Origin of the sequence: Bacillus sp. FJAT-27445, from assembly GCF_001510665.1 — a bacterium.
Taxonomy (GTDB): domain Bacteria; phylum Bacillota; class Bacilli; order Bacillales; family Cytobacillaceae; genus Bacillus_D.
The window spans coordinates 285,695-343,365 of sequence record NZ_LMTI01000001.1; the positions used below are offsets into that span (position 1 = coordinate 285,695).

Sequence of the window (57,671 nt, forward strand, 5' to 3'; positions counted from 1 at the left end):
TAAGGACGGAACAGGCAGCCGTCACACCCATTGGGTCTTAAAAGAGATGCAGATTGCCACCTGCTAAATATCTGTCACGGCTCTAAAGGTCACTATATTAAGTTGTAGTGGCCTTTTTTATATTTCAAATTCCCTAATTTGTTATGAAACATAAATTGCAAATTACAATGCTTACCCATTTAAGTCAGGTTTATTACAATCTTTTTCTAATATAGTACTAAAAATGTTGGGTTGAAACCTTAAAAAGATTGACTGGTTCCCAGTATAAATAATGTGCTGCGAGCGGTGTACATGTTATAGGTATTTAGTGATGTTTTTTAAGAAAGGAACTCATCCTCTTTTTTTGCATAAAGGGCTTGGGTTCCTCTTTTATTTTTTTCCTTTAGCTCACAAAGTCTGAGAACTCAGGGTTCATAATTTCCAATCTTCCTTATTTTTTAAAAATTTGATAAAATAGTAATTCCGAGGATTGGGTAAAATGGGTATGGTTACCTTAATCCATGCTTGGTTCGGAAAAAAAGAGAGAAAGAGTGGGGGGAAAGATGAGAATATTTGCTGAGCTTAAGTGGTTTTTTTGGCAAGAACGAAAGGCATACATAACCGGAATTATTTTGCTTTTATTTGTAGCATTCCTTCAATTGATACCGCCAAAGGTCATCGGGATTGTCGCCGACCAAATCCAGGCAGGTTCCATGACGTCCGCTACGTTGATCAAATGGGCGCTCGTGCTGTTGGGTTCGGGGCTTGCGATGTATATTCTCCGTTATTTCTGGAGGATAATGATTTTCGGATCGGCGGTCAAGCTGACAAGGAATTTAAGGAACAATCTTTACGAGCACTTCACCAACATGTCACCTTCTTTTTATCAGAACAGGAGGGTTGGCGACTTGATGGCGCATGCGACAAATGACCTTTCCGCCATCCAGCAGACGGCCGGCGCTGGAGTATTGACGTTAGTCGATTCACTTGCGACAGGTGGATTCGTCATCATGGCGATGGCATTTACAATCAGCTGGAAATTGACATTGATTGCGCTCATCCCGATGCCGTTCATGGCGATGCTGACGAGCTGGTTTGGGAAGATGCTCCACCGTTCCTTCCATAAGGCGCAGGAAGCCTTTTCGTCCTTGAACGACAAAACCCAGGAAAGCATTACGGGTATTAAAGTAATCAAAACATTCGGCCAGGAAGACGAGGATATCGAGGATTTCAGGAATCAGTCCGAGGATGTCGTCCAGAAAAACATGGTGGTTGCAAAGATTGACTCCCTTTATGATCCTACCATTTCAATCATTGCCGGCATTTCCTTTTTCCTATCAATTGGTTTTGGTGCGAGGGAAGTCCTTAATGATAACCTGACGATTGGCCAGCTGATTTCTTTCACAACTTATTTGGGCCTCCTGATTTGGCCGATGCTTGCCTTTGGCTGGCTGTTCAATATTGTTGAGCGCGGACGGGCTTCTTATGACCGTGTTTCTCTCCTTTTGCGCCAGCAAGTTGATATTCAGGAAAAAGAAAATGCCATCGACGAGGTGCCAGTTGGCAGCATTGATTATGCGATCGACAAATTTACTTTTCCAAATGAAAATTCGTCATTGCTAAAGAACATCAATTTTACAATCAGGAAAGGCGAAACGCTCGGTATCGTCGGGAAAACAGGTGCTGGGAAAACAACCCTGCTTAAGCTTCTTATCAGGGAGTATGATGTTGAAAACGGAGAAATCCAGTTTGGCGGCCACAATATTGCCGACTACAAGCTTGAAAAACTAAGGCAGGCAATCGGCTATGTACCGCAGGACCATTTCCTGTTCTCGGCAACCGTTGGTGAAAATATCGCGTTTGCCAAGGCAGATGCGACTGAGAATGAAATTATCGGGGCTGCCAAGCTTGCGAATATTCATTCCGATATACTTGGATTCACGGATGGCTATGAGACAGTCGTCGGCGAGCGCGGCGTTTCACTCTCAGGCGGGCAAAAGCAGCGGATTTCGATTGCTAGGGCGCTGCTTATGAATCCGGAGGTCCTCATTCTAGACGATTCCCTTTCAGCGGTTGATGCGAAAACGGAAGAGGCGATTCTCTCCGCCCTAAAGCAGGAACGGGAAGGGAAGACTACCATTATCACTTCGCATAGGCTAAGCGCCATCCAGCACGCGAGTCTCATCCTTGTCATCGAGGAAGGCAGGATTTCGGAGCGGGGCACGCACGAAGAACTGATGGACCGAGGCGGTTGGTACAGAGAAATGTACTTGCGCCAGCAGCTTGAAGAGCTTGTTGAGCATGGGGGGCATTAAGGTGGAAACAAATCTGACAGAGAAGGAGCAACGGAAAGTTCTGTTCCGGCTCCTGGCCTATACAAAACCGCATAAAAAGTTGATCATCGTGGCCTTCACTCTCCTCCTGCTGACAACGCTTGGGGACATCGCGGGCCCGTATCTAGTAAAAATATTCATCGATGACTACCTGACTCCAGGAAATATCCAATTCAAGCCGATGATTGTCCTAGGATCAATTTATATGGGCATCCAGGTGGTTAAAGTGTTCCTGCTTTTCTTCCAGCTAGTGAAGTTCCAGGAAATCGCCTTAAAAATCATTCAGCAGCTTAGGATTGAAGTGTTTTCAAAGGTCCAGTCCCTCGGGATGAGGTACTTCGACAAAACGCCTGCAGGAAGCATTGTTTCCAGGGTGACAAATGATACCGAAGCGATTAAGGATATGTTTGTAACAGTCCTGGCAACGTTTATTCAGAGTGGAGTTTTCCTTTTCGGGATATACGTGGCAATGTTCTTCCTGAATGTGAAGCTCGCATTGTTTTGTACAGTCCTGCTGCCAGTCATCCTGGCTGTAATGAGCATGTACCGGAAATTCAGCGCCCGCTTTTATATGGATATGCGCGAGCGGCTGAGCCAGTTGAACGCTAAACTCGCCGAATCGCTCGGGGGTATGCAAATCATCCAGGTGTTCAGGCAGGAAAAAAGGCTTCGTAAGGAATTTGGCGATATTAACGATAAGCATTTTCAGGCCGGAATGAAGAATATCAAGCTTGACGGACTTCTTTTAAGGCCTGCCATCGATCTGATTTACATCATGGCTCTAATCCTTGTGTTGAGCTATTTCGGCATCGCTTCAATGGAGGTGTCGGTCGAAATCGGAGTTCTGTATGCGTTCATCAGCTACCTTGACCGCTTTTTCGAACCCGTCAACCAAATGATGATGAGGCTTTCCCTTTACCAGCAGGCGATAGTGGCTGGTTCGAGGGTATTTAAGCTCCTTGATGAAAGCGAGCATGCGCCTGCCCAGGAAAGCACTCCAGGGCTCGAGATACAGGATGGGAAAATTGAAATCCGCAACCTGAGCTTCTCCTATGACGGGAAAACGGATGTCCTTAAAAACATTTCTTTCACGGCTAACCCAGGGGAAACGGTTGCACTCGTCGGCCATACAGGCAGCGGCAAAAGTTCAATCATCAATCTTCTTATGCGTTTTTATGAGTATGAGAGGGGAGATATCCTAATCGACGGGAAGTCTACCCGCGATTATTCAAAGGATGAATTGCGCAGGAAAATGGGACTCGTCCTCCAGGATCCATTCCTGTTTTACGGGACCGTAAAAGACAACATACGGCTCCACAACCAAGAAATGCCGGAAGAGAAGATCATCCAGGCGGCGAGGTTCGTCCAGGCGAATACGTTCATCGAAAAGCTTGATGATAAATATGATCACAAGGTTGTCGAACGCGGGTCGGCTTTCTCAAGCGGCCAGCGGCAATTGATCGCTTTTGCAAGGACGATTGCAACCGATCCGAAAATACTCGTTCTTGACGAAGCAACCGCCAATATCGATACGGAAACGGAAGAAGCAATCCAAACCGCACTCGAAAAGATGAGGGAAGGGCGGACAACGATTGCCATTGCGCACAGGCTTTCCACCATCCAGGATGCCGACCTCATCCTCGTCTTGCACCAGGGTGAAATCGTTGAACGCGGCACCCACCAGGAATTGCTTGCACAGAAGGGCTTGTACCACAAAATGTACCTTCTGCAGAATGGATTGGTTGAGCGGATGGAGGATGCGGTCAGGCAAGGTTAATAGAAGTAATAATATTATTGTGATAAAATGAAACAGCCTGGCTTTTTAGCCAGGCTGTCCTTATGAGTGTGCATGAACTTTCTTGATGTAGGTTTTGTTGTATTGGTTTAAAAGATGGTCCAATTCCTGGCTGTGCCGGATCGCAATCGAGGAAGTCAAGCCGTTGTTAGTAGCGACTTGAATTAATTCCGCCCTCTTTTTCTCGATCAGGGAGAGCAAGTCCTGTTTCAACACGGCTGTAATTCCTTTCTGGAGTTTCTCCATTTATGTAGTCTATGACAGACAAAATCTAACAATTTATGATTCTCGACTAGTATACCTCATTATGGTAATTAATTCAAAAGATTTTTGTAAAAAAATATCCAATACGTTTCTACTATGCAAACAATTACAAACTTGGCTGGCTGACACAAAACGTTCAATCCAAAACATATCCTTTTAGTTGGGGAGTTTGTTAGAATAAAAGAAGAACACACAAGAGTAGGAGTTGGATCCATGGCTACTGATGTTAACGTATTCCTCGCGCTCGGAGCTGGCTTTATGAGCTTTATTTCGCCGTGCTGCCTGCCTTTATATCCCGCATTCCTATCCTATATTACAGGGATGTCCGTAAGCGAGCTTAAAGGCGAAAACGGGATGATGCAAAGGCGCAGTATTATTCATACAATCTTCTTCTTGATCGGTTTTTCGTCCATCTTTATCATGATGGGATTCGCAACGTCCTTTATCGGAGAATTTTTGTTCCAAAACCAGGAACTTATCCGCAGGATCGGCGCTATTTTCATGATTCTTTTCGGATTGATGATTGTCGGCGTTTTCCAGCCGAAATTTTTAATGAAAGACAGAAAGTTCGAATTTAAAAACAGGCCTTCAGGCTATGCGGGAACAATCCTGATTGGGATGGCTTTCGCCGCAGGCTGGACGCCATGTACCGGGCCTATCCTTGGCGCTGTCCTTAGTATGGCCGCAACAAATCCCGACTCAAGCATGGTACTCATGATTGCCTATGTCCTTGGGTTTGCGATTCCGTTCTTCATACTATCCTTCTTCGTTGGCCGCATGTCCTGGATCAAGCGCAATTCTATCAAAATCATGAAAATTGGCGGTTACGTCATGATCGTAATGGGAATTATGCTGTTCTTTGACTGGTTGACACAAATCATTATCGTGCTTACTAATATGTTTGGCGGATTTACAGGGTTCTAAGGGATTTTTAATAGAGGAAAGTCCTTTATTAACGGCATTAGCCTAAGTCAGTGCACATGAAATCCCTTGATTTTTGTAGTATAATTACAATGTTAATCTTACTAGAATGGGATGAGACAGATGAATCTAGTTCTCGCTTCTTCAATCGGCGCGGTTGGCATGGCAATGCTTGCGATGTTCGTCCGGATGAAGGCTGCCAAAAAGCCCGCTTCCATCAAGAAAATTATCCTGCCCCCGGTATTCATGAGCAGCGGGGCGCTAATGTATATCGTACCGCAATTCCGGGTGACTCCATTGGAAATCACCGAAGCGGTCATCATTGGAATGCTGTTTTCGATACTTTTGATCAAAACCTCTGCGTTTGAAATCAAAGGGAACGAAATCTATTTAAAGCGTTCCAAAGCGTTTTTCTTTATCCTCATTGGCCTTTTTGTTGTTAGGATTGTTATGAAGGCCGTTCTAAGCACGACAATCGATTTCGGGGAAGTGTCAGGCATGTTCTTCCTACTGGCATTCTCAATGATTGTCCCGTGGCGGATTGCCATGTACAGGGACTTTAAGAAGCTGCAAACAAAACTGATGAATAGCAAACAGCCGGCTTAAGGTGAGCCGGCTGTTTTTTTATTTTGGGGGATTAGAAAAAGCCGCCAATGGCTGGCGGCTTTCTAAAAATAATGCTCAAACGGCGTCATATCAATCTGCTTTTCCTTGAGATGCTTTCGTAGGAACTTATGGTCACGCTTCGGCGTTGCCAGGATATAGCCCCTAATCACCAGGTCCTGGTCAATCCGTTTCACCTTTTCGTTCAGCGCCAACTCACCAATCTTGCCAGCAATTTTGTGTCTGGCAACATCGCGGAACAGCTCCGGAACAGGCGAAACCAAATCCTCAAGAAAATGCTTTTGCTCCTCGGGCCATAAATGGCGCGACTCGTTCACATAGTATTCTTCCCAATCCATGATGGACTTGCCATCTTCCTTGGGCAACTTTTTCAAAAACTTACGGAACATAAAATACCCGCCAATCGCAAACAACCCGATCAACGTAAATCCCCAGAAAAATATAAACCACTGGGCCCAAATGTTTTGCATACCCCTCACCTACAGAACGTATTTGTCTCCCTCTATTATAGGGTCAATCAGCAAAATATGACAAGACTTAGACATTTGTAGCAAAACTATAGCGGCAATAGGGAATACTTGATATAATGAGTACTGTCTTCAATACGGGGCTGAATGGGGTACTGGTGTCCTCCACGGTCTTCAAAACCGCTTGTGACCTGCGTGCCAGGTCAGGTGGGTTCGATTCCCACACAGTCCCGCCATAGTATCCTATACAATAAAAATTAAGCCTCAAACCCTGTCATATCAAGTGGTTGAGGCTTTTTCTTATTTTTCAGAATCCTAAACAATCCGATTGTTTTTTTAAAAGTTCTATAGGAAATTGTTTTCGACGACCGGCCAAAGGCTGACACATCATTCTTGATTAAATACTACGAACAAGGGACAGGCAAGCCCGTTGACGAGCCACTTGATACCAATACCGCAAGGCCAGATTTGGACTTGTAACCATCAAGGGAGTGGATTATCAGAAAACCGACATTCTACTTAGGATGCTGGAGCCACATGAATTATTCGCTGCACAGGGATTTCCGGCCAATTACATTATCAATCGGGACTATACAGGTAAGGTTTATCCGAAAACCCAGCAAGTCGCCAGGTGCGGTAACGCGGTTCCTCCACCATTTGCAAAATCCTTGGTCCGGGAGAATTTGCCCTAGTATTGTGTTATGCATAACCGTTATAAAACGGCCTTCGGGGATTAGGAGGGAAGAACATTCTAAAGTACACGGAATTAAATGATGAAGCACAGCGTGACGAAAGGGAAAACTTAATTGAAGATTCCGAGGTTTTCCAGTTTGAAAACAGCATGAACAGCCACAGGAAAGCACATAGGGACTTGTTTTCCCACAACGAGGAGAACCTGTTTGATGAAGCCGGTATCCTCGTCTCTCAGGGCGGCTGTTATGAGGGATGACGACTTAATAAGTAAAACATATTCTTCAACCTTAAACCAACAGTATTTGTCGGTTTAAGGTTTATCGCTCAAGTTTTGAGACATACTTTTAATCTTTTGAATAATATTTTTTATATCTCCTGATTTTCTAAATTTAATTGCAAAGAATGCAGATTTTAATAACCAAATAAAACAATAAAAGCTACCGATGATGAATAAAGCACTCCAAATTTCAGGTTTTACCCCAATAAAGTTTTTAAAATCTGCAGTTAAAAGACTTGTTATTAAGCTTAATAAGAGACTTCCTGGAGTAACCCAATCATTCTTATCTTTAAGAATTTTTTCATGATCCCTTAAGCAGATTTCCAACTTATCTTCCGTTGTAATTAGTATTTCCTGTCCTAAAGCGGCATGGATATTTGAACTGTCTATTAGCGTCTGATTTAAATTTATTCCGGATCCTCTTTGATTAGGAGGCGATATCGTCATAACTTTAACTCCTCTTGGCTAAGATAAATGGAATAATGAAGTGTTTTATCACCTTCATTAAAGGTGGAAACCCGAAAATTTAAATATATGAAACTATTATTTATACTCCCGATATTTAGGGGAGATTTACTTCCTTGCCCTAAAGGATTATTGAAATTATATAAATTTAATATCAGAGTGCTACTATTTGGTGAACTGGCAGTTATTTTTGGTTCAGAGATATTAGGCGCGTCGATAAAATCAAATATGAATTTAAAGGGAATCCCTTTTAAATCCACGTTAATTTCAATAGGATTTTTATTAAATTGAATAAGGAGACCTGAAGAAACAATCTCCGAAGTTCCAGAAAAAAAAGTATTGTTCATACGCTTAGCACCTCTTCACAATTTTGGTAATCTATTGAGTTTAATGAAATTATGACATAAACTCCTAAATTTGTGAAAGAAAATTTAGGAAACAAAATAATAGTTCTGTGACATGAAAAGAGAGTGATGAAATGTCAAAACGGCATGTATTTGAAGAAGCAGAGTTTTATATCACGGCTGAGATGAAAATAAATGTATTCAGCTGTCCGGAGTGTGGATTTTCTTTTGATTCACAGCATGAATGTGATGATGAACTTGGGGGATGTGAATGTCCTTTGTGTGAGCTTGCAGATCTTGAAGGAATAATTAAACAACAGACAAATGAGATTGATCAATTAAAAACACGTTTACAGTTTAAACAGGAGCGGATCAATGGATTAATCATGCACCAGTTGGACTGATCCTAAACCACCTTATATGGATCTAGATGATTAGAAGGCTAAGAAGGAGCTATTTCGCCTTCTTAGTAAGTTAAAAATTGAGAATGCTTTATCTGGCCTTACTGAACGGGAAAGAGAAAATATACCTAATGTCTAGGGGTAATTGTATACCTTATACGCAAATTGTTATGAAATTAGCAAGGGTGCAGTCCAAAATAGTATAAGAAGAGCAGATCATAAACTTGTTAAGCATATAAATGAAAGCTTGTTTTGTGTGGTATAAGAATATACAAGGAGGGCAGACATGGTTCAAACTCACCTAATCAGTTCAATGGTTTTAGTAACTACAAATGATCAGTTCATGATTATTCTTTGAGAAAAAATGTACTGCCCATTTCCCGCAACAAAGGAAAAATACAACATTTTTTATAATATTTTAAATCATTGTTATGAAAAACAGACTGGCTCCAGACTTTAATCTGGAGTCTTTTATTTGCCTATACATTTGCCACTATATAGTATAGACAACTATACCAATTGCTCCATTCCTGGTTGAGGCTGACTTAGCCATCGTCAGACTGCAATTTCTCCTTTCACCCGTGACTGCTGCGGTTAAGGTTTGAATTGCAGCTGTTGCCATCCGCCGAAATAAAGATGGTTTAATTGCAAGGAAGGAAATCCTTACCATTTTGTTGAATTTGAACATGAAGGAGGGAAAAAATATGAATCCATTAATTGAAAATATTCTAATTGGTCTTGGTACAGGACTTATTTCTGGTTATGTATCAAGTACTATAGTAACTGCTAATTTCACCAAGAGAGAGAAGGAACATCAATGGAGGAGAGAGCTTAGTAACGACAAACAACAGATGGTCAGATATTTAGACCTAATCCAATTTGAATTAAACTTAATAAGCTCTAAATTAAACAATGGTGAACAGGTTGATTTTTCTTCGTTAGAGGAAAAGCTTGTTGATGAATTAAGAACTCCAAGTATGGTTGAGGAAAAGATAACTGAAGTATCGTTAAAACATATCAGTGGTACTAGGAAATTAATAGATGATATTCGAAAGGAACTTTCAAACAAGACTCTATCTGCATCTTCAATTAAGAAACTAGACTCGAGATTTATTCGAGCAAAGTTAGATGTTTTGCGTATTGAACCAAGAAAAAAATAGCTAATATAAGAAAAGCATCCTTTGGGGTGCTTTTTTATTTGGATATAGGTGAGCGGGCATGAAGAAGTGTATCAAATGTATATTCGTACATAGGCAGGATGGTAAGCCGGTATTCTGTCCGTTTCATCAGTGTGTAGTGCGTAATTGTCAACGAAAGAGGAGAAAAAGAATTGGGGCTAATGAGTAGGAATGAATGAATCTAATACAGTGTCAAGTGGTATATCATTCGGTTGTGCTTTAGCTATCTGCATCTCGTGGAGTTTTCACCAATCAATTCTGTGGGCGATTATACATGGAGTGTTCGGTTGGTTATACGTAATTTATTTTGCACATTAACAAGGTGATAGTAAGCCTGAATATAAAACCAGAGAACAGAAGAGGAAGTTTTATGACAGTGGAGAATACCGCAATGAAGTTCATGATGCTCAGATCCTGGCTGCCCGCGGTCAGAACGGTCTAACAACGACAAAAAGAAAGTTCTTCTATGAAGTAATCGCCAGTGTTGGTTTTGCAGAGGATTCTATCTTGCCGGTAACTACACAGGAAACCCTGTTTACTGGAATGGTAAATTCGATATTCGTAAATGTTATCCCGGCAGCTTTGGTATTTGGAAAAGCGGTTATAACCTTTCCTGTAGAATCAACGATAGCGTATAAATTCGCAGCCCACTTCCCTTTACCACTAATGAGAGGTTTTTAAAATAAATTAAGGTTTTAAAACGCACAATCGGATGAAATTGCGACGATTAAACAGTACTCAATAAAGAAGTTGTATAACTTGAACTTTATATGATGGCTGCTATTTCAGTTATCATTTCAGTTATCATTAATTTAGTCATCTTAAGAAAAATAACTGAAATAGCAGTAAAAGAGATTGGAAAAATTGAAAAAAGAATAAAAAATTATTCTGAACAAAATGCTAAGAGATAACGATATTGCCGAATTCCTCTCCTAAAGCAGTAAGTTCAATTTTTCCCTTATTTAACCTGACTGAATCGAAATAAAGGTCTCCATCCTTAATCGGCAATTTACTTTCGGCCTCTTTATATTCAGTGGACTGTAGAAAATTATCATATTGAACTGCGTATTGTGGCGCAATCAAATATGTATGTTGAGAAACTTCTATTAACCCCAATCTTTGTAAAGAATTAAGAGAAGCCAGATCATGGATAGGTTTGTTATTTAGTAACAATATATTCTTTAAATAATCTAAGCCTTCTTTGGTTATATCATTTTCTATCCTGATAGTTACCAATGGTAAGCGGTTTACTTTAGAAATTGTCTCAAATAAAGATGCTTCAATTGGTGATAAGTCTTTCAGGATTGAAGAAAAGGAGGGCTTAATTACATCATTTTTTCTATTATCTACAGTAGCTGAAATTAAATTTGAAAACATATCCCTTAATATTTCAGAATTCAATTGGTAAGAGCCATCTTCCACAGCCTTTAAGGTCAAACCAAGCTTAGATGAGTCTCTGTTTTCAACTGGTACAATATCTGTTTTGGTCCTAATTTTTGTTATAAAGTCTTCCATTTCTTTATCTTTTACAATGTTGTATTTCACCAACGGATCCAAGACTTTATGTGCAATGCCTCTAAATGCTTGTCCAATCAAATTGGTTGCTGGGTTAAGAGCTTCTTCCTTAGTTGAATCTGGGATTATCGAAAACAATTTAAAGCCATTAGACATATTTTTCACCTCCAATCTATAAATATTGTAAATCATTAACAGGTTTAGTGAAATATATTTTTTAGAAGGGTCTTTAGTGGCTCTATTTTTGTTGAAAGGGAACGTAACATATCGTTTATCTTTCTTTTAAAGCCATGCATCACCTTAGAAGATACTTAAAAAGCCGGAAGGACGATTGTGAGTACCTGTTTGTCACGGAACGCAGGCCCGCCCGGAAAATGGCAAATCGAACTATTCCAAAGAATCGTCGATAAGATTGAAAGCAGGGCAAAGATTACAAAATGATTGACTCCGCACGTAATGCGGTACTATGGCATTGGAAAACGGAGCGTACCTTTTTGAGCGAAAAATAAGATCAGCAAGACGACTCGCTTTTTGATTATTTGGAAATTTATACATACTGTTTCTTTTTCCCCATAGACCATGTGGTGTACGTAAAACAGACCGTGTAACCTCCTTTGATGTCGGGTTAAACCCCAACATCAAAGGAGGTTTTCTTATATCTAAACTAAGGAAAGGGAAAGGGGATATACATTTACATTGAAAAACGGAACTATAAATAATAATTGAACAAGCTTTTATAAATGGTCATAACCTAATTGATAAGCAACTTCAGCCATCACACGATAACCATTTGGGTTAGGGTGGGCCCTATCAAGCGAAAGCAGTTCGTTTTGCCGGCCAGAAAAAGCATGATAGACATCTACAACCCCTATATGAGGCTTCTTCGAAATCGTTTCAAGATGGGCGTTGAAATCCTGGATCCATCTGTCCGCTTCCGGAATCTTTGGAAAGGGATTGTAGAGATTCACAAGTCTAATGATATAAGAATTGTCTACTCCAGATTTTAATGTGTGTATTTCCTCAAGTATTTTGCCAATGTTGGCAGTGCTTTCGTCAAGTGCCTTTTTTAAGACCTGAGTGTCAAATGTAGCTAAAAAGACTTCAGCCGCATCTATCAAATCATTGCCACCTACAGTAATTGTAATGATATCGGCACTGGCAACATTAACCGCTACTTTGGGCCATGAGAAGAATTGCAATATTTCTCTTGAAGTGGCTCCAGTTTTTGCAAAAATATTGACATCGATTTGGCGGTTCAGTGCGTGTTCCGACAATGCTTTATACCGCCAAACAAAAGAAGAACACGGAAAAAGGGCAGTACCAATACCTACAGTCAATGAATCTCCCAAGGCAGTATATTGTAGGGCTCGTTTACCTTTTGACAAGACAATCACCTCCAAAGCAAACAGGGTTGTTCTATATCTTATGAGTGTGAAACTAGTATGATTAGGCAAAGAGAGCTATAACTCTAGTTTTAAAAATAATTTGGCCTTGCAAAAAGTGAAACTTAAATTTTGGTTAAATAGAATTGGAAAATCCTTAATGGGTAACTCCGCATAACTTGGCACGAAATGTCGGAATGGTGATTTCGGTTCCTGTTATTCTTAGCTTATTCTTGGGAGCTTTCCTTATCGCTCAGCTTCGACCAGGATAAGACGCTCCAGAAAAGGGGAGCTTTTTTCTGTTTTCGCTAAAGCCTACCCAAAAGACATGAGGTCACCGTTCCGGGTATTGTACATGCTTCCATTGTTAACTCGTCAGATTCCTGTTATCTGTAAACTCCTGCCAAGTCGCCAATGCATCACCCCTAAGAAGAATGGCACTTTATTCCTGTAAAATTACAGTCTTTTAACAAATCGCAGGATAGGACAGAATTCCCAAGCCGGTGTCGAATTTTATAGGTATAGAGAAAAATAGGGGGCAATATCTGAAGCTAATTGGGGGGACTATATATGTTAGAATTTGATACTTATATCGATCAATTTGCCACTATAAAGGTAATTGGGGTTGGCGGCGGCGGAAATAATGCCGTGAACCGGATGATTGAGGACGGCGTCCAGGGAGTGGAGTTCATTGCCGTGAATACAGATGCGCAGGCGCTCAAGATGTCAAAAGCGGAGGTCACGATGCAAATCGGCGGTTCGCTGACCAGGGGCCTGGGGGCGGGTGCGAATCCTGAAATCGGCAGAAAGGCTGTCGAGGAAAGCAGGCAGCAGATCAGGGATGCCCTGCAAGGTGCGGACATGGTGTTTGTAACGGCAGGAATGGGCGGCGGAACCGGAACCGGAGCCGCGCCGGAGATTGCCAAAATCGCACGCGAACTTGGGGCACTTACAATTGGAGTGGTAACTCGACCGTTCACTTTTGAAGGCCGCAAGCGGGCACAAAATGCGGCAGCCGGAATTGAAGAAATGAAAAAAGCTGTTAATACCTTAATCATCATTCCAAACCAGCGATTGCTGGATATCGTCGACAAGAGAACGCCAATGATTGAAGCCTTCCGTGAGGCGGACAATGTCCTCAGGCAGGGTGTCCAGGGCATTTCCGACTTGATCGCAGTGCCAGGCATGATTAACCTGGATTTTGCTGACGTGAAAACAATCATGTCCAACAAAGGAACGGCGCTTATGGGCATCGGTGTGGCTTCAGGCGAGAACCGTGCTGCCGAAGCTGCCAAAAAGGCCATCTCCTCGCCGCTGCTCGAAACAAGCATCGATGGCGCGAAAGGAGTGCTGATGAACATTACAGGCGGCACGAACCTCAGTTTGTTCGAAGTCCAGGAAGCGGCCGATATTGTGGCAGCCGCAACAGATGACGAGCTAAACATGATTTTTGGATCGGTCATCAATGAAAACCTAACAAAAGAAATCATGGTGACCGTGATTGCGACCGGCTTCAATCATGATGAGGAGGAAGCTCCACCGTCGAACACAACGCGCCGTACTGGAAACATTATTGCCTATTCCGGTGAGCAATACCAGGCTCAGTCGAGGCACCGAGAGCCTGTTGCCCATGAAGAATCGGGGTATTATGGCCAAGCCCAAAATTACAACCAGTCCGGCAGCTACAGCCAATCCGAAAACTACAGCCAAACAGGCAATCACAGCCAGCCGCCGGCCTACGAAGAGCCCGCGAGTTACGAACAGGGTAGCCAGCAGCAAGACGACTCTCTTGAAATTCCAGCGTTTTTCCGGAAGCGAAGCAGAAGGCGGTAAATAACGAACAAAAAGGCCAAATCATTTGCGATTTGGCCTTTTAAAATTGATACGCCACCGACCTGGTTTCCATCCTACTCCGCAACAAGCTGTCGGAGAAAAAGGAAGCAAAGGACTTTGATATGATTGACTGGCTATACGGGTATTATAGCCAAGGGGTAAATGCAAAAAAGGTTGGCAGCAAATTTAAAAAATCTTTGTTGAAGCAAGGGGAATTTTCCTTGCTTTTTTTTTATTTGAACGGGTGGAAGATAAAGATCCATTGAACTTACATTTTTTAATTTTTGTGGGATGAATTCTCTGCTGAAAAGGGACAGTAAAAAAGGTGGATATTATTTCTCAAGAAAGGAAGTGTTTTTAATGGATTTAAGACTGAATAAAATAATTTCTTCTTCTTTAGTAGTTTTATTAACGATTTCGTATTTGGTCCCGCAGGTGAGTGCGGAAAAAAGACAACAAACGGCGCCACCTGTAATTGATGCTAGAGCTAAACAGAAATTAACGGTTAATGGGAAGACTTTTAAGGATTTAAACGGGAATGGACAGCTAGACCCTTATGAAAACTGGCAGCTTTCCGATGAGGAACGGGTGCGGGACTTGATTTCGAAAATGACTTTGGAGGAGAAATCGGGACTGCTGCTTATTCCTGAGTTTCCTAAGTTCCAGGAAGGGAAGCTGGTCCTCCCGAATAAGATGATTAACCAGACTACCCGTTATTTCATTTTCCGTGAATTCCCGAGCGCGGATGTGATTGCAGGTTACAATAATCAGATTCAGGAAGCGGCGGAGGCAACAAGATTAGGAATTCCGGCCGTGATCATTTCAAATCCTCGGAATCATGTGGCGAATGCCCCCAATTTGGAGGCTCCAGGACAGTTTTCTTACTGGCCAGATTCTTTGGGTCTAGCAGCTACACACGATTTGAATCTTATTTCGGAATTTGCGCGAATTTCCGGAAGAGAGTTCAGGGCTTCAGGTATACGTAAACTATATGGATACTCAGCAGATGTGTCGACCGATCCAGAATGGCCAAGGATTGATGAAACCTTTGGTGAAGATCCAAGAATTATTTCAGATATCATTTTTAGAATTGTTAAAGGGTATCAGGGTGATATCCTTAATGAAAACAGTGTATCCACCACTGTGAGACATTTCCCAGGCGGAGGCGCGCGTGAAGAGGGGAAAGATCCTCATTTTGAAGAAGGCCAATACAATATCTATCCGACAAAAGGCAGTCTAGTGAGGTACCATATTCCACCTTTTCGGGCAGCGATTGAAGCCGACACGACGTCAATCATGCCTTATTATGCATATCCAAGTAATAAAAGTGCGGAGCAGGGCTTGCCACGGTTCAGTGCAGAACAGCAGTTTGAAGAGGTTGGCTTTGCAATGAACAGAAGCTTTATTACCGACTACCTCCGCGGCAAGCTGGGATTCCTCGGCTATGTCAACTCTGATACAAGTGCTGTCGTTGACAAAGCGTGGGGAGCTCTAAATCTGCCAGTCGAACAACGATTTGCGAAAGCATTGAACGCAGGAACGAATATTTTCTCTGGTGTTGCAAATCCAACACCAATTATTTCGGCCGTTAACCGAGGATTGGTAAGTGTAGATAGAGTAAACCGGTCTGCAACCTATTTGCTGACGGAGATGATGAAACTGGGCCTTTTTGAAAATCCTTATGTGGATCCGAAGAATGCCCTTACCGTTGCGAATGACCCCGCATCACAAGAACGTGCTGATTTGGCGCATCGCAAGTCCGTGGTCTTAATGAGGAATGACAATAATTTATTGCCATTAACGGATGAAAAAGTCCAAGGAGTAAGGCTTTATGTGGAGATGTTCCCTGGTGGAACGAATGGAGCAGCCACCCAAAGGCTTAGAGAAACAATCCGAAACTACGATAAGAATATTATGTTAACAGACAATCTGGAGAACGCAACGCATGCTCTTATCTGGATTATGCCGAAGCAAGACTTATTAAAACGCTTCCCTCAACTGTTAATCGGGCCTGAAACTGAAGTCAGCCAAATTGACAGAATCAATCAAATACAAAAAAGGGTTCCAACGATTACCGCTATCAACTTGAGGAGCCCATGGCTGCTCAATAATGTTGAGCCGAATGCTGCATCGTTTATTGGTACTTTTGGAACGAAGCCAGAAGCATTAATTGATGTGATCCGCGGCAAATTTAATCCTGTTGGGAAACTTCCTTTTACGATGCCCGCCAACCAGCAGGCAGTCGACAATGAAGTGGGGGATATCCCAGGATTCAGGGAAGATCCGTCCTATGTTTACCGTGCGAAGAGCGGAGATGCGTATATTTATAATTTCGGCCTCTCCTATAATACGGCAAGAAATGAGGGGAATGGCTTCTTCGACAGATTGAAGGATATTTTCGGTCAATAAATGAAGTAATCTTTTTTTAAAAAAGGAATACGTTCACTTCAAGTACAATAAGTATATGAGTGCATTAATTAGCAGTCCATTTGCAATTGGACTGCTTCTTTTTTGTGAGTTGATTGGAGCGGAGGGCACCGACTCCTGCGGGATGCAGTGGCAAGGTGGTGACCCCACAGGCGCCAGCGCCGAGGAGGCTCCACTGACGCCCCGCGGAAAGCGTGTGCCTGTAGCGGAAATCAACAGTTTGTTAAAACCACTTTTTGTGGTGAATAACCAAAAAATATAGAAACAGGATATTATTTATATTTATTTCCGGTTAAAAAAGCACATATCTTTTTATCAATTTTATGAATTTATAAATAAAGTAACTATTAAACTAAGTATATAGGTATTCGCATGGGTGATTCGATACGGGTTTTATTGAAAGGAAGGTGTGAAAATGAAAGTAGCTGTATTAGGGTCTGGATTAATGGGGAAAGAAGCAGCCCGTGATTTAGTGCAAAGTGTTGGAGTGGATGCAGTGGGATTGGCAGATATTGATTTAGAGCGTGCACAAAATGTATGCAATCAACTTCAATCATCAAAATTAAGAGCGTTTTCCGTAGATGCCGGGAACTACAATGAGCTGGCAAATTTTATTAGCCAATATGATGTCGTTGTTAATGCGCTATTTTATACCTTTAACGAGACGGTTGCGAAAGCGGCTATTGCAACAGGGGTATGTTCTGTTGACCTTGGCGGACATATCGGTAATATTACGGATCGCGTGTTGGAGCTTAATGAAAAGGCGATGGCAGCACAATCGACGATTATCCCTGATCTGGGTGTTGCCCCAGGTATGATTAATATTTTGGCTGGCTACGGCGCAAGCAAGCTCGATTATGTGAAGTCCATTAAGATGTATGTTGGCGGGATTCCTGCAAGGCCTGAACCCCCGCTTGAGTATAATCATGTTTTTTCAATGGAAGGATTACTCGATCATTATACCGATCCTTCATTAATCATTCGCAATGGAGTAAAGTTAGAGGTACCATCGCTTTCAGAGGTAGAAAAAATTTACTTTGAAAAATTTGGTCCCCTGGAAGCATTTCATACTTCGGGTGGAACCTCCACATTATCTTATTCATACCCATATTTACATGAATTGGAGTATAAAACGATCCGCTTCCAAGGCCATGCCGAAAAATTCAAATTGCTTGTTGATCTTAACCTTACCCGTAAAGATTACGAAGTCGATATTAAAGGGCAGCAAGTGAAGCCCAGAGACGTCTTGTTAAAGGTTCTTGCCCCGATTGTGGACTTAAAGGACAAAGATGATGTGGTATTGCTTCGCGTAATCGTCTCAGGAGAGAAAAATGGTCTGAAAACGACGTTCGAATATGAAATGACGACGTTTAAAGACCGTACAAATAATGTAACAGCGATGGCACGCGCGACTGCAAACACCATTTCCGTCGTAGCTCAAATGATTGGCAATGGAACGATAGCAAAGAAAGGGGTCCACCCACCGGAGCAGATCGTTCCCGGAAAAGAATATATCGAAGAAATGGCAAAAAGAAATATTGTTATCACGGAACACAAGAAATAGGATAACCTCATCAAACATTATTTCCCGAACCTTCCTCCAATATGGCGGAGGGGGTTTCATTTAATCTTGGTGGCTATATATAATCCTAACCTGCTATTCTATCCATTTTCTCTTTTAGGGACCTCAATCAAATCGGGATCGGCAACGGAATATCCTTTGGACTGCAGCCCTTTGACGATATCCTCAAGTGCGTCCTTTGTCCACTCGCGGTCATGCATCAAAAGGTTTGCCCCGTTGGTGAGGTAGGGGCTAGTGACCATGATTTCAGCCAAAGATTCGGAATTCTGGTATTGCTTCTCCCAGTCATAGCCATACGTCCAGTTCATCAGCAGCATGCCTTCCTGAGCGGCAATCTCTTTGGAATATTCCGTATTCATGCCGAAAGGAGCCCTGAAAAATGCGGGAGAAACACCGGTGATTTCTTTTACCCGGTTATTCAGGCTAACGATTTCCTTCTTCTGTTCCTCTTCGGAAATTTGCGTCAAGGTTGGATGCGAATAGGTATGGTTGCCAATGGCAAAGCCCATATCATGGATCTTTTTTAATCTTTCCTCTTCTTCGGGCGTATCAAGAAAATGCCCATTCACGAAAAAAATCGCTTTAACGCCAAGCCTGTTGAGAATCTCAGCCATTTCAAGCGAATGCTTGTCTGGGGCATCGTCGATTGTGAGCAGGACATTTTTTTCCTCTGACCCATCAAGCCGTTCGATCACCCAATTGGCCTCATTCAGCTTATAGACTGGCTGGGTTTCTTCGACAGTTTTCTCTGTGTGCTTTTCAATATCCTCTTCTTTGTCCTGAGGTTTTTCTACTTTTTCCGTTTCCGTCGCTTCCTCTGCGGGTATAGTTTCTGTGACTTGGGATTCATTGCTTTGCTTTGTTCCGCCGCATGCGGCAAGCATGGCAGCGGCAAATAAAACGGGAATAAATGATTTCATGCTGATTCCTCCATTATGCTGATTCTACTATCTGCATACCCACTGGAAAAGGGGGAAACTCAAACTTCTGCAATTTTTAAACGAAATTCGAAAAATTACCGAGTTTCGTCTTTAATATAGATAAAAGACTTACTAGAGGAGACATCATCGCAATGAACTACAAAACTCTTATCATCTTATTGGTTTCTTTCCTATTAATAGGATGCAGCAATCAGGAAAAAAGTACTGGCCAGCCACCGCCGACTGAGGCAAACATGCCCAAAAAATCAGAAAGTAAATTGGCTGAAAAGAAAGTGCCTGAAGGTGAATCAACCGAAAAGCGCGAGCCTGAAGGTTTTAATTCCCCATATTCTTTTGAATACCCGAAAGACGGTGTAAAAGGAATCTATGTGACCGGACCAACTGTGAGCGTTTCGAGATTCGATGAACTTCTGAAGTTCGTGGAAACGACGGAATTGAACAGCATGGTCATCGATATCAAGGATGATTTTGGTAAACTGCAATATCAGCCCGAAAAAGGCTCCCCATTTAAAGAGATTGGCGGCCCGTACATAAAAGATCCTGGCAAACTATTAAAAACCTTGGAAGAAAAAGAGATTTATCCAATTGCCCGTGTAGTCGTCTTTAAGGACAACCACCTGGCAACACAGAGGCCCGACCTTAGTTTTACGGAAAATGGTGAAGTGTGGAAAAACGGACGGGGCGAAAGTTTTGTTAATCCGTTTATGAAGGAAGTATGGGAATATAACGTGGGAATTGCCAAAGAAGCAGCCGAAATGGGCTTCAAAGACATCCAGTTCGATTATGTCCGTTTCCCGGAAGGTTTTGAAACAAGGGATAGCTCGCTTGAGTATTCCCAGGGAGATTACAGTCAGGTGGAAAAAGATAATGTCCAAAAAAGAGTCGATGCGGTAACCGATTTTGTCGCCTATGCGAAGAAAGAACTTGAGCCTTACAATGTAGATGTCTCGGTTGATATTTTCGGTTACGCGGCGACTCTTCCGGAAGCTCCGGGAATCGGGCAGAACTTTTCCAAAATCTCTGCCAATGTGGATGCCATCTCCAGCATGATTTACCCGAGCCACTGGACAAGCTATTTCGGCATTGAAAAGCCTGACCTGCAGCCGTACGAAATCATCAATGAGTACGCTAAGCATGAAAATAAGGTACTGGATGCATTGGAAAACCGCCCGGTCTCAAGGCCTTGGATCCAGGATTTCACCGCAAGCTATCTTGGACAAGGGAACTATAAAAACTACGGGAAAGCCGAAGTGGAAGCCCAAATCCGCGCCTTGAATGATAATGGAATCGACGAATTCCTACTATGGAATGCATCCAACCGCTATACAAAAGGGGTAGACTATACTCCTCTTAAACCATAGAAAAGCCCAAGCGCATTTGAACAATGTTTAAACTATGGGTTCCTGTGAAGAATACTTTTGGGATCTTTCCTTAGTGCTCAGCCCCGTCCAGCATAAGAGGCTCCATGACGCCTGCGTGACAGATCAGATGGGTTCGTTTCCCACACAGTCCCGTCAAATACACATAGTTACCGCACAGTCTTAATTGACTTGTGCGGTTTTTAGATTTAAAAAAAGGGGTTAGTATGAGCCTTTGTTAAAAGTCGAGGTTAATTTATAGCATCTCTGATTGGAGAAGAGGGAACTCGATTACCGCGTGTTCACCGGAATCCCCTGGGAAAGTTAGTGCCAGCGTCAATAAACCGGGGATCGAAAATGCAAGGATAGCTTAGGCGAAGCGATTACTTATAATATCCGTCGCCTCAAATTATGAAATGGTAACCCAGAAGTTAATAATTAATGTTATAACTCTAGGCTGTAATCGCACTTAAAGGTAGCTATCGGGGGATTTTAGTATAAGAAGGATTCCATACTGGATAGAGAAAATATTATAATATGTTATAACCACTCAAAATTACCGAGGTGATTACTTATGAACATTTACATATCAATGAAATCCCTGGCAAAACGTAAAAACTTCATCACCAAACAACCATACGAACTGCAAAAAAAACCAAACACACTAAGAGATTTCATTACCCAAGTCGTTACACAAAACGCCGAACAGTTCAACAACAAAGTTGGCAATCCAGAAATGCCACTAATAAATTTTCTTTCTAACCCAGATATTGAACATCAAGCCCAAGCCGGAAAAGTAGGCTTTCAAGCACTATATAATGAAAAGCAAGCAGATCTTACGAGGGCAATTGAAACCTCTATCCAAGCCTTTGAGGATGGATTATACCGAGTGTTCATAAGTGACGAAGAAGTCGAGGAGCTAGATACTCCACTAGAGGTAACAGAGAACGCCGAAGTTGTGTTCATACGCTTGACTTTGCTCACGGGCCGGATGTGGTAGGTTGAAAACCAGAGGGAAAACCAGAGGGACGGTTCCCATGGAACCAAAATTGAACCAGGAGAACCATCTCCAGGTGCAACAATAGGAGGATACGAAGATGATGTTAGAGCCAATTGGAATTTTTTTAAGAGATTATGAAACAAAGATTGAAAACCTTGATGAACAGGAACAAAAGTTAGCCAGACACATCCTAAGGTTCATGCAAACGGATTACTATAATCAAGACCGCCATATTCGTCGCTTCACTAAGACACTCAACGATCAAGCGGTAACAGACCAGGATAAGCTCAACGTGCTAGTGAATTTAACGCGGAACTTACTTGGCGATTACCACGCGACGGTCATGGAATACATTATTAATCACGCAACCGAGTTTTCTTATTCAACAGGCTATGATCGTAGACCATTCCGCACCAAAAATATAACAGCCCACCTAAACCGAATTGTTGAAAAGTTCGCCTCCCTCCACGATTTAGCAAAACACCAAGTAACCATCAAAGATATTCTTGCAAACCGGCACCATAACATTAACAACCAGGTAATAAGCGACCTGATTGCCTATGAGCTGGACCAACAAAACGACGACGTACTAAGCGCGCTAAAAGAGGCCATTTATGGTGACAATAACACAGCCCTCCTAACTAGAGAGGCTATAAAGGGAATGCTGCTCAGCCATCGTGAGGAAGCCTATACCATCATCGGCGAACTTCTTTTGGCAGCCAGGCTTCAAGAGGGCCTCCGTCAAAGCATTGTCGAAACCATGGATGAGGGTACACTGGCAGCAACAACCCACCTGCTTAACACAATCCTTGACAATAACTTAATCCGATATAGTTCCGTAGTTAGGGCAATCGACGTGTGGACTGGCTTATCCCTGGAAGCGGAGCAGTCCCGCGTCACCAAGCAAATGATTCAATACATCCATGATTGTTTAACAAATCCTAATCTCCGCAAGCAATGGTTGAAGAGTGATGACATGAATAAGCTTTACATTAGTCTATGGGCAAGTGCAGTGATCGAGGAGGAGGACCTCGAGCGCCAGGTTAACAAACTGATGGATCATGGTGAAACCTACCAAAAAGTTGTCGCTCAACAGTTGTTATCCCAGAGCCATAACAATTTGCTGAAGTACACGATTGCCTCCAGGCACCTTGATGTAACCGACCGTGAGCTCCAAATGTTTCTGCTTGCTAACTATTCATACGAGTGCTATTTTTCGTGGAACTGGAACCGTAAGACCAACCAGTATATTCATAAAATCGAGTTCGAACGCATTCCTGCACTTGAGGAAAGGTCTGAGCGTCTGCGTCAGTTCACTCTCTTAAAAACTATGCTAGATCATGCACCCAATAAAGAAATAAGCCTTAAATCCAGGGCTTTCAGTGGCTGGGAGGTAGCGTACTCTGCCGACATCATCGTAAAGAAAATGCTTTACCTGATTGCCTATGATATGGACCAGGAACTTATCGCGCAAATTATTGAGAAAAAAGACATGTACAACACAGAAACGAGAGGCTATTTACTAGATTGTTTTACAACCGATCCATCCAACGCTGCTCAACGGGAGTATATTTTTTCATGCTTATCTGATAAAAGCATGACGAATCGAGATAAAGCTATGACACGAATCCTGAATTTAACCCTCATGCCCAACGAAATAGACAAAGTTGAGGCAATCCTTAAATTAAAAACAGGAAACCTCCGTCAAAGTGCTATCAAGCTTTTACTTAAGTTAGAAGAAGAAAAAATGGAGGAATCACTAGACCGGCTTTTAATAAGCAAAAATGAACTCCAGCGGGTTAGCGGGCTCGAGATGATTTCAGAGTTAAAAGAAGCATCACCCGAAAATTTCAAGAGGCTAAAAGACAAATGGAAGATTATCAACGCTCCGACTGAAAAAGAAAAGCTGCTAATTGATAAGCTTTCCACAAAAGAGGAACATAGCTTAAAGAATGGTTTCGGTTTATACGACCCAGAAAAACAATACGAGTTACAATCTGGCCATATCCCCAAAGTCGAAGCCAGGAAGGTCTTCTCAACCGATATTTCAAGAATACAGGAAATCCTTACTGGCCTTTCCGAGTTAATTCACCAGCATCGCGAGCATGAATATGAAGTCGATTGGTATGGTTACAAGGAAACGTACTTAGTAGGCACAAGACTATCTCGGGTTCGTAACGCCGATATACAGGATAAGCGGGAGGGGATCGATGACCTGCCACTGGCAGAGGTTTGGAAGGACTTTTTTAAGACAATAAAATTCACGGCACCTGAGCTGATCGAGCTTCATGCCATGTTCAGATTAGAACTCGTATATCGGTATCGATATAAAAAGATTAACCACTGGGAAATGGACGAATATAAGAAGCCGAATGATTGGCGTAAGGAGTTTCTCGATACTGTTTATCCATTAGAGAAGGTAAAGGCCTTTTATACCTTTGCACCTGAGCTTCTTTATTATGAGCAGATGAAGGAAATTGTATCGTGGTATTTCCAGGACCTGAACAAAGAAGACATTTTCGATTTAGGAAGTGGGATGCTTCATACAATTATTGAGGCTATCCCTGAGGAGAAGCGGAAGTCGGAGCATCAAATGTATCAACTTATCGTATTCCCATGGCTAGAATGGGCAAAGGCTAATGTGTATGATGATGAATCGTATAAAATCTACTTCCTGCTTCTGTACAGGTTATACACTATCAATAATTTCAAAAGTTACGGTCCTGACCTTGAAGAGCTGGGCAGAGCATTTGATTTACGCCTAATCGACGAGAATGAACTGATGAAAGAGCTATTAGGAAGAGAGAATAGTAGAAATCACATTACAGAGCTAACAAATCCGAAGAAGGCCTTCACAAAATTATACCCTTCCATAGAGCCGGTAAAAGACAGGGTCGTTGCCCGTATCCTTAGTATTGAACTTAAGCGTGGTGACCTCCAAACAGAGGTAACTCCACATGCAACAGGTATCATGTATTACGAGGGCATGGAATATTTAATAACGATATTATCAGGGCTTGATAACGAATCGTTCGTCCGTGGCTATTTCTATTACTATGGCACTATGAATGTGACAAAGAAGGAAGCGTTAAGCCACTTGCTTAAAGTCTGCCACCCGAAACAAGGCGAGAACGAAGAACTACTGGCACAGCTTGTAAAAGAAAGGAACATATCTGACAAACGTTTACTTGAAGCTGCAATGTACGCGCCACAATGGCTGGATATTGTAGCTGCCTATTTAAAGTGGGATGGACTAAAGAGCGCGGCCTGGTATTTTCATGCACACACGAACGAATCTTTCTCTGCTGAAAAAGAAACAATTGTTGCGCACTATTCACCGATCACACCTCAGTCATTCCATGATGGAGCTTTTGACATAGATTGGTTCAAAGAAGCTTACGAGCAATTAGGTGAGGAGCGCTTCAATATTTTATATGATTGTGCAAAATATATTTCTGCAGGTGCCAATCATCGCCGAGCCCAACTTTTTGCTGATGCGACACTTGGTAAGCTAACTTTAAAGGATATGAAAAACTCTGTGGTAACGAAGCGGAACAAGGATCATTTGTTGTGCTATAGCTTGATCCCGATTGAATCAGTAAACAAGAATGACGTACTGGAGCGCTACGAGTTCATACAGAAATTTTTAAAAGAAAGCAAAAAATTTGGGGCACAGCGACGTGCTAGTGAAGCAAAGATTGTGGAGATTGCACTAGATAACCTCGCTCGAAATGCAGGGTATAAGGATGTAACAAGACTGCGGTGGGATATGGAAGCATTTAAAATGGAGGAGGTCATCCACGTCCTGGAGCCAGTGGAGATTGACGATATGACGGTTCAGGTAGTGATTGATGTAAATGGAAAGGGAGACATCAAAATCATCAGAAACAATAAAGAACTGAAATCCGTCCCAGCCAAATACAAAAAGCATGAATACATCTTGGAGCTAAAAGAAATAAACGCGGGGCTTAGGGAGCAATATAGCCGATCCAAAGCAGAGCTTGAACGTTCCATGGAGCTGGAAACCCCATTCACATTACAGGAACTAGTCAATATGATGAAAAATCCAGTTGTTGCACCGCTTGTAAAGAAGCTTGTATTTAAGGTTGATGACAAACTGGGCTTCTTTATCGGAGAACGGCTTCAAACTCCAACAGGGGAAAGCTATCAGCTTCAATCAGATGATAATGTTACCATTGCTCACCCGGTTCACCTATATGAAGGCGGAAGTTGGAGTGACTACCAAAAGTACATATTTGACCATCAGATTAAGCAGCCATTTAAACAGGTATTCCGTGAGCTATACCGACTTAATGCAGATGAAGAATCAGCGGGCACTGAATCCAGACGATATGCAGGACACCAAATTCAGCCGAAGAAAGCTGTTGCCCTCTTAAAAAATCGGAAGTGGACCGTTAATTATGAAGAAGGACTACAAAAGGTTTATCACAAGGAAAACATCATTGCAAAAATCTATGCAATTGCTGACTGGTTTTCACCCTCTGATGTTGAAAGCCCAACACTTGAAACAGTAGAATTCTTTGACCGTAACACTTATAAAAGCATAGAGTTAAGCAAAATTCCAAAAATCATCTTTTCTGAAACAATGAGAGATGTGGACCTGGTCGTAAGTGTTGCCCATGTTGGAGGAGTTGACCCAGAAGCTAGCCTAACAACCATTGAAATGAGAGCAGCCATCCTAAAGGAATCTCTAAGATTGATGAAGATTACCAATGTAAGAATCGAAGGGAATTTTGCTCTAATAAAAGGAAGCCTTGGGGAATATGGTGTCCATTTAGGAAGCGCCATGGCCTACAAGCAAGCAAGTGGAAACCTGTACATTCTACCTGTCCACTCTCAGCATAGGGGGAAAATCTTCATTCCATTCCTTGATGAAGATCCAAAAACAGCGGAAATCCTTACAAAGGTTATGATGCTTGCGGAGGATATGAAAATCAAGGATCCAAGTATATTAGAGCAGTTAAGAAAATAAGAAAGGTGCGAAGATTTAATAAGGTAAAGAAGTAGCCGGGATAAAAAACCCACAGAATTCGGGGAGTACTGGGCACTTTGGAGTGTGTGGCGAAGCTTGTATTAAAATAAATCCAAGAATAAATAAAAAGTGCCTGTAACTTCACCTATTCTAGTCCTTTATTCGACAGAATTCGGGGAGTGACAGCACTTTCATAAGAGTAGATTTTGACAAAGCATCAGTATTTCTGGGTACATGAAGGTACTAGAAAAACAGATGCTAGCAAACTTCAAAACCGCTTGTGACCTGAGTGCCAGGTCAGGTGGGTTCGATTCCCACAAAGTCCCGCCAAATTGTTAACCGCACAGTGAATCTTTTCACCTGTGCGGTTTTTTCTTTATATTCATAAGTGTTGGAGAACGATTTCTAAAATGGTTTTGTATGGGATGCTTTTATTTAAAAGGCAAAGGTCAATATTACCTACTAACTGGGCAGAGGTCATCGACTCATGCGGGCTCACCGAACGCTAGAGGAAAGAGAGTGCCTGGTACTGAAATCAACAGCCTACTTTACCCTACCCATAAAAAAACATTAGGGCTATAGGAATCGGAAGTATGGTCAAGGCTTACTTTTTCCTCTTCCTAAAAACCTATCAAGTGCTGCCTTATTTTGTTCCAAATCCACTTCTAGTACTTCTCCAATGCCTTCATGACGTTCATTTGTAAAACTGCCATCTTCCGGGATACGGATTGTTTGTATTTTTCCACTTTCATTGGTCAAAATGTCTTTTCCAATCGTCAAGAGTGTAGCAGTGTCAACGTCTGTATCGATGTATGTATGTAAAACTCCTACTAGATCAGGAAGCTTTGCGACACTTTGAAGGCTTACAGCTTCATCCTTTAATTTTGAGACGACTTCTTGCTGTCTTTGCACCCGGCCGAAGTCACTTAAACGATCTTTACGGAAACGAACATATCCTAACAGTTCTTTGCCATGAAGTCGTTGATTCCCTTCCTCTAAAGTCATGCCGATCCCTTCAGACATCTCATAGGGTATATCTACTTCAATTCCATCGGGAATGAGTAGGTCGACAGCTTTTTCGAATCCCTTAAAGTCGACAATTGCATAATGATGAATATCCAGACCAAAATTTAATTGAATGGTCTTCCTTAATAATTCAGGTCCTCCGTATGCATAAGCAGCATTTAATTTTTGCTCTCCATGGTCCGGTATGGATACATACATATCACGCATAAGCGAAATAAGTTTTGCCTGATGAGTATTGGGATTATAGTGAGCTATCATTATGGTATCGGTTCTAGCTTGTTTTTCTCCACGAGAATCACTTCCTAGTAAAAGAACATTTACTGCGTCTTTTTTACTTTTCTCCCCTTGAAACGAATGCTTTGCTTCAACTTTTTTTAATGGTTGATTAACCTTTTTTACCGTTCCTTCTATAAAATGAAATACAGTAAAAAGACCAACCATAAAGATACTTAATAGAAGAAGGGCAGTCGTTACTCTCATCCATCTTATCTTTTTTCTCTTTCTTGTTTCTGCCATACTTGCACCACCTGGGCTGAATAATAAATATCATGCTCAACTAAACAAATAAATTAATAGGCGTATCTTCAGTTTTTAATATGATGAATCAAAAACTGAAGGGGTTGCCATCTTTTTAACTGGCAGTAGATATTATCCCATAATAACATTTCATTAGTTGATAGATTGGATTACATTTGTTTAAAATTCTGTTTACAAATTTTCGTTTTTTACGCTGGGGAAATGAGAATACAAGATAATAGGGGTATGTTGTAAGAAAAAGAATGAATATTGCCATTTATGGAAAATTGGGTAATACTCAAAAAAGGAATGGAAGTGATAATATGCAAAAGAATGTTCTGCTCGTAGAGGATGACAGAGAGATTAGTAAATTAGTTAAAAGCCACTTGGAACAAGAGAATTTTACGATACTAACTGCATTTGACGGAGAAGAGGGGTTGGCTCTTCTTGAAGAAAATGAGGTAGATTTAATCTTACTAGATTTAATGCTTCCTAAGTTAAGTGGGATGGATTTTCTAAAGCAAATAAGAACAACAAATTTAGTTCCAGTCTTGATCATTTCAGCCAAAGGGAGTGATCTGGATAAAGCGTTAGGTCTTGGTTTTGGTGCAGACGATTATATTAGCAAGCCTTTTTCTATGGTGGAACTAACCGCAAGGGTACACGCTGCAATTCGAAGGGTTACACAATATCTTCCTTCAGAGAATGTAACTCCGACAACTATCCTTCATTTTAAAGAGCTTTCTCTTGACTTAAAAACCTTTTCAGCTGTTGTTAAGGGGAAGAACGTGAACCTTACATCAAAGGAATTTCATATTTTAAAACTTTTTATGACCAATCAGAACAGAGTGTTTACAAAGGAGCAAATTTACCATTTCATTTGGGAAAATGACTATTATGGTAATGAAAATGTGATTAACGTACATATTAGAAGAGTTCGGGAAAAAATAGAAGATGATCCGTCCAACCCGCAATACATTCGAACGATATGGGGAATCGGATATAAATTAGGTGAATAACTTATGATCCTCTTATTAAGTATAGTTATAGTTGTTTTACTTGTGATTATTGGAGTGCAATTTTATTTTAGGAGAAAAATGAAAAGGGATCTTAACGAAATACAAAAAAAACTCTTCGATATAATTGAACAAAAGACTTCCGAAAAAGTGTTAATTCAAACGGATCAGAAAGCCATTAAACAATTCCTCATTCAAATTAACCGTCTTTTAGATTACAACCAACAAGTCATTGCGGACTATGTAAAAACGAAAGAAAGCCTACGAAAACTTCTGTCTAACATGTCTCACGATTTAAAAACCCCTTTAACCGTAATTTTAGGTTATGTTGAAAAATTAAATCTGGACAACAGTATGAGTGTGGAAGAACGGGGCCAGGTCCTGAACCGTCTTCATCATAAAACTCAAAACGTAATAGCACTGCTCAATCAATTTTTTGATCTTGTAAAACTCGATTCTGGCGATTATTCAATCCCTTTAAGCAGGATTTCTATTAATGAAATTTGCAGGAAAAATGTGCTGGAGTTTTATAGCTTGCTGCAATCAAAAAATCTTCAGGTTGAAGTGAACATTCCAGAACTAAGTCATTACATTCTAGGAAATGAAGAAGCAATAAATCGGGTCTTAAGCAATCTAATCTCAAATGCCATCCGTTATGGAAATGATGGAGGGGTGTTTGGGTTAGCCGTAAGGGAAGATGGGGATTATATTGCGATTGACATTTGGGATAAAGGGAAAGGTATTGCTAAGGTACATCAAGAGCAGGTGTTTGAACGTTTATATACTCTGGATGATGCGAGAAATCCAGAATTTCAAGGAAGTGGGCTCGGATTAAGCATAACGAAACACTTAGTCGAAGCAATGAAAGGTTCCATTAACTTAAGCAGCATACCTTATGAAAAAACGGTCTTTACTTGTGCTTTCCATCGAATTACGTATTAAATACGATCCAAGAGAGGTGTTCAGGTAGAACGGCCTCTTTTTTGCTATCAACAATAAACTTAAGAGATTTGTAAGGATTGAGAAAGAAAAAAGATATACTTGATGCTTATGATGAAAATAGATAAAGGAAAGGAGAAATCAGAATGTGTAGTGTGGTGAAAACAACCGGGCTTACGAAAAAGCGAAAAGGAAAAGAACTGGTTACCAATATAAATCTTCAGATTCATAAAGGAGAAATTTACGGTTTACTTGGTCAAAATGGCGCTGGTAAAACAACGATTATGAAAATGCTCACTGGAATATTGAAGCCAACAAGTGGAGAGATCGAAATATTTGGGCAGAAGCTTACCGAAAGCTCGAAGTTTATGTTAAAGAGAGTCGGAAGTATTATTGAATATCCCATCTTTTTTGAGCACTTAACTGCGATAGAAAATTTGAAGCTCCATTGCGAATATTTGGGATACTATGATGAAAAAGGAATAAAACAAGCGCTGGATATGGTTCAATTAAGAGGGATTGAGGATAAATGTGTAAAGGAATTTTCCCTAGGAATGAAGCAGCGACTTGGGATAGCGAGAGCTATTATTACCAAGCCTGAACTGATTATTTTAGATGAACCTACAAATGGTCTCGATCCGATCGGGATAAAAGATACCAGGGATTTAATCTTACTGCTTAACAAGGAATACGGAATAACCTTTATCCTATCCAGTCATATTTTAGGAGAAATGGAACAGGTTGTGGACAGGATTGGCGTAATAGATAATGGAAGGTTGTTAAATGAAGTGACATTGGAAGAAATTCAAAAACAACGATCAGATTATATCGAGCTGTTGACAACAGATGTTCAAAAAACACTCTTTTTACTTGAAAACGAACTCCATATTTCGAATATGAAATTGATTCATGGGAATAGGATTCGGGTATATGATCTGACTCATTCCCAAAGCGTTATTTCCAAATTGTTGATTCTCCATGATATTGGCATTGAAGAAATTCAAAAACATACTAGCTCCCTGGAAGACTATTTCTATGAGCAAATTAATGGAGGTGAAAAAAATGTTTAAATTAATGCGATTAGAATGGAAAAAATTAAAGCAGCTTTCTGTTATTAGTGAAGTCATCATTTACTGGCTTATTCTTATGTTTATGCCTTTGTTTTTAATAAAAATAGCGATGCCAGTTTTGGGGCAAAACTATGCTGCGGCCATTGAACATCTTAATTTGAATATACAAATGGGTTTCATCTTGTTTGGGGGATCCCTTATCAGTCAGGTTTTCATTGATGAATATAAAAATAAAACGATTTCACTTGCGTTTGGATACCCCATTAGCAGAAAAAAGTTGTCTATGGCAAAAGTGCTGTTTATCTCACTTTTTGTCTTTCTTGCTGCGATGATTTCCTTTATCTTAACAGGTCTGACAACCTATTTACTTGATCAGGTTTTTCCTTTTATTAACGGACAGCCAACTAACTCAGATATGATCACCTTTTTAAGTAGTATGATTTCCGGTTCGCTTATAATTACCTTGATTAGTTTCATACCACTCTTTCTCTTTGGGATTTTGAAAAGAGGAACAATATCGACCGTTATATGCTCAATACTAATAATGAATTTACCGAAACTCTCATATTTCATTAATTTTGATCAGGAGTTCATTCTTGCAGTCATGTGCATACTCGGAGCACTTAGCATATATCTTTCCATTAAAACTGCGGAGAGTGTAGGGGAGATTTAGTTTTGAATGCATAGGGAGGTTTACATGTTAAGTAAAAAGAATTGAATAAAGTGGCTAAAATAGCAATAGAGGTTAACCCCCAACGAAATTAAGGGAGCATAAAAGCTTTGTTCGTTTTTGGATTGCATCCACAACATCAAACTTTGGCACATATATTACGACTATTGCTCTGCAAGTATTAGTGGTGGTTAATATGGGAGGAAGTGCTGTTGATGTTGACTGGGTTTCAGCATCTAGATGGCTTCCGTATGTACTGTTGGGATTAATAGCGGGGGTTTTGGTTGATAGTTTTCACAGAAAGACTGTACTGGTGATAACAGATATGGGGAGTGGCATTATATTTGCTATTATTTGCTTTTTGGCTGTCGCAGAAGTACTAAGTATTGGCTGGGTAATGGTCCTGCTCGTGCTCCTTGGCGCCATGTCCATTTTTAATGATGTTGCCCACCGATCCTTTGTGCCACAATTAGTCCCTCGTCTGGTATTTTACAATCATAAATAGCCTTCTTACTCAGGAAGAAATTGATGAAGAATACGGGTTACCAGATGTGGATGTATTAATACGTATTTTAACTAATTAGTATTTCTGATAGGTAGTTATCGATTTATTTGAATCTGACAACATAAATGAAGGCGGACTGTTAGAAGGTAAATTTTACTAGTCCTCAGCAACTGGCATTAGACTATATTACGGATTATGCCAGGAAAGAAAAGAACGAAGCCGACGAGACAATAAACCATGTTTTAAAAATGTCGAATATCCCATTTGAAACTTTCGAAAAGGCGGTTGCATTTTGAAAGCTAATGCAAGAATTGGGCTCCACTTTCATCCTGACCGGCCTGATTCAACTATGAAAAGCGTTGCCGAAGGGCTATGAGAGCAGGGAAAATATAAGAGCCAGTTTGAAACACTGATATCAAATGGAAGTGTCTCTGCTCATCCTGGTGGCGCGCGAGACCTTTGGGAGAATAGGATATTTGGGGGAGCGTATCAAACGGAGGGTTCTATAAATGAGCATCGTCCAAAATACGGTGCACTGAATGTAATGTTACAACCTGACGGACCAGCTCCACGCTTTGGCTCCTGTTACTTTCTTTTAAAACCCGAAGTTTCTTATCGTTCTACGTTTACCTATCTTGATTCGCATCAAGATCCAAAGGAAAAAGGTACTTATGAAGAATTCAGCCTCATTTTGGCAGCCATGTTGGAAGATGCATTTACTAGTGAACACACAATTGGCGAAAGGGACATGCCGCCAGTCAAATTAGTGAATTTTTTCATCGAAAATCTTCCGAAACCGTTAAAGGACCCCGCTACAAAAGAACAAAAACGAAACCTTAATCACTACATCGAAGCCCAGGTTCAGGGTGAAGTTTCACTAAAAGAAGATGTAGAGGTTCTTGTCGCAGATCCTTCCTTTAAAGGTACGGAAATAGGAGAAACTTTAGAAAAACTATGCCAAACATATTCGATTAAATTATATTGGCATAGGGGCTTTTCTCTAAAGGAAGAAGAAGTTCCTTCTGACTTTAGAGGACCGTCAATGCCTTCCATGGCAAAACTGATTGCACAAAATAATTGTATTAATGCACGTGTAATTGGTTTAGCCTTAATGGACTTGCACAGAAATCCTGACAATTGGCTCGAGCGAGGGTCTTCAAGGATGTTCTTCAGGAGTTAAAACTTTTGTGGCATGTTTTAGTCCGATATGGAAAGCCGCTCATGCAAAGTCATGCGACCTGAGTCAAAAGCAAATCCACCTTCGTTGGCTACTTGGCCATAGGAGGGTACTATCTTTTCGCCTTTTAACCAGATTAATAGCTTTTATTAGTTTTAGAATTTTAAAATGGTATACTAAATTAAAGCGTAACTTGCTCTTCTTATATAAATTAGGCCTTTAGCTTAAATGTACATACATAAAGATTCTAGAAAAGAAACGCGGGCATGGTACCGGAGACCGTGTGAGTCCGGAAAACGATACTAGACGTGTCCCAAGCCTTCAAAATTTCATTTTGGGGGTTTTTATTATGGCCGTAAAACTTTTAATATTGATTACTTCACATGAGGAGGCATGGAATGAAAAACGATAAAGCTTTAGTTTCGGCACACAAAAAAAGTTTCATAAGCCTCTTTTTATTGTCTTTGCTAACAGGTGCCATGATTATAGGGCAGGCATATTTGCTTGTCGCGATTATTGATGGTGTGTTTTTAAAAGGACAGACATTTCTTGAAATCTTTCCAATGTTGGGGGGATTATTGTTCATTTTATTAGGGAGGGTCTTATTTAGCTATTTAAGTCGGCGTGTAGGAATTCGCATGGGTTCCAAGGTGAAAAGTGGTTATCGCAAATCTCTTTTAAACAATTACATCCGAAACCCCATTCTATCCTCATTTCGCGGTCAATCAGGAAAAAAGGTAAGCATGATCATGGATGCTGTTGATGAAGTGGACAGCTACTTTAGCCAGTACCTGCCACAGGTAGTCCAGTCATCAATCATCCCGCTCTTCATCCTTATCGTGATTATTACACAACATGCAAATACAGGATTCATCATGCTGATTACCACACCTTTTATTCCAATTTTCATGATCCTTATCGGAATCCAAACGAAAAAGAAATCCGAAGAACAGCTTGAAAAGCTCGGTGAATTTTCCGGTAAATTCCTCGATACATTACAAGGCCTTGTGACACTTAAATTGTTTGGACGTGCTAGGCAGCAAAAAGACGTAATTAAAGAAAGCAGCTTGAATTTCAGGGAAGCCACAATGGAAATATTAAAGGTGGCTTTCACGAATTCTTTTATGCTGGAACTGATTACGATGCTGAGTATTGGTCTAATTGCCCTTGAAGTTGCGCTGCAGATGATTGTGTTTGATGGAATTACGTTCTTTGCAGCTTTCTTTGTTTTACTCCTTGCACCTGAATTTTACGGATCTCTAAAAGAACTTGGCACTGCTTTCCACAATGGCCGGAGCAGTATGGGGGCGTTGGAAAAGATAAAAGGGGAATTACAAGAAACAGGACAGACGCCCGTCAGTTGGGGAGATTTACCTTTGGAGAAGGGCGAGACACCACCCGAAATTCTATTAAAAGGATTACACTTTAGTTATAGCGAGGGAGAATTTGCATTGAATAATATAAATGCAGAGTTTCCGCCATATAGCCGAATAGCCATTGTCGGCCCAACAGGCTCCGGAAAAACGACCTTGCTGCATGTTATTGCCGGCCTTATTCCTCCCTCCTCGGGAAAGATAATCGTGAATGGCAACCCTCTGACAAACTATAAGGAAGGGCAATGGTTTAATGAACTGTCCTATATTTCGCAGCACCCTTATATATTTTCAGGCACGATTGCGGAAAATATTTCGATTGGCGGGCATGCCGGGGCCACTCATAGCGAAATTAGACAGGCGGCTGAACAGGCAGGGATTGCTAGTTTAGTAGAATCACTCGAAGATGGATATGATACCCACGTCGGAGAAGCAGGGAGGGGGCTGTCGGGCGGTGAGAAACAAAGGCTTGCACTTGCAAGAGCTTTTCTGAAAAAGCCTTCCGTCATTCTTTTTGACGAGCCGACAACTGGACTTGACTTGCATACGGAACGTATTTTACAGGCATCCATTGAAAAACTGTCGCAGCATGCAACCGTGATCACCGTTGCACATCGTCTCCATACGATTAAAAATGCGGATTTGATTCTATTTTTGGAAAATGGAAGAGTTGTTGGGGCAGGAACGCATGAACATTTAATCAATGAAGTTCCTGCATATCGCGAAATGGTTGCCATTCAGCAGGGAGGGATGGCTCAATGAAGCATTTAGCAATTGTCACAAAATTAATGCTGAAGGAAAAGAGGGATATCCTCTATTCAATTATTGCCGGCTTTATTGCCGGGATTGCGGCTGTTGGCCTTTTTGCAGCGAGCGGCTATCTTATCTCAAAAGCCGCACTGGAACCGCCATTGTTTGCATTAATCCTATTGACATCTACGGTGAAGCTGCTTGGATTTATTAGGGCATTGACACGATATGCAGAACGCTACTTTTCTCATCGTGCTACATTCACTATTTTAAGTAACGTGAGGGTAGCTTTTTTTGAAAAACTGGAACCTTTGGCACCTGGTATTTTTGAAAAATACCGCAGTGGTGACTTGCTTTCTCGCATTGTCGGTGATGTTGAAACACTGCAGAATTACTTTTTACGGGTTTTCTATCCGCCAATTGTTTTGATGATGGTTTTTCTGAGTACTATTTTATTCACAATGTACTTTTCAATCTATACAACCGTTATTCTACTAATCGGATTAATTTTGACAACCTTTGTTGTCCCAGCACTGTTTGCGGTGAAACTTCGGAAAATCACCAGCCGGGTAAGAGAAGAAAGAGGAGAGCTGTCAACCGAAGCGACCGAACTTTTACACGGTTTTCGTGATTTGAAAATTTACCAAAAGCTGCAGAAACAAGAGGACCAAATCAATGAAACCTCGAGAAGATATATTCAAGAGCAGGAAACCGAGGAAATCAATATCGCCTTCAGTAAATCCACCAATACGTTTATTTCGCTGTTCATTGCATGGGCTGTTTTAGGAATCGGAGCTTACTTTGTTTCTACCGGCCAAATGGATGGAATCTTTCTCGCGATGCTTGTCATGATTACCCTTACTGTTTTTGAGGATGCAGCTGCAATGGCTGTGTTCCCAATCTATTTGAATGATAGCAGCCGGGCGGCAGAGCGTTTAGCATCTGTCATTAGCGAGGAAGAAACTGCCGAAAAGGAGCTGGACAACGAGGGTGAGCTTCCTTATAATACGGCTTTTTCCATCGAGATGGAACTTGTCACGTATACCTTCCCAAATGAATGGAGAAAAGCTTTGGATGACATTACAATCCAATTGCCAGCGGGTTCGAAAACAGCCATTGTTGGTCCAAGCGGTTCTGGAAAATCAACATTGCTTTATCTTCTTATGAAAATGGTTCCTGTTAATCAAGGCGATATTCGCATTAATGATCAATCAATTTCAGATATCAGCCAGGAAAACCTTTGGAGTGAAGCCAATGTTGTTTTGCAGGAAAACCACTTTTTCTATGGAACGATTCGTAGCAATTTGCAGTTAGCGGGGGATGATTTGACTGATGCCGAAATGGAAGCTGCTCTAATGAAAGTAAAGCTTGACCATTTTTCGTTGGAATATCCGGTATTTGAAAAAGGAGAAAATCTTTCCGGAGGTGAAAAACAAAGACTGGCTATCGCTCGCGCCTTGCTGAAAGGAAAGCGCAACTGGTTTTTAGATGAGCCCACATCATCCATCGATGCATTAACCGAGCAGTTCATCTACAAACACCTTTTCGACCAAGCAAAGGATGATACCTTGATTCTCGTCAGCCACCGCCTCAATGGAATAGAGAAAATGGATCAAATCATTGTCATGGAGCAGGGTAAAATTATCGAGTCCGGAACATTTGCAGATCTCATGCAGAAAAAAGGGTATTTTTATGAAATGAAAGAAATTGAAAAGAATTTGCTTTAAATAGAAGATATTCCATTGGGCATGGAGCAAACTTCAAAACCGCTTGTGACCTACATGCTAGGTCAGGTGGGGGGCACTTCCCATGCAGTCCGTCAAACTTTACAAGATTAACCGCACGATGAGTTTTACTCGTGCGGTTTTTTCTATATATTCATAAGATTGTTGGAGAACGATTTTAACAAGGTTCCCTCTGTGATGCTTTTATTAATAAGGCTATGTTAAATGTCAATTTTAATTTATAGCACTAGGATTGGAGTTGTGGGTACTCTACTGCTACATGCTCACCAAACGCCCCACGGAAATTGAGCATCCTCGTGATGGATAAAAGATGCCTGTCCCTGATGTTCATTCCAAGCAACTTCCCTTTGTTAAGCGAAAAATCTAAAGTCTAATTTAACTAAGCCATTTAAAAAGGTGATGGTTACGGGTTTGCAAGTAGGATCAGGATTGATTACGGCCAAAGGATTTTACCACTTACGCCATGTTTTTTACCAGCGATTGCCGCAAGACTTACCACTCGTTGCCAATTGAGTTTACCAATGGGGATAACGTTAAGAATTTTGAAGGATAAAAAAGCCTAACACCACCGTATCTTAAATGAGGAATTAGGCTTATGATCTTCAACAAACGCGCCCGTTTGTAGAACAGAGAGTACCTATTGGTAATTAATACTATCATACATTCCTATCCTTAATGCTTAAGTAAACTTGGTCTGTACCAACTGATCCAATAGAATAAGCGCTCCTGATTGTCTACTATTACGCTGAGTCGTTCGATGAACAGGTCGTCATCGACGCCGTTTCCATCAAAGAACTTGAGGAGGCGCCCACACTGACTTGTGATACTAGCAAGTTGTTTATCAAAGACAGGCTCGATGGAGCAAGCTGACACAATCTGCACCGTCAGGATGCGCTGTCAGGTATTGTTTTTTTCAAAAATAGGTTATTCTATAGATAGCTTAGCGATAAGCAAGTTCCTGACACGAAGGGAGATGTTTTTAATGGCAACTACTTATATGGTGGTTTGGTCTTAAACTGAATAGTAGGCATACGCGAAAAAAGCGGGAAAACGCCCGTATTATTCGGCATGCCTTCCAAAGTAACCTTTCGTGAATATTGCTGTTTGCGAGATACGATATGAAGGTCGTATTTTTTTGCGTCCTAATGCCGCGCGACAGCAGCTTCTTTAGAGGCTGCTTGTCCGTGGCATTTTTGCGTCCAAAAAACAACATTAAAGGAGCCTAACAAAAACCATGATTGATTTAAATACCTATGGCTACACAGAAATAGAAGCAATTCCCGACGGATTATTGCCCGGCAGGGTGAAGGAACTTCAGCGCGAGCGCTTCACTGTCGTGACCAAGCACGGCGAAGTAACGGCAGTACTTAAAGGAACGTTCTATCACAGCGCGGAAACGGGTGTAGACTTTCCGTGTGTCGGTGACTTTGTCTTAGTGCACTACAACGAGAGCGGATATTCTCTCATCGTTACAGTTCTGCCCCGCCGATCTAAATTCTCACGTGCGAATTACTCAGGGCATGCTGCAGGCTATGCCAAAACCATAAGGGAGCAGGTCGTTGCAACCAACTTTGACTATGTATTCATCCTCTCTTCTCTGAATTGGGATTTCAACGTGTCACGTATCGTACGATACCTGACACAAACCAGGCAGAGCGGCGGCCAGCCGGTCGTCATTCTGACCAAGGCTGATCTCGTGGAAGACTACAATCTCGCGCTCACAGAAGTTACACAAAGCATCCCTGATGTTCCTGTTCACGCAATTTGCAGTCATACAGGCGTTGGGCAAAATGAACTCAATCCCTACTTGATGCCTGGTAAAACAGTCGTCTTTCTCGGCATGTCCGGCGTCGGTAAAACGTCTCTGCTCAATTCGTTGATGGAACAGGACGTAATGAAGGTTCAGGCAATCCGAGAGGATGACAGCCGAGGGCGACATACGACAACTCACCGTCAGCTGTTCATGCTCCCCTCCGGTACGATGGTCATCGATACGCCGGGTATGCGTGAGCTTGGGCTATTTCATGCCGATGATGGTATACGTGCAAGCTTTAACGATGTGGAGGAATGGTTCCTACAATGCCGATTTAAGGATTGCCGTCATCAGAACGAGCCGGGCTGTGCAGTTCTTGCTGCACTTGCTGATGGTTCGTTGCCGCTTGAACGGTGGAATCAATATGTTGCCCAGCGGCATGAGAACAAGTATGTCCAAGGCAAAACGAAATACCCCATCGACAAGAGGGCTCGAAATAAAAGGATCGCCACGCAGAGCAAGCAAACGAAGAGAAAGGGAGGATGGAAGAAATGATTATTAAACTCGAAACGCTGATCTATGCCTTAAGCCGACAGTTCAAGATGGATATCATTTATGCCGACTGCCAAACCACGCAATTACAGGGCGGAACGGTGGGAAATGTATACCTAATAACGGGAATCGCCGAAACCGCGGATGGTGAAAAATTGCCATACCGTATCGTACTAAAAATCCAGAAGAAATGGGAGCGTTACGGAGATCCAGGTTCATGGCGACGGGAATATGATCTATATGCGTCTGACTTGGGAGCGACTTTCTCGGATGCCTTCCGGTGGCCGACATGTTATCACGCCGAGATCAAGGCCGATGAAAATGAATTCCAGCTGTGGCTGGAATATATCGATGGCGTAACCGGTTTAGACTTGACCGGTGACATGTATGAACAGGCTGCGCTGGAGTTAGGACGCTATCAAGGCAAACTGTATATGGAGCAGCCCGCTGTATTGCATAGCCTGAACAACCTGAGCCATGCAGATCTCATGAAGAATACGTATCTGCATTACCGGTCATGGCCGGTCGTCTACAATTATATACGCTCGGAAGACTGCGAATTGCCGCAGCACTTACGGCAAATGCTTATCGACATCGATAAGCAGGCAGACGAGATACTAGCCCGCATCGAAAGACTGCCCCTCGTGCTTTGCCACCGGGACTTCTGGGTGACCAACCTGATCTATGCCGACGGGAAAATCGCGCTCATTGATTGGGACACATCCGGATGGGGTTACTTGGGAGAAGATCTCGCAAGCCTGATTGCGGATGAATCGGATATCAATCACATGGTCGAATACTACCAGCGATGCGTCCCTGCGTATTATAAAGGATTTTCGGAGTATGTGGATGTATCCCATATCGCTGATAATTGCGTCTATGAGTTGATCCTTCTCGTATTCGGGTACAGGCTTGTGGAGTCGTACCTCCACACAGAGGATGATGACGAGAAGACAAAGCATATCCTTACGTTCCAAAATATCTATGAAATGAAGACCACCCCGTGCAAGGTTGACTTCTAAAAAAGGTACTCCAAAAACCCTTGAATGTAGTGAGTTTTTGGAGTTTCTTTCATTATTTCATTCGCTCGTGGCCTGCGGCTTGCTCGTGATGTCGTAGACTCCGCAGGACATTCCAGTCAGTGAATCAACAGAGGAATTGACAAACGTTTGCGGCATCACATCTGTTGCCACATGTGTCGAGTAACTCAATAACATGGCCAGTTTGATGAATGGACGCTTTATTTGTAGTACTTGCCGTTGCTTGTAGTGCAGGCGCCGAAAAGCAAAGATGTGCTCTCAAAGCTTCGCTTCGTCGCAAAAGCCGTTCTTCGTAACGACTTTTCCTGCGGGAACAGCGCGAGCTGAAGACCCCACAGGAGCGCGTCCTTCGCGACGAGGAGGCTGAAGCCGTGCCCGCGGAAAGCGTGCGCCGAAACGGAAAGCAACTGTTTAAATATGCTGCCTTTTAAACTAAATGGCCCGTGCGGAAGACTGATCTTATTGAAAGTTAACCAAGTTTGTATATCAAGAATAACATCCCTATTTCTGAAAGGGATGTTATTCTTGATATACAAAAGGTATGAAGTGGTAAAGGTTTTGTCACTCACTGGTACAATCTTTGTCACTCGGTGGTAAAAAAGATGGCAGAAGTGGTACATTCCTGCGGCTGTAATCAAGGATTGCTTTGTGATTAGCTGGGTTTAGGGAAGGGTACGATATACCTTCCTATGATAGAAAGATTAGTAAAATTTAATTTTTGTTGGGTTTTCAATAATTTACATTTTTGTCGAAAAGTATTTTTAAGTTTCCAGTAAAAAATACCTTGACAGCTAAAAAAATATAGGTTTTTTTATTAAAAGGATTACTCGCCAAGCTTAGTCCTAGAATCTAATATAGCAAGTGGTCTATTCTTTGTGACTCTGCAGAAAATTTCCTCTTTCCTATATTATTAGATTGATAGAGCCGGCGAAAAAACAGGAAAGGGGTATTGAATGAAAAAAGGACAAAAAAAAGACCGTAGATGTCCTTGTCGGGGACAACCTACGGTATGAACAGATAACACTGTCCGCAAAAATGTTTATTAGATGATTAAAATATAACATACCGTGGTTGCCTCCGCAAGATAAAAACAAAATGGAGGTATACCAACAATGGAAAACAATGTAGGTATGAAATTAATTTGCACAAGGTTTGTACGAAAGGCAGACGGAACAATCCTATATCCTAAAAACGGGGATAAAATTTGTTTTTGGGTAACCGAGGAACAGAACCGTAAATATTGGGAGAAAAAGGCGAAGCAGAAAGCCAAGCCTATGAAAACCCCGAAAAAGAAAGAAACCGACAATGAACCACAACAAGAATAAGGCTTAAGTTAAAAGGAGACCCTTGCGGACAGGGTCTTCTTTTATTGTAGTCTTTCAAATAAATGTCCCTAGCCAATGAAAATAAAGTTTTTGTTTCAGAGTTCTATAGTTATTATTTCTTTGGAAAAGTTATTTCTGGAAGGAGTATATGAGGAGTTACCATCACCGTTTTAAAGTATTTTAACCGTTTTACCTACCTTCATAAGAATAATCACTTTATGCAGTTCCTTTATAGCATGATTTAGTACCTGTTAAATAGTTTCTTAACTACTGCCCTTTGGGTTTGCCCTTAAAAATTTATAACGTAAATATGTGTACAATACTAACTTAATCAAACACATACCTGTTCCTTAAGAAACCCAACAACCTCCCCAAGTGCTTCCCGCACAACCGTGTCATTGAAGTTTTTTTCAAATACATGCTCACCATTTGGTATTGTGATTAACCTGGCTGGTACTCCGTTTTTCACTAAGGCGGCTCTCATAAAAACGGATTGTTCGTAAGGAACGTCGATGTCCTTCGTGCCGTGCAGGAATAATGTTGGTGGAAAGTCCTGATTCACTTGATGAATGGGAGATAACCGTAAAAGCTCCACTTGATCTAAAGCAGGATTGAAACCGGTAATCTCATTGACCCAGACGCCTTGCTGCCTTGCATAGAGATAATAAAGGTAACGCTTTTCGATAGGGCCTTCCGAAATGATTTCATCTGATATAAGCCCCAAAGCAAGTTCGCGCGGTATTAATTCCTTCTGGCGATAAAAGACGCTTGGCTCGGTAGCCCATTTTGCACTGATGTCACCGTACCCATAAAAAGAAACAATAGCCCGTGGCTTCTCTTTCAACAAGCCGGTACTAAGCGCAAGAAAACCACCTGCAGATCCTCCAACAACTGCTATCCGCTCAGGATCAATAGAGAATTGGTTCACACACTTTGTCTTTAGCCAGCGAAGAGCATCTTCCACGTCCTCGAGTATGTCAGTAAGCTTGGATTCCGGCGCCAGCCTGTAATCGATCGAAAAAACAGCAAAACCATTGTCCAAAAACAGCTTTAGTAATTCCTCGCTTATATCTTCCCTGGAGCCCCAAATAAAACCTCCGCCATGAATATAAACCACAACAGGAGCTTGATTTTTGTTTACTCCATAAAAGTCAGCTTTCAATTTAAAATGACTTCCATCTTTATAGGTAACAGTTTGCTTCTTCATACAAATCCCCCCAATTTGAAAACCAAAAATCCCTACTTCCAAATCTTTTAATAATAATAATATTTATCGAATCATAAACTTGTACCAGGTTTCCCCTACGGCCATGTCATAAAGTGATCACAAACCATTGTGCACGTTGCCCAATCGGTTTCGATTTTTTTTGGTTTTCGTAAACAATGTGTAATTTAGGCATGCAGTCTAAAATAACAAGTGTAGAGCAAATTGCTTTCCTAACAATGTAAAGGATTTCCCGAAAAGGTACAACAGTTGGAAAAGCTTTTTGTCATTGTAGTTGGATTATTCAAAGGGAAGTGACACTTACAGGATAATCACAATCATTGGATTGTTCTTTTAACCGAACAGTCTAAAGCAAATATGAAAGCAGGAGGTCAAGTATGACTATACAAGTAGTAATTAAACCAAACACATATTTTGATTCCGTATCGTTAATGGCCTTATCAACGAAGGCAAACCAAGTTGAAGGCGTTGACCAGGCCATCATCGCAATGGGAACGGAAATGAACAAAGAGGTTATCCGCAACGTTGGATTAATGACCCCGGAAGTTGAAGAAGCGAAGACAAGTGATTTGATGATTGTTGTAAAAGCAGCAACTGATGAGTTGTGCGAAAACGCTTTCAAAGCAATCAATGATTTAATGACAAAAAAAGATACTTCAAAAGGAAGCAAAGGGGAAGTGAAATATTCAACGATTTCATCCGCTGCAACCAGCATTCCTGAAGCGAACTTTGCGGTTATTTCTGTAAATGGCGCTTATGCGGCCAGGGAAGCAAAAAAAGCACTTGAAAATGAACTTCACGTAATGCTTTTCAGCGACAATGTAAGCATTGAGGAAGAAATCGCGTTAAAGAACCTTGCTCATGAAAAAGGTCTTCTTATGATGGGACCGGACTGTGGAACAGCGATTATCAACAATGTTGGCCTGGCATTCTCAAATGCGGTTCGAAAAGGAAGCATTGGTATCGTTGGTGCATCCGGAACAGGCAGCCAGGAAGTTAGTGTCCGTATTCATGAATTCGGCGGCGGAATCTCACAATTAATCGGTACTGGCGGCCGTGACTTGAGCGAAGAAGTTGGCGGGATTATGATGCTTGATGGCATCCGTGCTCTGGAAGCCGACGAAGCAACTAAGGTGATCGTTTTAGTCTCCAAGCCACCTGCACCAAGTGTGGAAGACAAAATTTGCGCTCAAATTAAACAGTGCACAAAGCCAGTTGTCGTGTGGTTTATTGGCGGGAACGAAGAAAAAGTGGTAGAAGCGGGCGGCCATTTTGCAAAAATGTCCAAAGAGGCTGCGCTTAAGGCTGTGCTTTTAACAGGGGTAGATAAAAGCAAAATCAATAAAAAAGCACTGAACATTCCATTGGTTCATGAGGTTCGTGCAAAATTAACATCTGAACAAAAATACATTCGCGGCCTATTCTGTGGCGGAACTTTATGCGACGAAGCCATGTATACAGCGATGGAAAAGTTCGATAACGTTTTTAGCAACATCCAAAAGAACCCGGATTATCTTTTAAAGGATAATAATGTTAGCCAGGAGCATACATTCATCGATTTTGGTGACGATGAATTTACCCAGGGCAAACCACATCCAATGATTGATCCTACTGCTCGTATTGAAAGATTCAAGCAAGAAGCGAAGGATCCGTCTGTAGGGGTTATCGTGATGGATTTCGTTCTAGGCTTTGGTTCACACGAAGATCCAGTTGGCGTGATGCTTCCACACATTATCGAAGCAAAACAACAAGCAGAACAAGAGGGAAGACACTTGGAAATTCTCGGGTACATTCTTGGAACAGAGCTAGACCAGCAAAACTATCAGGAACAAATTGATAAATTAGTAGCTTCAGGGGCAACACATGCATCCAGCAGCCAAAACACCGGGTTATTAGCTCGTGAATTCGTTGTGAAAGGAGAATAATTGTGAGTAAAATTAATGAACTTTTTAAATCTGACATTCATGCTATCAATGTAGGAATCGAATTTTTCAAAGATGATATTTTAAAACAAAATGCCAAGGCAACTCATCTCGAATGGAAACCGCCAGGCGGCGGGAAGCCGGAAATTATTGCAGCTTTAGATAGCCTTGAAAATCCAGCCATTGCTGAAAAAATTGAAGAAGCCAATAAACTTGCTGTTGAAAGAATTGTTAATTCCCAGCCAGTGTTGATTGGATTTGATCAAGCGATTAACTGTGTTCCGGGTATGACAAAAACAACAATTCTTCATGCTGGCCCTCCAATTGCATTTGAAAATATGAGCGGCCCGATGAAGGGAGCCGTTACAGGGGCTCTCGTTTTTGAAGGTTTGGCTAAAGACATCGAGGATGCGTACAAAGTTGCGGCATCAGGAGAAATCACGTTCGCACCATGCCATGAGCATAACTGTGTTGGTTCGATGGCCGGGGTAACTTCAGCTTCCATGTACATGCACATCGTCGAAAATAAGACTTACGGAAACATCGCTTATACAAACTTGAGTGAGCAGCTATCAAAGATTTTACGGATGGGCGCCAATGATGAAAGTGTCGTCAATCGTTTAATTTGGATGCGCGATGTCTTTGGACCAATTTTAAAAGAAGCAATGGAACTTCATCCAACTGGAATTGATTTGCGATTGATGCTTGCACAAGCTCTTCATATGGGAGACGAGTGCCATAACCGGAATGTTGCCGGTACAACTCTATTAATCCAAGCGTTGACGCCATACATTTTACAAACAAGCTTCACAACAGAGCAAAAGGTAGAAGTGTTCGAGTTCGTTGCAAGCAGCGACTATTTCTCCGGTCCAACATGGATGGCTATGTGTAAGTGTGCGTTGGATGCTGCGCACGGAATTCCAAACAGCACTGTTGTTACAACTATGGCGCGTAACGGAGTCGAATTTGGTATCCGTGTCAGCGGTATGGCTGGAAACACTTGGTTTACAGGTCCTGCCCAAAAGGTTGTCGGCCCAATGTTCGCAGGGTACAAGCCAGAAGATGCCGGGTTGGATATTGGTGATAGTGCGATTACTGAAACATATGGCATTGGCGGATTTGCAATGGCGACAGCTCCTGCGATCGTTGCTCTTGTAGGCGGCACGGTTGAGGAAGCGATCGGCTTTTCAACCCAAATGAAAGAAATTACAACGACTGAAAATCCAAACGTAACGATTCCATTATTGGATTTCATGGGAATCCCAACAGGAATCGATGTCCGTAAAGTAATGCAAACAGGCATTAAGCCAATTATTAACACCGCGATTGCCCATAAAGAGCCGGGGGTTGGAATGATTGGTGCCGGTATCACGTATCCACCAGTTGAGGCATTTGAAAAAGCATTACTTGCTATTAGCGAAAATATTCAATAGGTTTTAATGACACCTTGGGGAAACCAGAAAATTCCCGGTTTCCCTCAGTGTCTCCAATAAATCAATTTAAGGGGACCTTATTATGGGAAAAGTAGCTTTTTGGAAAAAGGGAGACATTGCTGCATCCTTCGGTTTGTTCGTTAACGTTTTAACAGACTTTTTGGTAATGATCTCATTATTAATTGGCGTAGTTGGTATGCCAGCTGAGTTTGTTTTTAAACGGATTGTTCCTGGTTTTGGATTTGCTGTACTTCTATCAGGTATTATTTTTGCTTATTTTGCCTATAAATTAGCCAAAAAGACAGGAAGAACAGATGTTACCGCATTACCATCAGGTTCAAGTTCGCCTGGAATATTTCTTATCGTATTTGTTATTATGCTTCCTTTATATCATCAAACACAAGATGCTGTTTTCACAACAACTGTCGCTGTAATTTGGGGCTTTGTTGAGGCTTCCATTTTGTTCTTAGGTGCATTCCTTGGCGAAACGATTAGAAAGATCGTCCCAAGAACTGTATTGCTGGCAGCCCTTGCTGGACTGGCATTTGTATTCCTTGGTATGAACCCAATGCTGCAGTCTTTTGAAATGCCTATCGTTGCATTTGTTGCACTTATCATCATCTTCATGAACTGGTTAAGTAAAAATCCAATATTTAAGAGAGTACCAACCGGTTTATTACTGATCGTAGTTGGAACTGCAATTGCTTGGATAGCTGGATATCAAAATCCTGCTGATGTTACCGAAGCTCTGAAATCATTCGGCTTTAATCCTCCTATGCTGCATTTGAATGGACTTGCCGAGCATTTTACCGCTGCTTTGCCATATCTATTAACTGCTGTGCCTCTAGGACTGGCAAACTACATTTTTAACCTCGAAAATGTTGAAGCTGCTGCTGTCTGTGGAGATGAATATAAAACTCGTGATGTAATGCTAGCAAACGGTTTTTCTACTGCGGTGGGCGGCCTTTGTGGAAACCCATTCCCAGTAACAGTTTATGTTGGACATGCTGGCTGGAAAGAAGTTGGCGCAGGTTTAGGCTATTCAATTGCTAGCTCTGTTGCAATATTCCTATTATCGATTTTCAGTCTAATGGGTCTGTTGCTAGCTGTTGTCCCAATTGCCGCTATTGTTCCGATGCTCGTATTTATTGCAATCGTAACAGGGCATCAAGTTGTCAAAGAAAGTCCGAAATTTGAAGCTCCGGCAATCTTTGTATGTTTCTTCCCATGGGTTGCGAACTGGGCCCTTGTTGCTGTAAATAATGCACTTTCAGCAGCTGGTATGTCAGTAGGCGAAGCCGCTGGCCAAGTTTCTTCATCCGCGCTCCACAATGCAGGCCTTTTCTACGACGGCTTGGTTGCTCTAGGTAATGGCGCACCTATCTCTAGCGTTCTCTGGGGCTGTATCGCGGTATTCACGATCCGCAACACGCCTATTGGAGGCATCATAGCTGCAGTACTAGCAGCAGCCTTAACTTTTATTGGTGCAATTCACACATCCACTATTGGACTTGCGCAAGCAACGGCAATGCCTTTCGTTTGGGGATATCTCCTCATCGCGGCATTCCTAGCGTATAAACTTTATGTAAATAAGAAAGATAATATTGGTCCTGTTACAGAGTAAAAATGAATCCCACCCAGGAAAAGGGCGTTTTGCTCCTATTCCTGGGGTTGATTTAAGACGCGGGGTCATTTAACAAAACCAGGAGGAATTTTGATATGGATTATATGAAATTGGCTGCAGACGCAACGTTGGTAGGAATGGTCAACAAAGTCGGGGGGCCATTCGGCGCAACAATCGTACGCGGTGATGAAATTGTCGTTGTTGTAAGCAACACAATGATGAGGGACACTGACGTATCTGCCCATGCTGAAATGGTTGCTATTCGCGAGGCTACTAAAAAACTAGGCACGATGGACTTATCTGACTGTGTCATCTACGCGACATGTGAACCTTGTCCAATGTGTGTATCCGCCATAATTTGGTCAGGCATTAAAGATGTATATTACTGTAATACGAGTGAAGATGCTGATAAACATGGCTTCTCTGACATGCACCTCCGCAAGTATTTAACTGGTGAAGATAAAAGTGTACTCAACATGGTCAAGGTAGAGCAAAGAGAAGATTGTGATGAATTGTTTGAGTTCTTCCATAAATTAAATAAATAACGTTCAATGTTTATTCATCAATCTCCGGTATTGTACCAACAGTACCGGACGTATTTTTTTATAGGCTGGCTTTGATAGCGTTGATTGAAGCGGAGGGCGCCGACTCCAGCGGGATGCAGCGGCAAGTTGGAGACCCCACAGGCGCATGCGCCGAGGAGGCTCCAATGACGCCCCGCGGAAAGCGTGTGCCCGCAGTGGAAATCAACAGACAAATTAAAAGGATATTAGGAACGCAACCTGGTGATTTCAAGTTCATAAAAGAGGAGTTAAGGATAGTGACCATGAAAAACCTAAATCTTATTGAGGCTAGTGAACAAGGAAATTTAGATGCGGTCCGCCAACTTTTAGCAGAAGGGGCGGATGTAGGCTTTAAAGATGCTGATGGCAGAACGGCACTAATGGCAGCGACTCAAAAAAATCAAATTGAGATCGTTAAGGTGCTTTTAGAAGCTGGAAGTGATGTAAACACAAGAGATATCACTCTTTTGACACCATTTATTTGTTCGGGCGCTAACGGTTTTCACGAAATATTAAGCCTAATGTTGAACTATGGAGCTGATTTAAAGAGTGTCAATCGATTCGGCGGAACAGCTTTATTGCCTTCGAGTGAAAAAGGCTACTTAAAAACAGTCCAAAGATGTTTGGATGCTGGAATTCCAGTGAACCATGCTAACGATTTAGGATGGTCTGCGTTACTGGAAGCGGTGATTTTAGGAAATGGCGGGCGCTTGTATTCCGACCTAATTGAATTGCTGGTTGAAGCAGGAGCGGATGTAAACTTGCCAGACCGGGACGGGAAGTCTTCGCTTCAGCATGCAATTGAATTAAAGCAAGAGAAGGTCGTACGAATTTTAAAAAAGGAATATGTTGAAAGCAATGAAACGATCAAGCAAGCAAAATCGTTAGCTCGAGCTGATCAATATGAGAAAGCAATCAAGTTAATCGATATAGCGCTTGAAAGCGATCCGGAAAACCTTGATTTAATCTACTATAAAGGCCATTTCCTCCAGGAATTAAAGAGATACGAAGAAGCACTGGAACAGTATCAAAAGGCATTGGCCATCAATCCGAATGACCTCGATTTCTATTTCTACACAGCTAATTGCTTGCGGCTGATGAATATGCCAGGGGAAGCATTGGCGGAATACGATAAAGCGGTTTCCTTAGATTCGAATGAAACGTTCTATTTATACCATAAATCGAACTATTTAAGAGAGCTTGGCAGACATGAGGATGCGGTGCAGGCAATGAACCGGTTATTGGCAATGCAGCCAAATCGCTATGATTTCTCATTCCATAAAGCCAATAGCTTAAGATCTTTAGGAAGACATGAAGAAGCGATTGAGGCCATTGAGAACGCAATAAAAAATGACCCAGCCAATCCTCTATACCATACTCATAAGCAAAAATCGCTGGAATTACTGGGAAAAGAATAGGTTCAAACAAGCGGGAGGATAAACAGTGGAAAAAGTAATGATCGTTGCCATTGGAGGCAATTCATTGGTTCGTGATAATGGACGTGATTCTGTACAAGACCAATATGAAGCGGTAGTAGAAACAGCTGTTAATATCGCGGACATGGTGGAACAAGGCTATAATGTGGTCGTTACTCACGGCAACGGCCCACAAGTAGGATTTGCGCTTAGAAGAGCCGAAATTGCGAATGAAGTAGCGGGCATGCCGGAAGTTCCGCTTGTCAATTGTGGTGCTGATACGCAAGGGGGAATTGGTTACCAAATTCAACAAGCCTTAACGAATGAGTTTGCTCAAAGGGGCATCAACAAAAAAGTAGCTACTGTGATTACTCAGGTAGAAGTAAGTAAAGATGACCCGAATTTTAAAAGTCCAACAAAACCAGTCGGATCATTTTTCACCTTAGAACAAGCCGAAGAAATGAAGAAACTACATCCAAACTGGATTTTCATCGAGGATTCCGGCCGTGGATACAGGCGGGTTGTTCCATCTCCAAAGCCAATTGATATTGTTGAAAAAGAAGCGATTAAAACATTGATCAATGCTGGGTTTGTCGTTATTGCTGTTGGCGGTGGCGGAATTCCAGTTATTAAAACGGATGCTAACACATATCAGGGTATTGATGCTGTCATTGATAAAGACTTTGCTACCAGCCTTTTGGCAGAGCAAATTCATGCGGATGCATTAATCATTACAACTGGCGTATCAAGAGTTTGCATCAACTTCGGTAAACCGAATCAAAAAGCACTAGAAAAAATAACAGTAGAAGAAACAAAACAATATGTTGCAGAAGGCCACTTCCCGCCAGGAAGCATGCTTCCAAAAATTGAAGCAAGCTTAAGCTTTTTAGAGAACAATGGCACAAGGGTTATTATCACAAATCCTGAAAGCTTAAAAGCTGCCATTAAAGAAGAAGCTGGTACGCATATTATTGGATGATAAGAATTTTCATCCTTATTGTACAAATTGCCTAAAGGAAACCCTTTATTTTCGGTTAGTCTGAACAACCACTCGATTTAGGCAAATTATACAATGATAATAGATTTACTCTAAATGAATATAAATTTTTCTGTCCGGCTCTATTTGATTAGAGCCGGATTTATTTTATTACTATAAGGGTTGTTTTTTTTGTAGATTGGCAAGTCCCTGAAAGAGATTTTTTTAAAAAAATATAAAAAAGTATACATATTGCTTTTTTTATATAAAAAAATATATATTAAAAGTGACTATTAAAAAATGAGGTAATTAGGAATGGAAGAAAGTAAGCAAGTACTAGAAAGTTTTATTCCCTTAGCAAAATCTACGGCAAAAATGTTTGGAACGAACTGTGAAGTCGTTATTCATGATTTGACCAACCCTCGAAGCTCGGTAATGTTTACAGTAAATAACCATGTTACAGGAAGAGAAATCGGTCAATCATTTGATCACCTAGTAAAGACGGTATTGCGTTCGGAAGACTTTAAAGAAGATTATCTTGCAGGTTATACATTTGTAACAGAAGATAGGCGTACTATTCGTTCTTCAACTACATTAATTCGTGATTCCAAGCAAAAAGTGGTTGGTGCTTTCTGCATTAATTTTGATGTTGAAGCACTGAAGCAAATGCAGCAATTTATGAATACCTTTCTTTCAGCACCAGTTGAAGTTCAAGCAGTCGAAGAAAAATCAGATGATGATATTGAAAATGTTGAAGGAATAGTGGATCAATTGATTCAACAAATCATTCAAAACAGTGTACAGCCAAACATGAAACGCCATGAAAAGATTGAATTAATACGATTTATGGACGAAAAAGGCATTTTTTTAATGAAAGGATCTGTTGAGAAAGTCGCTTCTTTATTAGGCATTTCCAAAGTAACAGTTTACAGCTATTTGGATGAAATCAAAAATAAATCAAGTTAAGGAGATTGAAATGAAAAGCATCTTTGAAGCAGGAAATTTAAAATCAAATGGACACTATGCGTTAGCAACAGTCCATCAGGACACTGTCTATGTATCAGGGCAATTTGCGTTTAATCCAGAAACCGGTGAAAAGAAATTTGGCACCATCGAAGATGAAACATTACAAGCACTTAAAAATGTGGAAATGATTATAGGAGAGGCTGGAAGTAGAAAAGAGCAGATTTTGCGTATGACGTTATATATTCCAGATGTGAAATTATGGGAAAAAGTAGATGCTGTTTACCAGGGATTTTTCGGTGAACATAAACCAGCTCGTACCGTTGTACCAACTAATGAATTGCATTTTGGATTCAAAATTGAAATTGATGCCATTGCGTATATTTAGTTATATTTTTTTGCTTGTTTTATATAAAAAAGTCTTATTTCTATAATAAATTATTTGAAAGGATTGATAAACGATGGAACAATTTATTTGCAACAGTTGCGGTAAAAAGCATGATATTACCCCAACTATATGGAAATGTGAGTGTGGCGGAGTATTAAATATCGTAAAAGAAATCCCAAAAATCGATGCTGCATCATGGAATAACTATCCAAACTCATTATGGCGTTATTTTGAAACGATGCCATTCGCAAAAGATTCTAAGACATGGGAATCCGTGACAATGGGTGAAGGCCAATCACCTTTAATCGTTCTTGATCCTTTAGAGCCAAATACATATGTAAAAGTTGATTATATGATGCCTACACTATCCTTTAAAGATCGAGGAGCCGCTGTTTTGATGGCGAAGGCGAAAGAATTAGGGGTTTCAAAGGTGATTGCTGATAGTAGTGGCAATGCAGGGACGGCGATTGCGGCCTATGCAGCACGTTGTAATATTGCATGTGATATTTATCTAAGTGATGAAACTTCACCGAAAAAGATCGCTCAAATAAAAGCACATGGAGCAACGATTAAAGAAATTCATGGTACGCGAGAGGACATTGCAGCTGCGGCACAAAAGGCAGTAGACGAAGAAAAGGTTTTTTACGCAAGTCATGTGTTTAATCCATACTTTTATGAAGGAACGAAAACGTACGCTTATGAAATTTACGAGCAATTAAAAGGAGCGCCAGATGCCTTAATCATCCCAGTTGGTAATGGTACACTCGTACTTGGGGCGTACTATGGTTTCAAAGAGTTATTTGAAAACAGATTAATAGAAAAAATGCCTAAGATTGTTGCAATCCAAGCCGCCAACTGCGCACCTCTTATGAGTGCATATGAAAATGGGCTGGAAATAGCAGAACCTGTAACCAATAAAGGTACTTTAGCAGAAGGTATTGCCATTGCAGCCCCAGCACGCTCAGGACAAATTTTAGAGGCTGTACGTGAAACAAATGGTTTATTTATTGACATTAAAGAGGATGAAATTCTGAGTGCACGGGCAATGCTAGCCGATAAAGGTTTCTATGTTGAAGTCACAACAGCTGCAAACTATGCAGGTTATTTAAAATATAAGAAGGCACCAGATGAAAAAATTATCATACCTCTTTGTGGTGCTGGAATTAAATCAAAATAACTGTGGAAAGAACAGTCTCATCCTGCTCAGTTAAGATATGTAATCGGTTCAATGCTAGTTGGAAAAGCGGCTTATAAAAGACGTAGGATCAACATGTAACGGGTTCGGTTTTCGAGTACAAAAATTTAATTCGCACATAAAAACGCAGTCCAATTCAGTTGCGAATTGGACTGCGTTTTTGTTTATATATCAAGGTTTTCTATGTATTTAATGGTGTATTTGCACTGAAATTCGCACCCCTTTTAACAAGCTTGACAAAAGTTATTATCAACGTGCGAATTCTTATGCTAATTACTAAACGAATTGGTATGTGAAAATGATAAAAAGGTTTTTGGATATTTATGTTAAAATGATAATGGAGCTTATTCAACATAAGGGAGGTTAGTTTGAGAAAGTTTTAATAGAAACATGGAAGTAAGAATGTGGGTTTATTTGGCTGTACCAACGTTTATTATAGGAATCATCATTATAGATTATGGTGAATGAAATGTAATTATTAGACAGCTCAATTTGATATTTTATTACTAATTGGAATAATTTAGTGGGATAATATTAATTATTAAGGATTTAAGGGGAATCTGTAAATTGAGAAATGTTTATTGGGTTTTGGCAGGTATTTTAGTATCTCTATTGACAAATGCTTTTGTTTTAGAAACGACTATCTTTAAACAAAATAATGAAATTAGCCACGAATTAATCTTCATGTGTATTGGATTATATTTATTATATTTCCATTTTACTGAAAGACTAAAAGGCTTTATTTTATTCACTTTTCCAATTATCTTATTCTGTTTAACACCTACGATTTCAGCCATGTTGGGCAATTTTTTTAAGGAGAATTCTATTTTATTTTCCATTTTCTCAATCTCCCTAGCTTGTATTTTATGGAGTTTCATTCTTTTAAAATTAACAGGTAAAGTTACGTTTAATCAAAAAGCAAGCAATAAAAGTGTTATAGTGTCACTGTCGTCCATTGTTCTTCTATTTATTTTTCTAATTCTATTATTAAATACATATAAGTTACCAATTATAAATGCAGCCCAAATATTACAGGAATATTCACACGGTTTTTTAACTTTTAATTTAGTAATGAATGTAAGCTTGTTTCTGATCGTTTCATTTTTATTATTCTTAATCACCCCGTCTCGTTTATTCAAGAGGGTGATTTATGAGGTAGTCGATTTAGATAAAATAAAAGTAGGATTTGTCTATTTATTAATCATTTATTTATTTTCTAATGGTTTTGTTTTTGGTTTAGAACTGCTTTCAAACCAATCCTTTTCCATCTTAACAGAAGAAAAAGGTGTTTTAAATTTAGTTGGTTCATTTGTAGGGTTATTTTTTGGGGTCGCACTCTTTGAGGAAGCAATGTTTAGACTTATTTTACCCGTTCTGCTTGTAATACTATTAAGAAATTACTTTAAAAAAAAGCATTCCATCTTTATCGCTATATTAATAAGCTCGATATTATTCGCTTTTGTTCATGCAATAACGGGTTTTGGTAGCTTTGACCAATTAGATTATGCACAGGCTATTTCTCGTCTTATTGGGTTATTTTTATCAGGGCAAATATTTATTTATCTATATATAGTAACAAAAAACTTATGGATACCCATTATAGTACATGCATTACATGATTATGGACTCCTATTATTTAATTTTTCTAATTATTCATTTGTAAATGTCGTTTGGGTAATGGTGTTTACATCCATTATTCTAATTCAGCACGGAAGTGAAAATGCAATTAATAAAGAACATACGGGGCAGGAATCTATAATAAGACTTTAAAAATATGGCTGAAACCATCCATTTTGTGGAATATAATGTAAGTGTGGGGGAGGGTATGTTTTATTCAACGCTATAATAACTTATTAAAGGGAGATGGGAGGAGATTTTATGAGTTTTATGAAGCTATTCCATATTGGATATTTCGTATTTCTAATTGCTATGGCTTTCGTTTATTTTTTTGTTCCAAACGATTATGCGTGGATAGCTATTGTGATTCTATGTTTACTTTTTGGTGTATATCAAATGATTGTTAGATATCGGCTAAGACGAAAACAAGTGTAATTTAATTGCTTTAATCTAAAAGAATAAGATGGAACGCCAAATGTTGTGAAAGTCGCACGTTGGGCGTGTAGCGGGGAAAAGATGGAGATTTCTAAAGGGTCGATGTTCCAGGAAGGCTATCCGCATTTTTTGTTGAATTCCCTGTTGAGCTAAAGGGGAGATTAGTTTAACAAAACGAATGTAAAAGTATTAAAGGGGGGAGCTGACTCAATAAATGATTAATAATTTTAGGACAATGTTAATAAAATATTTAGCATTTTTATTAATTGCAATTATCCTTGCTTATGTTTCATATTTTATTGTACATAAATTGTCATTTTTACCAAATGGATATGATATTGAAGCAGTGCAAAAAGATAAAGTATCGCTAAAATCATTTAATCTGTTAGGGGGTGAAAAGGATATAATAACTAAATCCTTTTCTGGAAATGACACGTGGAAGATAGATGATATTCAGTATCAAGTAAATAGACAAAAAAATTCCTTTTGGATGCTGTTTTCGTCCAGTACTATATCACTATTTTTGTTAGTTTATAAGGTTCGTAACGGACTGAAATTTTGGAAAGCGATCTTTGAAAGTAATATTATTTTCTCTATTTTATTGCCACTACCTCCTCTTATTAACACATTGAATTACATACATAATTTAATTTCCTGATTATTCAATAGGTGCGGTGATCCAGGAAGGATTTCCGCTCTTTTTTGTTGAATGCCTTATTGAACAAACGGGGGTGGGGAATCCAAGAAAGTTAATAAAAAAATAATGGAGAAAGAGATAATATGGGGAAACGTACAAAAACAATCTCAATTTTGGCCATCTTAATTATTTTTATATATGCAATATTTGCAATTAATGAGGAAGTAAGTCTCAGCTCTAAAACGGTCGATGAAGCTTTTGAAAAATTTATAAATAGCGAATTTATGGCTGAAGTTGCCAAAAATAAAATTGGCGATAAAGAATTTTACCGAATTGGTAATTATACATTTGTACCATTTGAAGTTGATAATAATGTTTCATTACTACAGTTTGAAAAAGGGATATTTGGTTGGAAACAAACATATTTTTCTCACGGTGAAAATGGAGGCTATTCATATTCAAGTGTTGTTGATGTCTTAAATGGTGATATTCTTTTATATGGTGTCATACCAAAAGATATAGTTACTGAAACGAAGACCATAAAAGTCAATGGAATAGATGCAGATATTATTATGCTCAATGATAAAACTGGAATTTGGATATTGATAAAAAATAATAGTCAAAAAAACTTCGCTAACATAACTATAAACTTTTTAGATAATGTAGGAAATATAATCGGTAAAATGTAAATACAAATATCAAATCTAAAAGTAGTTACTATAATTGTGAAATAAATTAAAGGTGGGATGATCCAGGAAGGTTTAGGCACCTTTTTTGTCCTATTAAATAAACGGGAGTTTAGGCGAGCCTCTTTAAAGGAGTTCGCTTTTTTCTTTTTCAGCTACCGTGCCAGGGAGTGGAATAAGAAATTCAGAAACAAATAGTAAAGTGGTGCGAAAAATGATGTAAAATAAATTTGACATAGTGTCTATAATGAATTACATTATGTATATAAAACTTTACTTTAAGGGGGGGAGACTATGACTTATCAAGAGAAAAAAAGCATCGTGTCTTTGTTTAGTGTAATAGTTATTTTTGGATCTTTTTGT

General features: G+C 40.6%; 46 protein-coding genes, 1 tRNA gene and 2 pseudogenes (1 of these 49 cut by a window edge). 38 read left to right on the plus strand and 11 right to left on the minus strand.

Annotated elements, in window-relative coordinates; all coding sequences use genetic code 11:
* Positions 1-542: 542 nt before the first annotated feature.
* Both AR337_RS01405 and AR337_RS01410 read left to right on the plus strand, forming a co-directional pair.
* A complete protein-coding gene (locus AR337_RS01405) occupies positions 543-2,294 on the plus strand; it encodes an ABC transporter transmembrane domain-containing protein (RefSeq protein WP_059170221.1) in 1,752 nt (583 codons plus the stop codon).
* The gene (locus AR337_RS01410) at positions 2,281-4,089 is read left to right on the plus strand and encodes an ABC transporter ATP-binding protein (RefSeq protein WP_059170222.1); all 1,809 of its coding nucleotides are present in this window, start codon (positions 2,281-2,283) and stop codon (positions 4,087-4,089) included. Before AR337_RS01405 ends, AR337_RS01410 begins: the two co-directional genes overlap by 14 nt.
* A gap of 60 nt (positions 4,090-4,149) precedes the next feature.
* On the opposite strand, the gene AR337_RS01415 is transcribed toward AR337_RS01410, so the two are convergent.
* Positions 4,150-4,353 carry an aspartyl-phosphate phosphatase Spo0E family protein gene (locus AR337_RS01415; protein WP_172797485.1) on the minus strand — a complete coding sequence of 68 codons (204 nt, stop codon included), beginning with the start codon at positions 4,351-4,353 and terminating at the stop codon, positions 4,150-4,152.
* A 231-nt stretch (positions 4,354-4,584) separates the two neighbouring features.
* Between AR337_RS01415 and AR337_RS01420 the strand changes: the two genes are divergently transcribed.
* Both AR337_RS01420 and AR337_RS01425 read left to right on the plus strand, forming a co-directional pair.
* The gene (locus AR337_RS01420) at positions 4,585-5,295 is read left to right on the plus strand and encodes a cytochrome c biogenesis CcdA family protein (protein ID WP_059170224.1); all 711 of its coding nucleotides are present in this window, start codon (positions 4,585-4,587) and stop codon (positions 5,293-5,295) included.
* Positions 5,296-5,415: 120 nt separating this feature from the next.
* Entirely contained in the window at positions 5,416-5,898 is a 483-nt protein-coding gene (locus AR337_RS01425; RefSeq protein WP_059170225.1) for a CcdC family protein, read from the plus strand.
* Between the two features lie 62 nt (positions 5,899-5,960).
* Here AR337_RS01425 and AR337_RS01430 read toward each other — a convergent pair whose 3' ends face one another.
* Positions 5,961-6,386 carry a DUF2621 domain-containing protein gene (locus tag AR337_RS01430; protein WP_059170226.1) on the minus strand — a complete coding sequence of 142 codons (426 nt, stop codon included), beginning with the start codon at positions 6,384-6,386 and terminating at the stop codon, positions 5,961-5,963.
* 136 nt (positions 6,387-6,522) lie between these two features.
* Here AR337_RS01430 and AR337_RS22970 point away from each other — a divergent pair.
* Both AR337_RS22970 and AR337_RS22975 read left to right on the plus strand, forming a co-directional pair.
* Positions 6,523-6,619: transfer RNA gene (locus AR337_RS22970), tRNA-Sec, on the plus strand.
* Positions 6,620-6,770: 151 nt separating this feature from the next.
* Positions 6,771-7,075 (plus strand): annotated as a pseudogene (locus AR337_RS22975) (DNA cytosine methyltransferase); the annotation flags it as partial.
* A gap of 311 nt (positions 7,076-7,386) precedes the next feature.
* On the opposite strand, the gene AR337_RS01440 reads toward AR337_RS22975, so the two are convergent.
* Positions 7,387-7,800 (minus strand): hypothetical protein, encoded by a 414-nt coding sequence (locus AR337_RS01440; protein ID WP_059170228.1) that lies wholly within the window; start codon positions 7,798-7,800, stop codon positions 7,387-7,389.
* Positions 7,797-8,165, minus strand: coding sequence for a DUF6864 domain-containing function (locus AR337_RS01445; protein ID WP_059170229.1), 369 nt, complete (start codon positions 8,163-8,165; stop codon positions 7,797-7,799). Before AR337_RS01445 ends, AR337_RS01440 begins: the two co-directional genes overlap by 4 nt.
* Positions 8,166-8,296: 131 nt before the next feature.
* Between AR337_RS01445 and AR337_RS01450 the strand changes: the two genes are divergently transcribed.
* Together AR337_RS01450 and AR337_RS01455 are read left to right on the plus strand one after the other, a co-directional pair.
* Positions 8,297-8,566: a hypothetical protein gene (locus AR337_RS01450; protein WP_059170230.1), complete on the plus strand. Its 270-nt coding sequence runs from the start codon at positions 8,297-8,299 to the stop codon at positions 8,564-8,566.
* A 701-nt stretch (positions 8,567-9,267) separates the two neighbouring features.
* Complete coding sequence (locus AR337_RS01455; protein ID WP_059170231.1) at positions 9,268-9,723, plus strand: hypothetical protein; 456 nt, start codon at positions 9,268-9,270, stop codon at positions 9,721-9,723.
* Positions 9,724-10,641: 918 nt separating this feature from the next.
* Here the strand turns inward: AR337_RS01455 and AR337_RS01460 are convergent.
* Together AR337_RS01460 and AR337_RS01465 are read right to left on the minus strand one after the other, a co-directional pair.
* Positions 10,642-11,412, minus strand: a complete 771-nt coding sequence (locus AR337_RS01460; RefSeq protein ID WP_059170232.1) for a DUF4393 domain-containing protein — start codon at positions 11,410-11,412, stop codon at positions 10,642-10,644.
* A gap of 578 nt (positions 11,413-11,990) precedes the next feature.
* Positions 11,991-12,641, minus strand: coding sequence for a GDSL-type esterase/lipase family protein (locus AR337_RS01465; protein ID WP_059170233.1), 651 nt, complete (start codon positions 12,639-12,641; stop codon positions 11,991-11,993).
* A 567-nt stretch (positions 12,642-13,208) separates the two neighbouring features.
* Between AR337_RS01465 and ftsZ the strand changes: the two genes are divergently transcribed.
* The 3 genes from ftsZ (at position 13,209) to AR337_RS01485 (ending at position 18,462) form a co-directional block, all read left to right on the plus strand.
* The gene (ftsZ, locus tag AR337_RS01470; RefSeq protein WP_059170234.1) at positions 13,209-14,471 is read left to right on the plus strand and encodes a cell division protein FtsZ; all 1,263 of its coding nucleotides are present in this window, start codon (positions 13,209-13,211) and stop codon (positions 14,469-14,471) included.
* Between the two features lie 360 nt (positions 14,472-14,831).
* The gene (locus AR337_RS01475; protein ID WP_059170235.1) at positions 14,832-16,880 is read left to right on the plus strand and encodes a glycoside hydrolase family 3 N-terminal domain-containing protein; all 2,049 of its coding nucleotides are present in this window, start codon (positions 14,832-14,834) and stop codon (positions 16,878-16,880) included.
* A gap of 433 nt (positions 16,881-17,313) precedes the next feature.
* Complete coding sequence (locus AR337_RS01485) at positions 17,314-18,462, plus strand: saccharopine dehydrogenase C-terminal domain-containing protein (protein WP_059170237.1); 1,149 nt, start codon at positions 17,314-17,316, stop codon at positions 18,460-18,462.
* A gap of 98 nt (positions 18,463-18,560) precedes the next feature.
* Here AR337_RS01485 and AR337_RS01490 read toward each other — a convergent pair whose 3' ends face one another.
* Positions 18,561-19,400, minus strand: a complete 840-nt coding sequence (locus AR337_RS01490; RefSeq protein ID WP_059170238.1) for a polysaccharide deacetylase family protein — start codon at positions 19,398-19,400, stop codon at positions 18,561-18,563.
* A gap of 152 nt (positions 19,401-19,552) precedes the next feature.
* Here AR337_RS01490 and AR337_RS01495 point away from each other — a divergent pair, with 152 nt between their 5' ends.
* The 3 genes from AR337_RS01495 to AR337_RS01505 all read left to right on the plus strand — a co-directional run bounded on the left by AR337_RS01495 (position 19,553) and on the right by AR337_RS01505 (position 26,772).
* Positions 19,553-20,782, plus strand: a complete 1,230-nt coding sequence (locus tag AR337_RS01495) for a putative glycoside hydrolase (protein ID WP_059170239.1) — start codon at positions 19,553-19,555, stop codon at positions 20,780-20,782.
* Between the two features lie 571 nt (positions 20,783-21,353).
* Entirely contained in the window at positions 21,354-21,779 is a 426-nt protein-coding gene (locus AR337_RS01500) for a hypothetical protein (RefSeq protein WP_059170240.1), read from the plus strand.
* A gap of 97 nt (positions 21,780-21,876) precedes the next feature.
* Complete coding sequence (locus AR337_RS01505; RefSeq protein ID WP_059170241.1) at positions 21,877-26,772, plus strand: DUF4132 domain-containing protein; 4,896 nt, start codon at positions 21,877-21,879, stop codon at positions 26,770-26,772.
* 597 nt (positions 26,773-27,369) lie between these two features.
* On the opposite strand, the gene AR337_RS01510 is transcribed toward AR337_RS01505, so the two are convergent.
* Positions 27,370-28,314 (minus strand): LCP family protein, encoded by a 945-nt coding sequence (locus AR337_RS01510; RefSeq protein WP_059170242.1) that lies wholly within the window; start codon positions 28,312-28,314, stop codon positions 27,370-27,372.
* A 323-nt stretch (positions 28,315-28,637) separates the two neighbouring features.
* Between AR337_RS01510 and AR337_RS01515 the strand changes: the two genes are divergently transcribed.
* From AR337_RS01515 to AR337_RS01560, 10 genes and pseudogenes are all read left to right on the plus strand, one after another.
* The gene (locus AR337_RS01515; protein ID WP_059170815.1) at positions 28,638-29,333 is read left to right on the plus strand and encodes a response regulator transcription factor; all 696 of its coding nucleotides are present in this window, start codon (positions 28,638-28,640) and stop codon (positions 29,331-29,333) included.
* 3 nt (positions 29,334-29,336) lie between these two features.
* Complete coding sequence (locus tag AR337_RS01520) at positions 29,337-30,272, plus strand: sensor histidine kinase KdpD (protein ID WP_059170243.1); 936 nt, start codon at positions 29,337-29,339, stop codon at positions 30,270-30,272.
* A gap of 143 nt (positions 30,273-30,415) precedes the next feature.
* Positions 30,416-31,339 (plus strand): ATP-binding cassette domain-containing protein, encoded by a 924-nt coding sequence (locus AR337_RS01525; protein ID WP_059170244.1) that lies wholly within the window; start codon positions 30,416-30,418, stop codon positions 31,337-31,339.
* Positions 31,332-32,012 (plus strand): ABC transporter permease, encoded by a 681-nt coding sequence (locus AR337_RS01530; protein ID WP_059170245.1) that lies wholly within the window; start codon positions 31,332-31,334, stop codon positions 32,010-32,012. The genes AR337_RS01525 and AR337_RS01530 overlap by 8 nt, the downstream gene beginning before the upstream one ends.
* Before the next feature lie 154 nt (positions 32,013-32,166).
* Positions 32,167-32,514: an MFS transporter gene (locus AR337_RS01535; protein ID WP_253701486.1), complete on the plus strand. Its 348-nt coding sequence runs from the start codon at positions 32,167-32,169 to the stop codon at positions 32,512-32,514.
* A 170-nt stretch (positions 32,515-32,684) separates the two neighbouring features.
* Positions 32,685-33,756 (plus strand): annotated as a pseudogene (locus AR337_RS01540) (DUF3626 domain-containing protein).
* A gap of 333 nt (positions 33,757-34,089) precedes the next feature.
* Entirely contained in the window at positions 34,090-35,826 is a 1,737-nt protein-coding gene (gene cydD / locus AR337_RS01545) for a thiol reductant ABC exporter subunit CydD (RefSeq protein ID WP_059170247.1), read from the plus strand.
* The gene (cydC, locus tag AR337_RS01550) at positions 35,823-37,541 is read left to right on the plus strand and encodes a thiol reductant ABC exporter subunit CydC (RefSeq protein ID WP_059170248.1); all 1,719 of its coding nucleotides are present in this window, start codon (positions 35,823-35,825) and stop codon (positions 37,539-37,541) included. Before cydD ends, cydC begins: the two co-directional genes overlap by 4 nt.
* 1,252 nt (positions 37,542-38,793) lie before the next feature.
* The gene (gene rsgA / locus AR337_RS01555) at positions 38,794-39,867 is read left to right on the plus strand and encodes a ribosome small subunit-dependent GTPase A (RefSeq protein ID WP_059170249.1); all 1,074 of its coding nucleotides are present in this window, start codon (positions 38,794-38,796) and stop codon (positions 39,865-39,867) included.
* On the plus strand, positions 39,864-40,886 hold the full coding sequence (locus AR337_RS01560; protein ID WP_059170816.1) for an aminoglycoside phosphotransferase family protein: 1,023 nt from the start codon (positions 39,864-39,866) through the stop codon (positions 40,884-40,886). Before rsgA ends, AR337_RS01560 begins: the two co-directional genes overlap by 4 nt.
* 57 nt (positions 40,887-40,943) lie before the next feature.
* Here AR337_RS01560 and AR337_RS23900 read toward each other — a convergent pair whose 3' ends face one another.
* The gene (locus AR337_RS23900; protein WP_301335700.1) at positions 40,944-41,075 is read right to left on the minus strand and encodes a hypothetical protein; all 132 of its coding nucleotides are present in this window, start codon (positions 41,073-41,075) and stop codon (positions 40,944-40,946) included.
* A gap of 29 nt (positions 41,076-41,104) precedes the next feature.
* Positions 41,105-41,473 (minus strand): hypothetical protein, encoded by a 369-nt coding sequence (locus AR337_RS01565; RefSeq protein ID WP_156424272.1) that lies wholly within the window; start codon positions 41,471-41,473, stop codon positions 41,105-41,107.
* Positions 41,474-42,016: 543 nt separating this feature from the next.
* Here AR337_RS01565 and AR337_RS01570 point away from each other — a divergent pair.
* The gene (locus AR337_RS01570; RefSeq protein ID WP_059170251.1) at positions 42,017-42,229 is read left to right on the plus strand and encodes a hypothetical protein; all 213 of its coding nucleotides are present in this window, start codon (positions 42,017-42,019) and stop codon (positions 42,227-42,229) included.
* A gap of 331 nt (positions 42,230-42,560) precedes the next feature.
* Here AR337_RS01570 and AR337_RS01575 read toward each other — a convergent pair whose 3' ends face one another.
* Positions 42,561-43,436: an alpha/beta hydrolase gene (locus AR337_RS01575; RefSeq protein WP_059170252.1), complete on the minus strand. Its 876-nt coding sequence runs from the start codon at positions 43,434-43,436 to the stop codon at positions 42,561-42,563.
* Between the two features lie 395 nt (positions 43,437-43,831).
* Here AR337_RS01575 and fdrA point away from each other — a divergent pair, with 395 nt between their 5' ends.
* The 13 genes from fdrA to AR337_RS01640 all read left to right on the plus strand — a co-directional run.
* Positions 43,832-45,379 (plus strand): acyl-CoA synthetase FdrA, encoded by a 1,548-nt coding sequence (fdrA, locus tag AR337_RS01580; RefSeq protein ID WP_059170253.1) that lies wholly within the window; start codon positions 43,832-43,834, stop codon positions 45,377-45,379.
* Positions 45,380-45,381: 2 nt separating this feature from the next.
* A complete protein-coding gene (locus AR337_RS01585) occupies positions 45,382-46,809 on the plus strand; it encodes a DUF1116 domain-containing protein (RefSeq protein ID WP_059170254.1) in 1,428 nt (475 codons plus the stop codon).
* Positions 46,810-46,891: 82 nt separating this feature from the next.
* Positions 46,892-48,433: a hypothetical protein gene (locus tag AR337_RS01590; protein WP_059170255.1), complete on the plus strand. Its 1,542-nt coding sequence runs from the start codon at positions 46,892-46,894 to the stop codon at positions 48,431-48,433.
* 95 nt (positions 48,434-48,528) lie between these two features.
* Positions 48,529-48,978 carry a nucleoside deaminase gene (locus tag AR337_RS01595; RefSeq protein ID WP_059170256.1) on the plus strand — a complete coding sequence of 150 codons (450 nt, stop codon included), beginning with the start codon at positions 48,529-48,531 and terminating at the stop codon, positions 48,976-48,978.
* A 164-nt stretch (positions 48,979-49,142) separates the two neighbouring features.
* A complete protein-coding gene (locus tag AR337_RS01600; protein WP_253701434.1) occupies positions 49,143-50,414 on the plus strand; it encodes an ankyrin repeat domain-containing protein in 1,272 nt (423 codons plus the stop codon).
* 25 nt (positions 50,415-50,439) lie between these two features.
* A complete protein-coding gene (gene arcC, locus AR337_RS01605) occupies positions 50,440-51,390 on the plus strand; it encodes a carbamate kinase (protein WP_082686795.1) in 951 nt (316 codons plus the stop codon).
* Positions 51,391-51,702: 312 nt separating this feature from the next.
* Positions 51,703-52,353, plus strand: coding sequence for a transcriptional regulator (locus AR337_RS01610; protein ID WP_059170257.1), 651 nt, complete (start codon positions 51,703-51,705; stop codon positions 52,351-52,353).
* Positions 52,354-52,363: 10 nt separating this feature from the next.
* Positions 52,364-52,738 (plus strand): RidA family protein, encoded by a 375-nt coding sequence (locus tag AR337_RS01615; RefSeq protein WP_059170258.1) that lies wholly within the window; start codon positions 52,364-52,366, stop codon positions 52,736-52,738.
* A 73-nt stretch (positions 52,739-52,811) separates the two neighbouring features.
* A complete protein-coding gene (locus tag AR337_RS01620) occupies positions 52,812-53,915 on the plus strand; it encodes a threonine synthase (RefSeq protein ID WP_059170259.1) in 1,104 nt (367 codons plus the stop codon).
* Between the two features lie 585 nt (positions 53,916-54,500).
* Positions 54,501-55,703 carry a CPBP family intramembrane glutamic endopeptidase gene (locus AR337_RS01625; protein WP_059170260.1) on the plus strand — a complete coding sequence of 401 codons (1,203 nt, stop codon included), beginning with the start codon at positions 54,501-54,503 and terminating at the stop codon, positions 55,701-55,703.
* A 496-nt stretch (positions 55,704-56,199) separates the two neighbouring features.
* Positions 56,200-56,643, plus strand: a complete 444-nt coding sequence (locus tag AR337_RS01630; RefSeq protein ID WP_059170261.1) for a hypothetical protein — start codon at positions 56,200-56,202, stop codon at positions 56,641-56,643.
* Between the two features lie 122 nt (positions 56,644-56,765).
* Positions 56,766-57,311: a hypothetical protein gene (locus AR337_RS01635; protein WP_059170262.1), complete on the plus strand. Its 546-nt coding sequence runs from the start codon at positions 56,766-56,768 to the stop codon at positions 57,309-57,311.
* Positions 57,312-57,602: 291 nt separating this feature from the next.
* Positions 57,603-57,671, plus strand: partial view of a hypothetical protein gene (locus AR337_RS01640; RefSeq protein ID WP_059170263.1) — the 5' end (the start) only. It continues 378 nt past the right edge of the window; only the first 69 of its 447 coding nucleotides appear in the window; the start codon lies at positions 57,603-57,605; its stop codon lies off the right edge, out of view.

Bases quoted from the DNA above. Each gene is read 5' to 3' on its own strand.
- AR337_RS01530 (WP_059170245.1), top strand. From the start codon at position 31,332: ATGTTTAAATTAATGCGATTAGAATGGAAAAAATTAAAGCAGCTTTCT.
- AR337_RS01425 (WP_059170225.1), top strand. From the start codon at position 5,416: ATGAATCTAGTTCTCGCTTCTTCAATCGGCGCGGTTGGCATGGCAATG.
- AR337_RS01490 (WP_059170238.1), bottom strand. From the start codon at position 19,400: ATGAAATCATTTATTCCCGTTTTATTTGCCGCTGCCATGCTTGCCGCA.
- AR337_RS01505 (WP_059170241.1), top strand. From the start codon at position 21,877: ATGATGTTAGAGCCAATTGGAATTTTTTTAAGAGATTATGAAACAAAG.
- AR337_RS01600 (WP_253701434.1), top strand. From the start codon at position 49,143: ATGACGCCCCGCGGAAAGCGTGTGCCCGCAGTGGAAATCAACAGACAA.
- cydC (WP_059170248.1), top strand. From the start codon at position 35,823: ATGAAGCATTTAGCAATTGTCACAAAATTAATGCTGAAGGAAAAGAGG.
- cydD (WP_059170247.1), top strand. From the start codon at position 34,090: ATGAAAAACGATAAAGCTTTAGTTTCGGCACACAAAAAAAGTTTCATA.
- AR337_RS01620 (WP_059170259.1), top strand. From the start codon at position 52,812: ATGGAACAATTTATTTGCAACAGTTGCGGTAAAAAGCATGATATTACC.
- AR337_RS01430 (WP_059170226.1), bottom strand. From the start codon at position 6,386: ATGCAAAACATTTGGGCCCAGTGGTTTATATTTTTCTGGGGATTTACG.
- AR337_RS01455 (WP_059170231.1), top strand. From the start codon at position 9,268: ATGAATCCATTAATTGAAAATATTCTAATTGGTCTTGGTACAGGACTT.
- AR337_RS01415 (WP_172797485.1), bottom strand. From the start codon at position 4,353: ATGGAGAAACTCCAGAAAGGAATTACAGCCGTGTTGAAACAGGACTTG.
- fdrA (WP_059170253.1), top strand. From the start codon at position 43,832: ATGACTATACAAGTAGTAATTAAACCAAACACATATTTTGATTCCGTA.
- AR337_RS01405 (WP_059170221.1), top strand. From the start codon at position 543: ATGAGAATATTTGCTGAGCTTAAGTGGTTTTTTTGGCAAGAACGAAAG.
- AR337_RS01475 (WP_059170235.1), top strand. From the start codon at position 14,832: ATGGATTTAAGACTGAATAAAATAATTTCTTCTTCTTTAGTAGTTTTA.
- AR337_RS01525 (WP_059170244.1), top strand. From the start codon at position 30,416: ATGTGTAGTGTGGTGAAAACAACCGGGCTTACGAAAAAGCGAAAAGGA.
- AR337_RS01445 (WP_059170229.1), bottom strand. From the start codon at position 8,165: ATGAACAATACTTTTTTTTCTGGAACTTCGGAGATTGTTTCTTCAGGT.
- AR337_RS01515 (WP_059170815.1), top strand. From the start codon at position 28,638: ATGCAAAAGAATGTTCTGCTCGTAGAGGATGACAGAGAGATTAGTAAA.
- AR337_RS01615 (WP_059170258.1), top strand. From the start codon at position 52,364: ATGAAAAGCATCTTTGAAGCAGGAAATTTAAAATCAAATGGACACTAT.
- AR337_RS01570 (WP_059170251.1), top strand. From the start codon at position 42,017: ATGGAAAACAATGTAGGTATGAAATTAATTTGCACAAGGTTTGTACGA.
- AR337_RS01440 (WP_059170228.1), bottom strand. From the start codon at position 7,800: ATGACGATATCGCCTCCTAATCAAAGAGGATCCGGAATAAATTTAAAT.
- AR337_RS01560 (WP_059170816.1), top strand. From the start codon at position 39,864: ATGATTATTAAACTCGAAACGCTGATCTATGCCTTAAGCCGACAGTTC.
- AR337_RS01610 (WP_059170257.1), top strand. From the start codon at position 51,703: ATGGAAGAAAGTAAGCAAGTACTAGAAAGTTTTATTCCCTTAGCAAAA.
- AR337_RS01460 (WP_059170232.1), bottom strand. From the start codon at position 11,412: ATGTCTAATGGCTTTAAATTGTTTTCGATAATCCCAGATTCAACTAAG.
- AR337_RS01630 (WP_059170261.1), top strand. From the start codon at position 56,200: ATGATTAATAATTTTAGGACAATGTTAATAAAATATTTAGCATTTTTA.
- AR337_RS01590 (WP_059170255.1), top strand. From the start codon at position 46,892: ATGGGAAAAGTAGCTTTTTGGAAAAAGGGAGACATTGCTGCATCCTTC.
- AR337_RS01410 (WP_059170222.1), top strand. From the start codon at position 2,281: ATGGGGGGCATTAAGGTGGAAACAAATCTGACAGAGAAGGAGCAACGG.
- AR337_RS01510 (WP_059170242.1), bottom strand. From the start codon at position 28,314: ATGGCAGAAACAAGAAAGAGAAAAAAGATAAGATGGATGAGAGTAACG.
- AR337_RS01495 (WP_059170239.1), top strand. From the start codon at position 19,553: ATGAACTACAAAACTCTTATCATCTTATTGGTTTCTTTCCTATTAATA.
- AR337_RS01575 (WP_059170252.1), bottom strand. From the start codon at position 43,436: ATGAAGAAGCAAACTGTTACCTATAAAGATGGAAGTCATTTTAAATTG.
- AR337_RS01635 (WP_059170262.1), top strand. From the start codon at position 56,766: ATGGGGAAACGTACAAAAACAATCTCAATTTTGGCCATCTTAATTATT.
- AR337_RS01450 (WP_059170230.1), top strand. From the start codon at position 8,297: ATGTCAAAACGGCATGTATTTGAAGAAGCAGAGTTTTATATCACGGCT.
- AR337_RS01520 (WP_059170243.1), top strand. From the start codon at position 29,337: ATGATCCTCTTATTAAGTATAGTTATAGTTGTTTTACTTGTGATTATT.
- AR337_RS01500 (WP_059170240.1), top strand. From the start codon at position 21,354: ATGAACATTTACATATCAATGAAATCCCTGGCAAAACGTAAAAACTTC.
- rsgA (WP_059170249.1), top strand. From the start codon at position 38,794: ATGATTGATTTAAATACCTATGGCTACACAGAAATAGAAGCAATTCCC.
- AR337_RS01485 (WP_059170237.1), top strand. From the start codon at position 17,314: ATGAAAGTAGCTGTATTAGGGTCTGGATTAATGGGGAAAGAAGCAGCC.
- AR337_RS01595 (WP_059170256.1), top strand. From the start codon at position 48,529: ATGGATTATATGAAATTGGCTGCAGACGCAACGTTGGTAGGAATGGTC.
- AR337_RS01420 (WP_059170224.1), top strand. From the start codon at position 4,585: ATGGCTACTGATGTTAACGTATTCCTCGCGCTCGGAGCTGGCTTTATG.
- ftsZ (WP_059170234.1), top strand. From the start codon at position 13,209: ATGTTAGAATTTGATACTTATATCGATCAATTTGCCACTATAAAGGTA.